Source organism: Paraburkholderia phenazinium, assembly GCF_900142845.1.
GTDB lineage: Bacteria > Pseudomonadota > Gammaproteobacteria > Burkholderiales > Burkholderiaceae > Paraburkholderia > Paraburkholderia phenazinium_A.
The window spans coordinates 743264-800934 of sequence record NZ_FSRU01000001.1; the positions used below are offsets into that span (position 1 = coordinate 743264).

Genomic DNA, 57671 nt, shown 5'->3' on the forward strand with positions numbered 1-57671 from the left:
CTCATAGCCAGACCGTTCATGCAATAGCGCAGGCCGGTCGGCTTCGGGCCGTCGTCGAATACGTGGCCGAGATGGCCGCCGCAGCGCCGGCAATGCACTTCCGTGCGCGACATGCCGAACGAGCTGTCGTCGCGGGTGGCCACGGCGTGGTCGAGCGGCGCCCAGAAGCTCGGCCAGCCCGTGTGACTGTCGAACTTCGTGCGTGACGAAAACAGGTTGAGCTGGCATCCGGCACAGGCAAACACGCCGCTGCGGTGTTCGTCGTTGAGCGGACTCGTGTACGGGCGCTCCGTGCCTTCGTCACGCAGAACCGAGTACTGTGCCGGGGTCAGCAACTGGTGCCATTGCGCGTCCGTGCGGGTGAATTCGAAGCTGGCGGCCGGCTTGCCGGCATTCGCCTGGGCCACGGCCAGTTTGGGCCAGCGGCTGACGGCGGCCAGCGCCGCGACGGCCGCGCCGCCTGCGAACAGAAAGCTTCTTCGACTTTTCATGATGTGCTCCTGGGTGCCAATCTGCGGATAGTGCGGAGAGTGGGCACATCCTAGGCCGCGGGCGGTGTCGAAGTCCTCACGAAAAGTTAAATTAAATGTGATAACTCCCGGCGCGGAAATTTTGCACAATGACGCAACGGCGGCGTTCCGTTGCCGGCGCAAATGCCCGCGAGCCGCGCTTTTCACGCTAACCAGGACCTGACCGGCGTCCGAAGCCTCCATGGATCATCCGAAACGCGTACTGATCGTCGAAGACGATGTCGACATTGCCAACGTTCTCAGCCTGCACCTGCGGGATGAGCGTTATGAGGTCGTGCACAGCGCCGACGGCAACGAAGGCCTGCGGCTGCTGGAGCAGGGCGGCTGGGACGCCTTGATTCTCGATCTGATGCTGCCCGGCGTCGACGGGCTGGAGATTTGCCGGCGCGCCCGCGCGATGACGCGCTACACGCCCATCATCATCACCAGCGCGCGTTCGAGCGAAGTGCACCGGATTCTCGGCCTGGAACTGGGCGCCGACGACTACCTCGCCAAACCGTTCTCGGTGCTGGAACTGGTCGCGCGGGTGAAAGCGCTGCTGCGGCGCGTCGATGCGATGGCGAAAGACTCGCGCATCGATGCCGGCACCCTGCAGATCGTCGGTCTCACCATCGACCCGCTGACGCGCGAGGCGGCCGTCGAAGGCCGTCGCATCGAATTGACGCCGCGCGAATTCGACCTGCTGTATTTCTTCGCCCAGCATCCGGGCAAGGTGTACTCGCGGATGGATCTGCTCAATGCCGTGTGGGGTTATCAGCACGAGGGCTACGAACACACCGTGAACACGCACATCAACCGGCTGCGCGCGAAGATCGAGGCCGACCCGGCGCAACCCACGCGCATCCTGACCGTCTGGGGACATGGCTACAAGCTGGCGTCACCGGCTGATGGCCACGTCGCGCAGAGCACTGCGCCAAAGGATGCGCCGTGAACCTGACGCTCACCCAGCGACTGCTGATCGTCTTCTCGCTGCTGCTGCTGGCTTGCTGCGGCGCCTCGGCGTGGCTGCAGATCCGCTCCAGCGACCTGCACGAGAAGGAAGTCGTGCAGGGCTTGTCGCGCGATCTCGCGGGGCACATCGCCCGCAGCACCTCGCTGATGGATGCGAATGGCCTGCGCCCCGACGCCGTGCGGCAATTGTTCGGTCAACTGATGGCGGTCAATCCGAGCGTCGAGGTCTATCTACTGGACAACGAGGGGCGCATCAAGGGCGACGACGCCCCCGCCGGACGGGTGAAGCGCGAGCAAGTGGACCTCGCGCCGATCCACCAGTTCATCGCCGGCGGCACGCTGCCGATTCTTGGCGACGACCCGCGCAGCATGGACGGACGCAAGGTGTTCAGTGCCGCGCCTTTGCAGATGGACGGGCAGGCGCCGTCGGGCTACATCTATGTGGTGCTGCTCGGCGAGGCTCATGACCAGTTGGCGGCGCGCGTGGCCGCGAGTTCGGTATTGCGCACCACGCTGTGGTCGATGGCGCTGGTGGCGCTGCTCGGGTTGGTCGCCGGGCTGGTGGCATTCGGCCTGATCACCCGGCCGCTGCGGCGCCTGACCGAGGCGATGCGCCGTTTCGATGCCGACGGCGAGCCGGATACGCAGCCCCATGTGCCGCGTTCCTCGGCAGCGGGTCAGCGCGACGAGATCGCCGTACTCGAAGCCACTTTCGCGCAGATGGCCAATCGCATCGGCGACCAGTGGCGCGCGCTGCGGCGCCAGGATCAGCAGCGGCGCGAACTGATCGCCAATATTTCGCACGACCTGCGCACGCCGCTGACGTCGTTGCATGGCTACCTCGAAACGCTGTCGCTGAAGGCGGACTCGCTCAGCGAAGTGGAGCGCAAACGCTATCTGGGGATCGCACTGGCGCAAAGCGTCAAGGTGGGGCGGCTCGCGCAGGCGCTGTTCGAACTGGCGCGGCTCGAACATGGCAACGTGCAACCGGCGCTGGAAGATTTCTCGCTGGTCGATCTGGTGCAGGACGTGTTCCAGAAGTTCGAATTGCCGGCCGAGGCGCGCCATATCCAGCTTCGCGCGGGGATTCCGCCTCGTTTGCCGACGGTCTGCGCCGATCTCGGCATGATCGAGCGCGTGCTGACCAATCTGCTCGACAACGCGATTCGCCATACGCCCGCGGAAGGCGCGATCGATGTCGATCTCGCGTACCGCGACGGCAAGGTCCAGGTGACGGTCAGCGATACCGGTCCGGGCATTCCGGCGGAACTGCGCGAAGGACTATTCGAGCGGCCGTTTAGCTCGGGCGGAGCGCACCGCGGTGGCGGGTTCGGGCTGCTGATCGTGCAGCGCATGCTGCAGTTGCATCACAGCCGGATACGTCTGGTCGAACACAACGGGGCGGGGACGACGTTTTCCTTCGAACTGCCGACCACCAGCGCGGTTCATGCCTAGGTCCGGGTAGCGGGGCAGGGGCTGCCTGTTTCCGGCAGCCCGCCAAGGCCACCAAGCCCGCCGCGCGCGCTTGCGTTCAATGCACCTCGACCGGCACCCTGCGAGCGAGGGCACACATCAGCTCATACCCGATCGTCCCCGACGCCTGCGCGACATCGTCGATCTTGACCTGATCGCCCCACAGTTCCACCTGCGAGCCGACGTGAGCCTTGGGACAGGGTGTGAGATCGACCGTCAGCATGTCCATCGACACGCGGCCCACTACACGCGTCAACGTGCCGTCGACGGCGATGGGCGTGCCGGTCGGCGCGTGCCGCGGATAGCCGTCCGCGTAACCGCACGCCACTACGCCGATCCGCATGGGCTCGTTGGCCGCAAAGATGCGTCCGTAGCCCACTGTCTCCTGCAGCGACAGCGTCTGGGTGCCGATGATCTGGCTCGTCAGGCTCATCGACGCGCGCAGCGGAATATCGGCGACGTGGCGCGACAAGCCCGACGGCGAGCCGCCGTACAGCACGATCCCCGGCCTCACCCAGTTTCGATGGGTGCGCGGATGCCACAGCACGGCCGCCGAGTTGGCGAGGCTGCGCGGGCCGGGAATCTCGCTGGTGGCGGCGTCGAACCGGTCCACCTGCCAGTCGACGTCGCCGTCGTCGGCGCTCGCAAAGTGGCTCATCAAGGTGATCTCGCCGATCGAGGCGGACGAGCGCGCCCGCTCCCACGCGGCGCGAAACACATCCGGCCGGAAGCCCAGCCGGTTCATGCCGGAGTTCATCTTCAGATTGATCGGAATGGGCTGCTTCACCTGCGCCGCGCACAGCAGGTCGAGCTGCTCGGTGCAATGCACCGCGACGGTCAGGCCGTATTCGTCGGCAATCGCGACGTCGGCCGGCGTGAAGATCCCTTCGAGCAGCAGAACCGGCTTCTTCCACCCCAACTCGCGCACGCGCACCGCCTCGTCGAGATCGAGCAGCGCGATGCCGTCGGCCTCGGCCAGCGCCGGATAGATGCGCTCGATCCCATGTCCGTAAGCATTGGCCTTGACGACGGCCCACACGCGCGAATCGGGCGTCTTCTGCCGGACCAGTTGGAGGTTGTGTCGGACGGCATCGGGATGAATGCGGGCAACAATCGGGCGGGGCATCGATGTCCTCGTCGGAAGTAGGGGTAGGGGCGTGAATTAGCGTTGGCTTTCGTGCTTGAGCCAGTTTCGGGCACTAGGATAAAGCGACGTTTTCAGGTTTTGTTACTGTATTTTTATCGAATTTCAGTATAAAACCCCTGCAGTCGTTCGCGAGCCTGCGGCGCGGGCAGAAAGCGGCGTTCGCCGTACCAGGACACGCTCTGTCCCGACGTCACGGTAACATCCACCATTCATGACGCACGCAGCCTCATACGTCATTCATCGAATGGAGACCCCATGATCAGATTCCTGCACAGCGCAGACTGGCAGATCGGCACGCAATTCGGCCAGTTCGACGCCGAGGAAGCCGCGCATCTCGCCGAAGCGCGTTTCGAAACGGTGCGGCGGATCGCCAGTGAGGCCACCGCGCGCCGCGTCGATGCAGTGCTGGTGGCCGGCGACGTCTTCGATCAGCAGACCGTCTCCGACACGGTCATCCGGCGCCTGTTCGGCGCGCTGGCGGGCTATGCCGGTCCGTGGATCATGCTGCCCGGCAACCACGATGCCGCGCTGGTCGAAAGCGTCTGGACGCGTGCACAGCGCTTGAACTGCATACCAACCAATGTACGCGTCGTACTGACGCCGGGCGTCGTGCTATTCGACGAACTCAAATGCGCGTTCTTGTGCGCGCCGCTTACGCAGCGCATCACCTATGACGACACCACCACTTTCTTCGACCACGCCGAAAGCCCGACCGACTATTTCCGCGTCGGGCTTGCACACGGCAGCGTGAGCGGCATCCTGCAAGAGGGTATCGATTCGACCAACCCGATCGCACCGACACGGGCTGAGACCGCGCGCCTCGACTATCTCGCGCTGGGCGACTGGCATGGTCACTTCCAGGTGAATGAGCGTACGTGGTACGCCGGCACGCACGAACAGGACCGCTTTCGCGCCAACGACCCGGGCTTCATGCTCGATGTGACGCTGCAGGAGCTGGGCGCGCTGCCGTCGGTGCAGGCTGTGCCGGTGAGCAAGTATCGCTGGCTGCGCTGGGAAGAAGAGATCGTGGTGCCGAGCGACGTCGACGCGTTGACGCTGCGTTTGCAGGCACTGGGCGCGGCCGACGTCCTCAAGCTCGACATCCGCGGCACGACCGATCTCGCCTCCGCCGAGGCCGTGCGTCTCGCGGTGGACGAGACCCGCGCGCGCGTGCGTGCACTGCGCGTCGAAATGACGGAGCTGCAAGTGCAGCCCACAGCGAGCGATCTTGCCGCGCTCGGGGCGCAAAGCGGCTACCTCGGCAAAGTGGTCGCGCGGCTGCGCGATCTGCAGGCGGACCCGCAGCAGGCGACGTTCGCAGCGGAAGCGCTGCTGCTGCTCGCCCAGTTTCAGCGTGAAGCGAGGGCTGCATGAAGCTCGAAAGTATTGCGATTCAGGAATTCAAGCAGTTCAATGGACGTTTGTTTATCGGCGACCTGGAGCCGGGGCTGAACCTCTTCACCGGTCCGAACGAGGCGGGCAAGAGCACGATTGCGGAAGCGGTGCGGACGGTGTTTCTCGAACGCTACAAGGCGTCGCATCTGAAAGACCTCTTGCCTTGGGGCAAGGCGAGCGGACAGCCTTCGGTTGAAGTGAGTTTCAATCTCGACGGTGTGGCTTGCACGCTGGCCAAACAGTTCGTTACCCGGCAACGCTGCGACTTGCGGATCGGTCAGCAGGTCTTCGGCGAGGATGAAGCCGAGGACCGGCTGGCGGCATTGCTCGGCTTCTCGCGCGCGACGCGCGGCGCGATGAAAGCGGACCAGGCTGGCGTGCCGGGTTTGCTATGGGTGCAGCAGGGCGAGATTCACGACGTGCGCGACGCAAGCGGACACGCGGCGCTGTATCTGCGCGATGCGCTCACGCAGCTTTCGGGCAGCACCGGCTCGGGTGGTGAAGACGTGCTGATCGGCGCGGTGCAACGCGAATTGCGGCAACTGCTGACCGCCCGCACGCAACGCGCAACCGGTCCGCTTGCCGAAGCCGAGCAGGCACTGGCGGCGCTCGCGGTCGAGCGCGATACGCTCGAAGGGCAGCGTCGTCAGTTCGACGAGAACCTCACGCGTCTTGCCACGCAGCAGGAAGCCTTCGAGGACGCGCAACGCAAACGCCCATGGGAAGCGCATGAGCAAAAGGCGGTGCAGGCGCAAGCGCGTGCCGCTGCACTGGCCGAACTCGAGCGTAACGTGCAAGGGTTGGCGCAGACACTGCAAGTGCACGAGGCGGAATTGACGCTCGCGTTGCAGCAGGAGCAAAACGCAGCGGACCAGGAAGCGACGCTCGCTGACGAACGGCAGCAACTCGAACGCGCAAAAGCAGCCGTGCTTGCCGTCGAGGCCGAGTATGGCCAGGCAAGCGAGCGTGTGACGCGTTGCCAGCAGACCAACGACGCCGCGACCCGCGCATTGGAACTCGCGAATGCCGCGATGATGGCGCAGGACCTGCACAGCCAGATCGCGATGTATCGCGCTGAAATCGACCGGCTCGAAGCATCGATCGCCGCGGCCGAAGCGGCGCAAGCCGCGGTGCTCGAGGCCACGCGTACCGCGGCCTCGCTCGAAATCGACGCGGCCCAGTTGCAGCAACTGCAGGCGCTCGAGTCGCGCACCAGCGTGTTGAAGGCGCGCAAGGAAGCGGCGATGACGCGCATCGACTACAGGCTGAGCGGCGGCGCTATCGTGGTAGGCGGCGAAACGCTGACCGGTGAAGGCGTCTTGCGGCTCGACGCTGAGCAGACCATCGAGCTGCCGGGTCTGGGCGAACTGCGTATCGTGCCCGGCGTCTCCGATCTGGCGGCGCTGCGTACCGAACTGTCCGATGCCGAGGCGCAACAGGCAGAACTGCTGCGGGCGCTGGGCGTGGCCTCGCTGGGCGATGCGCAGGCGCGTCAAGAGCAATGGAAGGCGCAGCTCGCGCAACTGCAGAGCCAGCAGAAGATTCTCGCGGTGCATGCGCCGAAGGGCATCGAGCCTTTGCGTAACGACCTGGCGAGTGCAATGGCGCGGCGGCAAACCGCAGACCAGCGACTTGCCGCGTTGCCGGATGTCACGGGCGCACCGGCGGTGGACGACGCGCGCCGCGCGGCGGACGACGCACGCCAGGCGCTCGACTCCGCGACGCGCTCGCTGGCCGTGGCGGGCGAGCATCGTTCGAATGCGCAGGCGATGAGCGGCTCGCTCGCCGAGCAGGTGCAGCGTAAAGAAGCCCAGTTGCAGGATGCCGCGTTCCGCGAACGTCGCGCGCAATGGCAGGCGAAAATCGTCGAACAACGCGCGCACGTGGCCGCCTTGACGAAGCAGCGTGACGAGCGGAACCAGGAACTCGGCGCCGCGCGCACCGACGACCCGGTTGCAGAGGCCAAACGCTATCGCGTGTCGGCGGATCTCGCGCGCACCGAGCAGCAGGAACGGCAAGTGCGGATCGCCGAACTGCGCAGCCAGTTGGAGACGATGGGCGCATCGGGGCTTGGCGAGCGGCTCGCCACGGTGTCCGCTTCGCTCGAACAGATGGAGCGGCGCAAGAACGAGCTGAGCGCGCGCGCCGGCGCGTTGAGCCTGCTCGACAAGGTGCTGGTCGAGGAGCGCGATGCCGCGGTTGCCCAACTGCGTGCGCCGCTGACCGAACGGCTGGGCCATTACCTGAAGCGTATTTTTCCGCAGTCAGCGCTCGAACTGGGCGACGACCTGAGCCCGGTGGCGCTGCAACGCGAAGGCCGCATCGACACGCTCGACGCCCTCAGTTTCGGCACCCGCGAACAGATGGGGATTCTCACGCGCCTTGCCTACGCCGACCTGCTGAAGGCCGCGGGTCGTCCCACCTTGCTGATGCTCGACGATGCCGCCGTCCATACCGACGGCACGCGTCGCGATGCCCTCAAGCGCGCCTTGCTCGATGCGGCGACCCGTCACCAGATCCTGCTGTTCACCTGTCACCCGGAGTTGTGGGACGATCTGGGCGTCAAGCAACGCGCGATCGACGACCTGAGGGCCGCCGCATGAGTTCGATTCCCGCAGGACTGATGCTCGTTCACGGCAATCAGCCGGAGCGCTTGCGCGACCTGATGGTCCAATGGATCCGCCAGCATCCGTTGGGACCGCTCGAAAAAGAGGTCATCCTCGTTCAGAGCAACGGTATTGCCCAGTGGCTGAAGCTCGCGCTCGCCGCGGATCCGGAAGACGGCGGCTGCGGTATTTCGGCCGCGCTCGACATGTCGCTGCCGGCGAGCTTTCTGTGGCAGGTGTACCGCGCGGTGCTCGGCGACAGCGCCGTGCCGGCGATTTCCCCGTTCGACAAATCACGCCTCGTCTGGCGCCTGACGCGTCTGTTGCCGGAGCTGCTCGAGTCGCCGGGCTATGCGCCGCTCAAGCGCTTCATGGCCCACGACGGCGATCAGCGCAAACGCTTCCAGCTCGCGCAGCGCGTGGCGGATCTGTTCGACCAGTACCAGGTTTATCGTGCGGACTGGCTCGCGGCGTGGGCCGCGGGTGAGGACGTGCAGATCGACGCGCGCAACAAGCGCACGCCGCTGCCGGACGAATACCGCTGGCAGGCCGCGCTCTGGCGGGCGCTGCTGGAGGATGTGGAGACGCACGCCGCAGCGGGCGCCGAGATGGCCACGGCCGGCCGCGCCGCAGTCCACGACGAATTTCTGCGCCGTGCCGCGGAGATGTCAGAACATGAGCGGCCACCTGGGTTGCCGCGCCGGGTCATCATTTTCGGCATTTCGAGCTTGCCGCGTCAGGCCGTGGAAGTGCTCGCCGCGCTCTCGCGCTGGACCCAGGTGCTGATGTGCGTGCATAACCCTTGCGCGCACTACTGGGCCGATATCGTCGCCGATCAGGATCTGTTGCGTGCGCAACGTTCCCGCCAGCAGCGCCGTCACGGCGCGCCGGCCACCATGGACGACGCGCAGTTGCATCTGCACGCGCAACCGCTGCTGGCGGCGTGGGGCAAGCAGGGCCGCGATTTCATCGGCCTGCTCGACGAATACGACAGCGCCGAAGCGCGCGAGCGCTACACCGCGCATTTCACCGGCATCGGGCAGCGCATCGATTTGTTCGAAAGCGACGATGCGTCGACCATGCTGCAGCAATTGCAGGACGACATCCGCGATCTGCGGCCGCTGCCCGAATCGCGCGAGCTGTGGGGCGCGGTGGACGCGAACGCCGACCACTCGATCCGCTTTCACGTCGCGCACAGCCCGCAGCGCGAAGTCGAGATCCTGCACGACCAGTTGCTGGCCGCGTTTGCCGCCGATCCGACGCTGCGTCCGCGCGATGTGATCGTGATGGTGCCGGACATCGAGGTCTACACGCCGCATATCCAGGCCGTGTTCGGTCTGCTGGATATGGACGACTCGCGTCATATTCCGTTCAGCGTCGCGGACCGTGGCCAACGCGATTTCGATCCGCTGATCGGCGCACTCGAAACGCTGCTCGCGCTGCCGCAATCGCGCCTGACCGTCAGCGATGTGCTCGACCTGCTCGAAGTGCCCGCCTTGCGCGCGCGTTTCGGTATCGATACGGATGATTTGCCGAAGCTGCGTAGCTGGATCAGCGGCGCCAACATTCGCTGGGGACTGCACGCCGAACAACGCGCGAGTCTCGGCTTGCCGCAAGCCGGCGGCGAGAGCGCGCCCAATAGCTGGGCCTTCGGCCTGCGCCGCATGTTGCTCGGCTATGCGGCCGGCGACAAGGCCGGCGCGTGGCACGACATCGAACCGTATGCGGAGATCGGCGGTCTCGATGCGGCCTTGCTTGGACCGCTGACGCGTCTCGTGGATGCGCTCGACGAAACCTGGCAGACGCTGCGCCAACCGGCCACCGTGACTGGCTGGTGCACACGTCTGCGTTGGCTCAAGACTACCTTCTTCGCACCCGACGACAGCGAAGACGCCTACACGCTGGAACGCCTCGACGCCGCGCTCGAAGCGTGGCGCGACGCCTGCGACGAAGCGGCGCTGACCGGCGAATTGCCGCTGTCGATCGTCGGCGATTACTGGCTCTCGCAGTTCGAAGGTGGCGGCCTGACCCAGCGCTTCTTCGCGGGCGCCGTCACCTTCGCCACGCTGATGCCGATGCGCGCGATTCCGTTTCGCATCGTCTGCCTGCTCGGCATGAACGACGGTGACTATCCGCGTAACCGCATGCCGCTCGACTTCGATCTGATGCGGCGCGACTACCGTCCTGGTGACCGCTCGCGTCGCGAGGACGACCGCTATCTGTTCCTGGAGGCGCTGTTGTCGGCGCGCGAGCATCTGCATGTGTCGTGGGTGGGGCGCAGCGTCAACGACAACACGCCGCGGCCGCCGTCGGTGCTGGTCGGCCAGTTGCGCGACCATCTGAAAGGCGGCTGGCATTTGAAAGGCGCGGCAGGGAACGAGCCGGATGCGTTGCTGCATGCGTTGACCGTCGATCACCGGTTGCAGCCGTTTAGCGCCGAGTATTTTCCGGCGAAAGCGGGTGCGTCGAAGCTGTTCACGTATGCGCGGGAGTGGAACCAGCCGGTGTCGGAGTCGGAGTCCGGCGCGAGCGTGGATAGGTTGGAAAACGGTAACGACGCCGAGCTGCAACCGCTCGAACGTGACGAGCCGCTCTCGGTGCGCGAACTGGCAGATTTTCTCAAGGATCCGGTCAAGAGCTTCTTCCGCCATCGTCTGCGCGTCGCCTTCGAAACCGAGGATGCCGCCAGCGAGAATCATGAGCCGTTCGAAGTGGATCAGCTCGAAGCGTGGCAACTGCAAAACGAACTGATTCGCGCCCAGGCTGCCGCGCTTGAACGGGGTGAACAGGATCTGCTGCCTGCAGCGCAAAACCGCCTCGAGCGCATGCATCGCAGCGGCGATCTGGCGGCCGGCGGCTTCGGCGAAGTGATAGCCGACGACCTGATGGAGCCGATGGCCGATCTGTTCGAACGCTATCGCGCCGAGTTGCAGCGCTGGCCGGAGCGGCTCGACGAGCAATACGAACTGCGCGTCGATGGTGGTGCGGACCTGGGTGCGCTGAGCGTCGAAGACTGGATCGGCGAGTTGCGCACCAGTCCCGATGGCAGCCACGGCCGGGTCTTTCTCGACCCCGGCACGCTGATCAAGGACCGCAAGTATCGCGGCGACCGGCTCATTGCCTACTGGGTCGGGCATCTGGCCGCGCAGCTCGCCGTAGGTGCGGTGACGACGGTGATCGTCAGCAAGGTGGGCAGCGTCGAATTCGCGCCGCTCGCGACAGAGGACGCGCACGCGCATCTGCTGACCTTGTTGCGTGCATGGGACGAAGGCACGCGTCGGCCGTTACCGCTCGCCGTCAAAACGGCGTTTGCCTGGCTCAGGAAACGGCCGGGTTCGCTCGACTTCGCGGATGCCGATGACTTCGCCGGTGAATCCGGCGAAAGCGCGGACGTGACCGCTGCGCTCGTCGAAGCGCGCGACGCCGCTCGTATCGCCTACGAAGGCTCGGGCCGCCAGCAGGGCGAGCGCGATACCAATGCCTACCTGTACCGGGCGTACCCGGATTTCAGCGACCTGGCCGCGACCGGCGAATTCGAGCGGCTGGCGGTTGCGTTGCTGCTGCCGCTGCATCGCGCGATTCCGGCGTCGTCGTCGAAATCGAAGAGCACAACTAACAACGCCGGAGACGCGCAATGAACGCCACCTTGACACCGCCGCTCGCCGGGCCTGCCGAGGTGCTACGTCCGCTCGAGTTTCCGCTGCAGGGCAGCAGCCTGATCGAAGCCAGCGCGGGTACCGGCAAGACCTTCACGATCGCGATGCTGTACGTGCGGCTCGTGCTCGGTCACCGTGGAGCGGATAGCGAGGCGCGTCCGCTGACGCCGCCGGAGATCCTCGTCGTCACGTTCACGGATGCCGCCACCAAGGAACTGCGTGAACGTATCCGTGCTCGCCTGATCGAAGCCGCTGAGTACTTCCGCGCCGATCCGGCCAGGGTCGAGGCTGCGGCTGCAGCGCGTCCGGAAGGCGAAGACCTGCTATACGACCTGCGCAAAGGTTATGCGACGGAACAATGGGCCGCCTGCGCCCGCCGCCTGCAACTCGCCGCCGAATGGATGGACGAGGCTGCGGTCTCCACGATCCACGGCTGGTGCAACCGCATGCTGAGCGAGCATGCGTTCGATAGCGACAGCCTGTTTTCGCAGACGCTCGAAACCGACCAGAGCGAGTTGCGCGCGGAAGTCGTGCGCGATTACTGGCGTACCTTCCTCGCGCCGCTCGACGCGCTGTCCGCATCCGAAGTCCGCCAATGGTTCGCTAGCCCGACCGCCTTGCAGGCGGAAATTCGCGGTCTGCTCGGCCATGCCGATCTGCTGCCGAAGGCGCCGCCGCCGCTCGAAGCGCTGCAACAGGCCCGCGAAAAACAGCGCGAACATCTCGACCGTCTAAAGGCCAACTGGCCCGTATGGTGCGATGAAATTCAGGCGCTATTCGACGACGCGCGCGTCAAGAAGCAGTTCAAGGCCACCAGCCTGAACGCGCCGAACTGCAAGAAGTGGATCGACAAGCTGCGCGATTGGGCCAACACCCCCGAGATGCTGCGGCCCGATTTCGAGGATTCCGCAGCGGTGTGGACGCGTTTTACCCCGGCAGGGCTCGCCGAAATCTGGCTCATCGGCGAGCCGCCGGCGCATCCCGCCTTCGTCGCGATGGAGACGCTGCGCGATGCACTGGACGCACAACCGACGGCCTACCACGCCCTGTTGTCGCACGCTTCGCGCTGGATCACGCAGCGTTTCGCGGAGGAAGAGGCGCTTCGTTCGCAGATGGGTTTCGACGATCTGCTCACGCGCCTCAACGACGCCTTGCACAAGCCGAACGGTGCGCGTCTCGCCGAGATCATCCGTCAGCAATACCCGGTTGCGCTGATCGACGAGTTTCAGGACACCGACCCGGTGCAGTACCGTATCTTCGATGCCGTCTATCGCATCGCCGACAACGACCCGGACACGGCGATCATTTTGATCGGGGATCCTAAGCAGGCCATCTATGCCTTCCGTGGCGCGGATATCTACACGTATCTCGAAGCGCGGCGTGCCTGTGCCGGACGGCTGTTCACGCTGAAGAAGAATTTCCGCTCGACGCTGGAGATGGTGGAAGCGGTCAATCGTTGCTTCGACGCGGCTGAAGAGCGGCGGGACGGTGAGGGCGCCTTCCTGTTTCGCGGCGCCGAGGGCGGCGATAACCCGCTGCCGTTCATTGCGGCCGAGGCGCAGGGCCGCAAGGACCGGCTGCAAGCCGACGGTCACGATGTGCCCGCGCTGAGCGCATGGTGGCTGCCGTCCGCGGAAGAGGGCAAGCCTCTCAGCAAGGAAGCGTACCTGCGCGGCATGGCCGCCAGTTGCGCGACCGAGATGGTGCGGCTCCTCAACCTGGGCCAGACGGGCGCAGCAGGCTTGCGCGGCGCAGACAGCATGGCGCCGCTGCAGCCCGCGCATATGGCGGTGCTGGTCAACAACGGCACCGAAGCGCGCGCGATCCGCATGGCGCTGGCCGAACGCGGCGTGCGCAGCGTCTATCTGTCCGAGCGGGATTCGGTGTTCCAGACCGACGAGGCGGGAGAACTGCGGCTCTGGCTGGCGGCATGCGCGGACCCCGACGATGGACGTCTGGTGCGCACCGCGCTGGCGACGGTGGCGCTCGGACTCGATTGGGCCGCGCTCGATGCCTTCAATCGCGACGAGCTCGCGTGGGAAGAGTGCGTGTTGCAGTTCCGCGGCTATCGCGATTGCTGGCGCAAGAAGGGCGTGCTGCCGATGCTGCGCCGCCTGCTCAACGACTTCCACGTGCCGCAGCGCTTGCTCGGCCAGACCGCGGGCGCTGCGGTCAACGGCGAGCGCGTGCTGACGAACCTGCTGCATCTGGCGGAGTTGCTGCAGCAGGCGAGTTCGCAGCTCGACGGCGAGCATGCGCTGATTCGCTATCTCGACGAACAGCGTCAGGACGAAGGCGGCGGCGCGGGCGGCGATGCGCGGCAACTGCGGCTCGAAAGCGATGCGGGGCTCGTGCAGGTCGTTACGGTCCACAAGTCGAAGGGGCTGGAGTATCCGCTGGTGTTTCTGCCGTTTGCGTGCACCTATCGGCCGGCCAAAGCCGACGACATGCCGCTCAAATGGCACGACGAGGAAGGTCAACTGCATATCACGCTGGGCGATGCTAACGTGCTGCCGCGAGCGGACCGCGAGCGGCTCGGCGAGGACCTGCGCAAGCTCTATGTGGCGCTCACGCGGGCGCGCTACGCGACGTGGGTGGGGATTGCGCCGATCCAGAGCGTCGAGTTGAGCGCGTTCGGTTATCTGCTGAGTGGCGGCAGGCCGATTGTCGCCACTGAGCTTGCAGACCTGCTCACGCAGTTAAGGGGCGAGTGCGCAGAAATCAGCGTCGCCGAAGCGCCGCCCGCGAACGACAAACCGTTCGTGCCGCGCGGCGCGCAACAGGTACGTGGCGACGCGCGCCGCTTGACGCGGCGCGTGCGCGAGCATTGGTGGATTGCCAGCTATTCGAGCCTGCGCAAGGACAACGGCGTGATCGGCGGCACGCTGGTCCATGCCGTTGCGGCACGGGTGATCGACGTGGAGCCGGACGAGTCGCGCGTCGCGCCGGAGACTCGTAGCGAGGACGTGTTTCACGAATTGCGCGAGGCGGAAGCGCTGGATGACGACGAGGCCACACCGCTAGCGTTAGCGCCGGCACCTGGCTCAGCCGCCGCAGCGCTCGCCCAGCAGGTGGATCAAACCTTGCACGGTTTCCAGCGCGGCGCGGATGCCGGCAGTTTCCTGCACGACCTGATGGAATGGGCGGCCAACGAGGGCTTTGCAAAGCTCGCCGCGGACGAACAACTGGTACGCGACACGGTAGCGCGCCGCTGCAATCTGCGCGGCTGGGCGCGCTGGATCGAACCGCTGACGGATTGGCTGCTATATCTGCTGCGCACGCCGCTCGCGCTGCCTGCTGTCGAAGGGGAGGCCGTGCCGCCCGTCGTGCTGGCGAAGCTGACCTCCTACATGGCAGAAATGGAGTTCTGGCTGGCCGCGCATACGGTCGACACGCAAGTACTCGACCAACTGGTGTGCGACCTGACGCTCGATGGCGCACCGCGGCCCGCGCTCGAGCCGGCCCGGCTGAACGGCATGCTTAAGGGCTTTATCGATCTGGTGTTCGAGCACGACGGCCGCTACTACGTGGCGGACTACAAGTCGAACTGGCTCGGCGCCGACGACACGGCCTACACGCCGGCGAAGATGCGCGCGCAGATCCTGCATTCGCGCTACGAACTGCAGTACGTGCTGTATCTGTTCGCGCTGCATCGGCTGCTGAAAGTGCGGCTACCCGATTACGACTACGACCGCCATGTGGGCGGCGCGGTCTACCTGTTTCTGCGCGGCGGCCGTGCGCCCGGCCAGGGGCTGCATATCGAGCGGCCGCCGCGCGAGTTGATCGAAGAACTGGATGCGTTGTTTGCGCATCGCCCGGACGGCGAAGAGGCCGAGGAGTACGCGTTGAAGGAAGCCGAATGACGACCCGCTCTACTGACACCGTTGCCGTCATCGACGCGAAGGGCGACACCGCGCGCATGCTCGTCGTGCTGGACCAGTGGGTCGAGCGCGGCTGGCTGCGTGCGCTCGATGCCGGCTTCGCGCGCTTCCTGTGGACCGAGGAACCGCAAGCGCCGCCGCTGCTGGTGCTGGCGGCCGCGCTCGCGAGCCATCAACTGGGGCGCGGCCACGTGTGCCTCGACTTGCAGGCAACGCTCGACGACCCCGCCTTCGCGCTCTCGTTGCCGCCCGATGGACCGCAAGCGTTAGCGGCGCCAGAACCGCCTCAAGCGCCCGCCGAGGTGCTGGCCGGCGTCAATCTCGCACGCTGGCTGGCGGCGCTCGATCAACCGGCCCTGGTGGGGACCGAGGCGGGCAATACGCCGCTGGTGCTCATCGGCACGCGGCTCTATCTGCGCCGCTATTGGCAATACGAGCAGGACGTGCGCGCTGGTATCGAACGGCGGCTTGCTGCGTCCGCGCAAATGGAAGCCTCGCTGCAGGCCGATTCCGCACGCACCGCGCTCGACGCCTTGTTCCCCCCGCGCCCCGCGAATGCGACCGGCGCAGACTGGCAAAAGCTCGCCTGTGCGCTCGCTGCGCGCAGTGCGTTCAGCATCGTCACGGGCGGTCCGGGTACCGGCAAGACGACGACGGTGGTGAGGCTGCTGGCGTTATTGCAGACCCTGGCGCTTGGCGCTGCGGCGGGGAACCCGCTGCGGCCCGCACGGCCTCTGCGGATTCGTCTCGCCGCACCGACCGGCAAGGCCGCCGCGCGCCTGAACGAGTCGATCGCGGGAGCCGTAGAGAAACTGCCGATCGAAGCGCTGCCGAACGGCGCTGCCGTGCGCGAGGCGATTCCCACCGTCGTGGCCACGCTGCATCGCGTGCTGGGCACGCGCCCGGACAGCCGGCGGTTTCGTCACGATGCGGGCAATCCGTTGCCGGTGGACGTGCTGGTGATCGATGAAGCGTCGATGGTCGATCTGGAGATGATGGCGGCTGTGCTTGACGCGCTGCCCGCATCCGCGCGGCTGATTCTGCTGGGCGACAAGGATCAGTTGGCGTCGGTGGAAGCGGGGGCCGTGTTGGGCGAACTGTGTCAGCGCGCGGGCGAAGGGCATTACACGCCGGCCACGCGCGACTGGCTGCTGGCGGCGACCGGCGAGCGGATCGACGCAGCCAGGATCGACGAACACGGCACGGCGCTCGATCAGTCGATTGCGATGCTGCGGGAAAGCCATCGGTTTTCGGCGCAGAGCGGTATCGGCCAGCTCGCTGCGCTCGTCAACGCCGGCGACGCGGCGGGCGTCGCGCAGGTCTGGAAGCACGGGCATGCGGATCTCGCGCTGCTGGTCTGTTCCGCGCAGGACGATGCGTCGTTCCGGGCCTTGGTGATCGATGGATACGGCGGGGCCGCGGCGTCCGATCAGCTATTCGGCGCCAATGGCGAACCGGGCCGCCCGCGGCACGGCTACCGGCACTACCTGCAGACCATGCGCGAGCGCCAGCCTGAGCGTGACGCCGGACCCCTCGCGTTTGACGCGTGGGCCGGCGAGGTGCTGAAGGCGCACGGCGAGTTCCAGTTGTTGTGCGCGCTGCGCCGCGGTCCGTGGGGCGTCGAAGGACTCAACAAGCGCGTCGCGCGGCTGTTGCAGGAAGAGGGCTTGATTGCCGCTCGCGGCGAATGGTATCCGGGCCGGCCCGTGCTCGTGACCCGCAACGACTATGAGCTCGGGTTGATGAACGGCGACATCGGCATCACGCTCGAACTTCCGGGCGCGCCGCAAGAGAGCTCGGTGCTACGGGTGGCGTTTCCCGCCGGCGACGGTATGGGCGGTATCAAGTGGGTCTTGCCGAGCCGCTTGCAAGCGGTGGAAACGGTGCTCGCGCTCACTGTGCACAAGTCGCAGGGGTCGGAGTTCATGCACGCGGCGCTGGTGCTGCCCGATACGTTCAGCCCCATTCTGACGCGCGAACTGGTGTACACCGGCATCACGCGGGCGCGGGCGTTCCTGACGCTGGCGATTCCCGAAGGCAAGCCCGTGCTCGATCAGGCGGTGTGCGCCAACGTGCAGCGAGCGAGTGGGTTGATGGCGGGGTTTGGCAGCGTACAATAAATGCACGCCAATGCGCGGCGTGCCTGTGAACCGAAGGCCCTGGTCGTCAGCAGGCGCGTTGCGCGACGAATCATCCCGGACAGCCAGGAAAGGCTGATGCCGTGGGTATGGCGCCCCGTTACTACAAGAGGCGAGCATGAGAATCGCGGTACTCGATGACGATCCTGCCCAAACTGCTTTCGTGCATGAAACGATGTCAGCGGCCGGTCATGTTTGCCATACCTTCGCCGAAGGTCGTACGTTGGTTCAGCAGTTACACCGCCAGACCTTCGATCTTCTGATTCTCGATTGGGTCGTGCCGGACCTCTCCGGCGAAGAAGTCCTGCGCTGGGTTCGCTCAACACTCGCCGAGCGCGTACCGGTGATCTTCATGACCTCGCGCGGCCGGGAAAGCGACATTGTATCCATGCTGAACGCTGGCGCGGATGACTACGTCGTCAAGCCCGTCGCTGCAAGCGTTCTGCTTGCGCGCGTCGGTTCGCTGCTGCGCCGCACTTACCAGCTCAACACGGCCGCGGTCAAAGCCGCGTTTGGCGATTTCGAATTCGATCTGAACGCTAAACAGGTACACGTGAAGCAACAATTAGTGAGCCTCACGCAGAAGGAATTCGAACTCGCGCTCTTGCTGTTCCAGCATCTGAATCGCCCGTTGTCACGGGCGCATATCGTCGACATGGTCTGGAAACAGACTGTCGACATTCCGACGCGCACCATGGATACCCATGTTTCGATGCTGCGCTCGAAGCTCGGTTTGCGACCGGAAAATGGCTACCGTCTCACGCCGATCTACGGCTATGGATACCGGCTCGAACAGATCGGCGACGAGGTGGTCGAGACTCGCGAGTAGAACGTGGACACGAATTCGCGCGAATCCATTACGCAGATCTAACAAGATTTGACTTTCTTCGAGTAGCGCTTAAGTTAAGCTGAATGCAAGGCCCTGGCAGGTGGCTGTTGGCCCATTTGCCAAGGCGAACCTCAGTCGCGTAGTACGTGTTCCTCACTTGCATGAATACTCTCGAATCGACTCAATCGCATTCGTCGGCGCCCTTCGCGCTTCCTGTTGAGGACCTGACCGACGCGCAGTGGGAGCGCATTGTTCCCCTGCTGCCCGAGCTGAATCACGGCGTTGTTCGCAGAGGGCGTCCCTGTGTCAATCTGCGTGGTGTCGTCAACAGCGTTCTGTGGGTCTTGCGCACGGGTAAAGCATGGAACGCTATGCCGGCTAATTACCCTCCCTATCAGACATCGCATCGGTATTACCTGCGTTGGCGCGAGACGGGCGTGTTAGCGGATATCGCATTCGAACTCTTTCGCACCGATACGGTGTTGACCCGTTACGTTTCGCGCAAGCGCGATCCACACGGAAGGCACGAAAGCAAAGCCGCTTGAGTTCGGGCCTAAGCTTGAGCTTGATTGCGCATAAGGCGCACGTTTGCGCCGGCTAGATCTGTTCCTGGCCAAATGCGCAAAGGCGCTCGAGATCGACCACCTCGATCTGGTTGTACGCGAGCCGCAAAATCCCCTGTTTCTCCAGGCTCTGCAAGGCCTGGTTGATCCGCTGGCGCGAGACGCCGGCAAGCAACCCCACTTCTTCCTGTGAGATCGCAAGTGTGCGCCCCGTCTCGGGGTAAAGATCCGGATTGAACAGTTGCGCGAGCGACTGGGCGACCCGCGCGTCGACGTCGAGCAAGCGGCTATTCTGGATCGAGGCGATAAACTCGCCCATGCGATTGTTAAGCTGACGGATCACGAAGCCGGTGAACGGCAGGCTCGACGACAGCAACGCATGGAACGTGGCCGACGGCACGAACAGCACCAGCGACGGTTGAATGGCCGCCACATCGTATTTGCGCAATTCGCGCTTGATCACGCTTCCCTCGCCGAACCAGCCCCCGGGTGGCACCCCCGAGAGGGTGCAACTGCGACCCGTCGCGTTGTAAATGGCCAGCTTGAGCAGGCCGCTATGCACGCCGATCCAGTAATCGGACGGCGCCTGACGTCGCGCAATCCACGCACCGCTCTCGCGATACTCCGCATGTGAACTCGCGAGGACGAGCGCCTGATGTTCCGCAGCCAGCGCGCGAAACCACGCGCATTGGCCGAACAGGCGGGGTAGATCCGCGCGCGTGAGCTCGTCCGGCCGAATCGCTCTGGGAGCGTCGATGGCGGTATCCGGAGCATCATCCATAGGTCGCTTGAAGAAGAAAAGAATCGGGCAAGGCGCCGCAACACAGGAGTCTGTCATTTGAACGACAGACAGCGCACGATAGAAGTTGTTAGCCTATTTGAACATAAGATGCAGAAACGAATGGGAGCCCCGGGCTCCCGAGGAGACGATCCGATGACGCATATGTTCGACGAAGGCCTTGGCCGCCGTGAGGCCAACTACGTTCCGCTCACGCCGGTCGACTTCATCGCGCGTGCAGCCGAAGTCTACGGCGACCGTCTGGCGGTCGTCCACGGCGCGATTCGCCGCACGTGGCGCGAGACCTACGAGCGCAGCCGGCGCCTCGCCGGCGCGCTGCGGCATGCCGGCATAGGGCGGGGCGACACCGTCGCGGTGCTGCTGCCCAACATTCCTCCGATGATTGAGGCTCACTTCGGCGTGCCGATGGCGGGCGCGGTACTCAATACGCTCAACACGCGGCTCGATATTCCTTCGATCCTGTTCATGCTGCGGCATGGCGAAGCCAAGGCGTTGATCGTCGATACCGAGTTTGCCGAGCTGGCGCATCGTGCTTCGCTGGAGTTTCCCGATCTGCGGATCGTGAGCGTCAACGACGTGATGCCTGCGGATCCGCACAAGTTTCCGCGTGCCACCGACTACGAGGCCTTTCTGCAGGAGGGCGACCCGCAATTCGCATGGCAACCGCCCGCCGACGAGTGGGATGCGATCGCGCTGAACTACACGTCGGGCACGACCGGTGATCCGAAGGGTGTGGTCTATCACCACCGCGGCGCTTATCTGAATGCGGTGAGCAATATCCTCGAATGGGATATGCCCAGGCATGCAGTCTATTTGTGGACATTGCCGCTGTTCCATTGCAACGGCTGGTGTTTTCCGTGGACGGTGGCGGCGCGCGCCGGCGTCAACGTCTGCTTGCGCAAGTTCGACGCGAAAACCGTGTTCGACCTGATTCGGACCGAAGGCGTCACTCACTATTGCGGTGCGCCGATCGTCCAGAGCGCGTTGGCTAACGCACCCGAAGAATGGCGCGTGGGTATTGGGCACCGGGTCGCCACCATGGTCGCCGGTGCGGCGCCTGCGCCCGCGGTGATTGCCAGGATGAAGGAGATCGGTTTCGATCTGACGCATGTGTATGGCTTGACCGAAGTCTACGGACCGGCGGCGGTGTGCGCCAAACAGGCGCATTGGGACAGCGTGAGCGACGATGAACGCGCGCGGCTCAACGCTCGCCAGGGTGTGCGCTATCACCTGCAGGCGGCCGTCACCGTGCTGGATCCGGACACGCTCGAGCCTGTGCCGAACGACGGCGAGACGCTTGGCGAAATCATGTTCCGCGGCAACATCTGCATGAAGGGTTATCTGAAGAACGAGCGCGCCACTGAAGATGCCTTCAAGGGCGGCTGGTTCCATACGGGCGATCTAGGTGTGCTGATGTCCGATGGCTACGTGCGCATTCGCGACCGCAGCAAGGACATCATCATCTCAGGCGGGGAAAATATCTCGAGCATCGAGATCGAAGACACGTTGTACCGGCACCCGGCCGTTTCGGTGGCCGCCGTCGTGGCGATGCCGGATCCGAAATGGGGCGAGGTGCCGTGTGCCTTCGTCGAACTCAAGGAGGGGGCCGAGGTGACCGCCGACGAGATCATCGCGCATTGCCGTCTGTTTCTGGCCAGTTTCAAGCTGCCCAAAGCGGTTCGCTTCGGAGAGCTACCTAAAACGTCCACCGGGAAGATCCAGAAGTTCGAGCTGCGTGCGCGTGTGAAATCCGGCAGTGCTATCGATCTTGGCGCTGGGAGCGCCAGCCAGCCTCAAGTCAAACCTTGAGGCAGTATTCGCCTGGTTGCGAGCGGCATTCCGCGCCGTATGGGGCGCGGATTTCGCTGCTAACGGATGCGGTCGGGACGTCTTAGCCGCGGCTGTCGACCCACTTGCGGGCCCAGCGGCACGAGTGCTGCAGCGCCTGCTCTTCGTTGTTGAAGTAGTCGAGCGAATAGAACTGGTAGCGCGTTTCCGCAGGTACAGTGCCGGCGCGTTCGAGCAGCAGGTTAGAGGAAAACGACCCGTCAGGCAGACGATGTGCCGAGGGTTGGACGGCATAGCCGTTGTAATGATGAATGTGTTTGTTTTGCATTTTATTTTTAAATAGTCGTACGCGTGCGCGGCGATCTGGACAAGCCAGTTCGAGCCGAAGAGAATGCGTATCGTGAGAGGCGTTTAAGCCGGTCAAGCCAGGGGGGAATGAGGGGGCAAGCGAGGCGTTTGGCGCAACGAAACTGCTTAGCGATTGCACCAGCTGTGGGAGAACAAACTCCGCGAGGGATGTCGCTGCAGCCCGGTACCCGTAGTCGGATACCGGACCCTTCAAACTTTACAGCGGCTTGATGTTAGCCGCTTGCAGACCCTTGGGGCCTTGCTTCGTTTCGAAGCTCACCTTCTGGTTTTCAGCCAGCGTCTTGAAGCCGTCGCCGCTGATTTCCGAGAAGTGAGCGAACAGGTCGTCGCCGCCCTTGTCCGGTGTAATGAAGCCAAAGCCCTTGCTGTCGTTGAACCACTTAACGGTGCCGGTATCCATGAAGAATCCTTGAGGAAAAAAAAGTAAATAATCGCTCGCGATGGAGCACGTGAAGCGTCAAGGAGGGAGAGGACAACGAATACCGCTGAGAGAGCGAGCAATTGATGAACAGCAATCGAACTTCTTGAACTTCGATGGCCACAATAGCTGCACGAGGCCACCGCCGTCAAGGATTATCTTGTAAAGTTTTCGTCAGGCTGTGCGTGACGCGGTAGAAAACGGTCAGGCCCCCTTAGGAAAACAGCATGTTGCGATTTCCCTCTATGTCACGCCAGGCATGGTGTTAGGGGACATCGCAACGAAGCTTGCGGGAGCCGCTTTTCGTGCTGCGGCCTACAGGCCGACGCGGTGTGCGGCGAAGATCAGTCGGAGACCCAGCGCGGTGATGGCGCTGGCCGCTACACGGTCGACCCAGGTCTTGGCTCGCAGATACAGTTCACGCGGACGCTTGCTCGAGAAACACAATGCGACCACGGTGTACCAGCCGGCTTCGATCATGAAGATGGCCGGCGGCAGCGCGAAATAACACCACAGCGGCGGATGCTGGGGCAGTAATGCGGCAAAGATACTGCCGTAGTAGATGGCGGTTTTCGGATTGCTGAGTTGCGTGCTCAAGCCGATCCAGAAAGATTTGCGCGCATTGCTGCCGCCATTGAGTGCGCCTTGATTGAATGCGAGCGGCTTCTTTGCGCTGCGCCATATCTTCGACGCCAGATAGATCAGATAGAGCCCGCCCGCCACCTTGAGGCTCACGTACAGCCAGGTGACGGCGGCGAGCAGGGTGTACAGACCCAGCAGCGCGACGCCACTAAAGAGCACCCCGCCGATTCCCATACCAAGCGCCGTGGCCAATCCATCGCGACGCGACAGGCCGATCGAATTGCGCGCGACGATGACGAAACTCGGTCCAGGACTCATGGCGCCGATCAGCAGCGCGGTGAGAATGGTGGCGACGGCGGTTGACGGAGACATGGCTGCTTTCCTTTGAAGGTGGGAGATCGAGGCCAGAATCGTAAAATAGCACGTTGGTGCCCGCTTATCGAAGGCTCCAGCCTCGCTTTTGCCGTGCGCGGCGGAAAAAATGGGTGCTAAAATTGTCTAATAGACGCTAAAGCGGCCCTTGAGGCTAAAGGGCCTGACGGGCGACGATTCGAGCCGCTTGCCAAACGGATTTCCTGATCAATAGATGATGTGTCGGGCAACTTTTCCGGGGGCGCATCCACGCGCACACAGGCAACGTGAGGTCGAACGGCGTTCGGCCCACGCGAATCACGTATAGGCTTCGCGTCGGTTAGCGAAGCCTTTTATTTTTTCAAAACGCGCGCAATTGCCGCCGTGACATTCGATACGTTATGAAAGAGCGACAAGAACAAGCCACGTTCGATTTCGACGGGAACGCACGCGAGCGCCTGGTTCTGTGGATACGTCACCGCATGGAGGAATACGGCATTACGCTGGAAGCGTTGGCCGAATCGATTGAAGCGGATGCCACTGCGACCCGGGCCGTCATGTACCGGGACGCCTTCGGCAATACCTGGGACGGCCACGGCGAGAAGCCGGACTGGCTCGCACGGGCGATTCACGCCGGTCAGAATATCGATCACTTCCGCTGCTAAACCCAGCTATCGATATGAACAACGCTTCGTTGGCGTACCCCTGGCGGGTCGCTACGATGGACGGTCATCCGCTATGAGCGCAGCCAGGCGCGTCTTCTTCGATGACTGCTCCCATCCTGACCGTTGCCGCCGTTTCCAAACGCTTTGGCCCGACCGTTGCGCTCGATCGCGTCGACCTGTCGATCCGCGCAGGTGAGGTTGTCGCGCTGATGGGCGCGAACGGTGCGGGTAAATCCACGCTCGTGAAGATTCTCAGCGGCGTCTACGGTCCCGACGGCGGCGAGCTTTGGTTGCGCGGACAACCGTTCCGCCCGGCTTCACCCCACGACGCCAAACAGTTGGGCATTGCGACCGTTCATCAATCGATTGCGGATGCGGTGGTGCCGACGCTTTCGATTGCCGACAACCTGTTGCTCGACCGCTTGTGCGATCCAACCTCTCCGTGGCGCGTGCCGCCCGCGGTGCGCCGTCAGACGGCGGCGCCGCTGGCCGCACGTGTGGGTCTCGATGTCGACCTGGCCGCGCCGCTCGCCTCGCTATCGCTCGCCTCGCAGCAGCTTGTGACGTTGGCGCGGGCGCTGGCGACGCGGCCCGCGCTATTGATTCTCGATGAGCCCACCGCCAGTTTGTCGGCGCCCGAGGCCGAGCGGCTCTTTGGACTGATCGACCGGTTGCGCGCCGAGGGCGTGGCGATCTTGCTGGTGTCGCATCGGCTTGGTGACCTGCGGCGCGTCGCCGGGCGCGTGACGATTGTGCGCGACGGTCGCATCGTTGCAGATCTGCCTGCGCCGATCGACTTCGATGCTGCAGTCGAAACGATGATCGGGCGGCCGTTGCGCAGCAACGCCGCAGCGAATGCGAATGCGACCGCAGCCGCAGCGGCGACCGCAGCATCCTCAGCATGCTTCAGCGTGCGCGATCTGCAGTTGACGTCAGCCAGCGTCCCCTTTGATCTCGATGTGCAGCGCGGTGAAATCGTCGCCATTGCCGGTCCCGTCGGCGGTGGCAAATCACGCTTCGCGCGGGCGATTTTCGGTGCGGGGCGAGCCGCGAGTGGGACGATGACGCTCGATGGCAAAGCCTGGCGTCCTCGCTCGCCCGCCGACGCGATCCGTGCCGGCGTCTTCCTCGCCGGTGAGGACCGTTGGCGAACCTCGTTGTTTCCCGACAGCGTGCCGTTCGCGTCGATCGCCGGCACGCTCAGTTTTCCGTTCCTGTCGCGCTGGTTCAAGTACGGTGGCCTCAAGCGCGCGCGCGAGCAGCGTGCCGCGCTTGAAGCGATCGAGCGCTTCGGGATTCGCTGTACCGGCCCGGACGATCGTCTCAACCGGCTCTCCGGCGGCAATCAGCAGAAAGTCGTACTGGCGCGCTGGCATACGCAGCCCGCGCGCTTGCTGCTGCTGGATGAACCGTTTCAGGGCGTCGATGCCGGCGCGCGCGCCGATATCGTCGATACGCTGCGGCGCCATGCGCAGGAGCGCGCCACGCTCGTCTTCGTCAGCGATCTTGAAGAGGCGTTCGAGATTGCCGACCGTGTGGTCCGCTTCGACCGTGCGACGCTCGACCGCGTTTCCCAATCCGATTTCACTTCCCACGCTCGCTCATGAAAACCAGCACTTCGATTCCACCCGAGGTCGTCTCCGAGACCCATCCGGTAGAGCATGAACGCAGCGTTCGACGCGGGCGGTTGCGAGGACTGCACGGTCTGCGCGCTCATCTCGAACGAACCGGCATGCTGCTGGTGCTCGCCTTGCTCGTCATCGTATTCGCCGTCAACCAGCCAGCGTTTCTGAATATCGACAATCTCTTCAGCATCTTGCAGGCGGTGTCGATTGTCGCGCTGCTCGGTATAGGCGTGACCGTGACGCTCGCCGCGGGCGGCTTCGATCTTTCGGTGGGCAGTGTGGCGGCGTCGGCGCAGATGGCGGCAAGCTATGTGCTGATCGTCTGGCATGGCAATGCCTTCGAGGCGGTGGTGGCATGCCTCGTACTCGGTATCGCAGCGGGTCTTTTCAACGGATTCCTGATTACCCGTCTGCGTGTGCCAGACCAACTGGCGACGCTCGGCACGCTGTTTCTGCTTGCGGGGCTGCAACTGATTCCGACCGGCGGCCGTTCGCTCGCAACCGGCACGATCCTGCCCGACGGCACCGAAACAACCGGCACTTTTCCCGATGCCTTTCTCGCCCTCGGACGCTTGCGGCTGTTCGATGTCGTGCCGCTGCCGGTAGTTGTGCTGGCGGTCCTGACCGTTGTGGCCTGCATCGTGATGGAAACCACGCGCTGGGGCCGGGTGATCTATGCGATCGGCGGCAACGAAACCGCGGCACGCCTCGCCGGTGCGCCGACTGCGCGCTACCGGATCGCAGCGTATGTCGCGTCGGGTGCGATTGCCTCGCTGGGCGGCGTGCTGATTGCCGCGCGCGTGGGACGTGGCGACGTCAGCGCCGGTCATTCGATGCTGCTCGATGCAGTGGCGGCGGCGCTGGTCGGCTACGCGGTCTGGGGCGCCAAACGGCCGAACGTGTTCGGCACGGTAGTTGGGGCGGTGTTCGTCGGTGTGCTGCTCAACGGCTTGACGATGCTAAACGCGCCGTACTACATGCAGGATTTCATCAAGGGTGTGCTGCTGGTGGGCGCGTTGGCGTTCACGTTCAGCGTGGGACGCGCCGCTGATCGTCACGCATAGCGGCCACGCCGCTGCGCAAAGCTGACGGCCAGCACGGCGAAGATCAGCGCGCCGGTCGCCACCTGCTGCCAGTAGAAATTCCAGCCGATCAGCAACAGGCCGTTTGCGACGAGGCTCAGCAGCAACACGCCAAGCAAGGTGCCGACGACGCCAGGGCGGCGCGTCGGCGATAGCGTCGTGCCGATGAAGGTCGCGCCGATCGCATTGAGCAGATAACCGTTGCCGGCCTGCGGCACATACGCTTTAACGGTCGACGACAGCAGCAAGCCCACCACACCATAGATCAGCGCGCTGACGATAAACGTCGCGGCTGTGATGGCCGCTACCGGCAAGCCCGAATAGCGCGCCACGCCAGGCTGCGCGCCGAGCGCGGTGAGTTGCCTGCCTAACGTGGAATGCGCGAGCGTGACATGCACGGCAAGCGCCAGCATGGCGACGATCCATAACGGCACAGGCAGACCTGCAAGCGTGCCATGCGCCAGTTCGCTAAAGAGCGGCGGCAAGGCAATGTTGAGCAGATAGACGGGCTGACCGCCGTCGGTGGCGAGTTGCTGGACGGTCTGACCGATGAAGAGCGTGCCGAGCGTAGCGAGAAACGGCGCAATGCCGAGCCACCCGGTCAGCACGCCGTTGAATGCCCCGACCAGCAGCGCCGCCGCAAGACCGCCGAGCGCTGCAGGCACCACACCAACGTGATGAGCGCTCAGCAAAACGAAAGCGAGACTGGCCACGTCGATGGACGTACCGAGCGACAGATCAATAGCGCCTGGCGACAACGCCAGCGTCATGCCGAGCGAGGCAATCGCCAGCAATGCGAAGTTGTTAAGGAGCACGTCGGCAAGATTGTCTACGCGCGCGAAACCGGGTGCGAACAGCGCGAAGAACGCAATCACTGCGATCAACGCACCGACTAGCGCGAAGCGCTGCAAGCGGCCTATCTGTTCAATCATGAGCGTGATTCCCGGCATGGCGGCGCACGAGCGCGGTAGTGGCGACGACGAACAGGATCAGTGCGCCTTCCACACCGTTGACCCAATAGCTCGACACGTTGTCGAGTTGAAAGCCGTTGCTGATGACGCCAATGAAGAGGACTGCGAGCAGCGTGCCGGGGATGGTCGGCACGAGCCGCCGCGAAAACACGACGCCGAGCAATGCGGCGGCGACGGTAGCGAGTAAATTTTCGCCCGCGCCGGGCGAACTGCCGCTGAGTAGCGCGGTAGACGCCAGCGCGGCTAACGCCGCAGCAATGCCGCTCAACACGTAGCTCGCGGCGAGGTAGCGGTTTGTGCGTAGTCCAGCGGCCTGCGCTGCGTCGCGATGCGCGCCGGTGGCGCGCAGCCGCAGACCAAAGGGTGTGTAGTGAACCAGCACAGTGAACAGCAAGGCGACATCAAGCAGCGCGTAGGCCAGATGCGGCACACCGAATGCGCCGTTGTCGAGCAGGAAGCTGAGTAGCACACCGCTTGCGGGCACTGACGTGTTCTGCGTCAGCACCAGTTCGAAGCCGGCGCACAGATTCATCGTGGTCAGCGTGGCGAGCAACGGGAAAATGCGCAGCGCGATCACGGCAAAGGCATTGAGCGCGCCGACTCCTGCGCCCGCTGCAAGCGTCAGCAGGAGGGCGGTGCCTGGTGCTGCGCCTTCGCGTTGCGCCACGGCATAAACCGCCGCACACAGGCCAAGATTGGCCGCAACGGAAAGATCGAGGCCGCCTCTCAGCGGATCCGCGCCGCCGCCGATCAATACCACCGTCAATCCGAAACCGAGAATCCCGACCACCACGGATTGCTGCAATACGTTAGCGAGATTCGCCACGGTGAAGAACAATGGCGAGCTCACCGCAAAGCCGATAAACACCACCGCAAACGCGAGCGCCGCGCCGCTTCTTAGCCACCATTGCGCGCCGAACAGCCGCTCGGGTATTTCGAATTTGCCGGTACGCGGTGCTGCATCGAGTACCTTGCTCATGCTGCGACCTCCTGTTGCGCCGTCTCGCCGTGCGCAGCGCGAGCGCCGGTGGCCCATGCGAGTACGTCCTGGCTATCCGCATCACGCGAGACGAGTTCGCGCACGATGCGGCCGCGCGCCATCACGAGCACGCGGTCGGTGACGCCGAGCAGTTCGATCAGGTCGCTGGAAAATAGGAGGACGCCGGCGCCGTCGCGCGCGAGCCGGTCGAGCAGACGATAGATTTCGGTCTTCGCGCCAATGTCGACGCCAACCGTCGGCTCGTCGAGCAGATAGAGCGAGGACGTGCGGCTCAACCACTTGGCGAGCGCGACCTTCTGCTGATTGCCGCCGGAGAGATGCCGTACCGGTGTTTCCGTGCTGGAGGTGCGCACTGCCAGTTCGTCGATTAGCCCTTGCACGCTAGCGGTTTCGCGTCGTTGCGCCAGCAGGCCGAAACGGCTGAAACGGGCAAGGCTCGCGAGCGTGATGTTCTCGCGTACCGACAGCGCGGGTGCCACACCGTGCGCACGCCGATCCTCAGGCACGAACGCAATGTGCTGGCGTACTGCATCTTGTGGGCGACGCAGGCGCACCGCCTTGCCGTCGATTTCGACGTCGCCCTGCACGCCGCGTTCGAGGCCGAACAGGCTGCGCACGACCGGCTTGCCGCCGGAGCCGAGCAAGCCGGTGACGCCGACAATCTCGCCGCGCCGCACGTCGAACGAGACGTCTTCGAAGCGACCCGGCGCGCTCAGATTGCGCACATTCAGGACCACCTTCCCGGGCGTGCGTGCCGAAGCCGACGTCTTCGCTTCCGCCTGCGCGCCGATCATCGCCGTGACGAGCGCTTCGGTGGGCGTCGTGCGCGCGTCGACGTGGGCAACGTCCACGCCGTCGCGCAGTACGGTGACGTGATCGCAGATCGCCGCGATTTCGTTCAGGTAGTGCGACACGTACAGGATCGTCAGGCCGCGTTGCCGCAGACGGTCGATAGTTTGCAGCAGTCTGTCCACTTCGCGGCTGACGAGTGCGGCCGTCGGTTCGTCGAACACGAGAATGCGCGGCTCGCGGATCAGCTCGCGGGTGATCTGCACGATCTGCTGTTCAGCGACGCTCAGATCGGCGATGAGCCGGTTCGGCGGGATGTCCACGCCAAAGTGGGTGTGCAACGCTTCACGGGCGTCGCGTTGCATGCGCCGCACGTCGAGCAGCCGGAAGCCGCCCGCGATCCGTGGGCCAACGGTTCTTTCGTCGCCGAGCCAAAGCGCTTCGGCCACCGTGAAGGTGGGCGGCAGCAAGCGTTCCTGGTGAATGAACCCAATCCCCGCCGCGACCCCGTGAGCGTGGCCCTGGGCGATGCCGTCGACGGCGAGCGTGCCCGAATCGGCCGTGTGAATGCCGGCGAGGATCTTGATCAGCGTCGACTTGCCCGCGCCGTTCTGCCCGATCAGGCCGTGAACGGTGCCGCGCGCAACCTTCAGCGAGGCGCCGCGCAGGGCGGGCACGCCATCGAAATGTTTGACGAGCTCGCGTAACTCGAGCGCGGCGGGGCGGGCGTCGGCACTCATTTTGCGCTGAGCTGACCGAGGGTCTGCTGGATCGTGCCTGCGTTGTCCTTGGTGACGAGAATCGACGGCACATAGGTATACGGCGCCAACGTGTGATCGCCGGCGAGGTAACGCGCAACGTTATCCACCGCGGTCTTGCCGATCAAGGCGGGCTGTTGCGCCACTACAGCCGCCGCACTCGACTTCGGATCCTTCACGAGCGTGACGACGTCCGGGCTGCCGTCGACCGCGTAGGTCTTGATCTCGTCGCGGTGCGCCGCGTCCACGGCCTGGGTGGCGCCGACCTGCGGCACATCCCATGCGGACCAGATCGCGGCAATCTGCCCCTTCGGATACTTCGCGAGCAACTGGCTCACCTGCGCATACGCGCTTTGCACCGTGTTCGGGATCACGTCGCGCAACTCAGGCTGGATGATGTGCACCTTCGGGTAGTACTTCAGCACGGCCTTGAGCTGGTCGTAGCGGATCGCGCACACCGGCACGCCGTAAAAGCCGTTGAAGACGAGAATGTTGCCTTCGCCGTGGATATCGTTGACGAGCTTCAGCGCAAGCTGCTCGCCGATGAAGAAGTTGTCGGAGGTCGTGTCGTTGAGGCTCGACGGCGAAGCGGTGTCGATCGTAAACAGCGGGATGTTAGCCTGGCGGATTTTCTGCAACCACGGCTCCAGCACCGTTGCAGTACCCAATTGCTCGACGATGGCATCCGGCTTCTGCGCGATCAGCGTCTGGATCTGCGCGATCTGGCGGTTGTCGTTGCGGCCGGCGTCGAGTGCGATCGGCGTGCCGCCCAGGCGCTTCACTTCATCCACTGCACCCTGGTAAGCCTTCAGATCCCAGTAGTGATCGGTACCGGCGGCCGTAATGCCGATACGCTTGCCTTTGAGCGACGGCACGGATGCCGCGTTGTCGCCGGTGGTGGTTGCATCAGCCGCGGGTGTCGCGCCCTGCGCATAAGCGTAAGTTGCTATACCGCCTGCCATGCCGAAGACGGTGGCGGCCAGCAACGAAGAGAGAGTAGTGTGCAAGCGTGTCATGGTGTCCGAAGAATCAAAGAGGCAAGGGTGTCCAGCTTGCGACGACTCTAATCAACAACCCGCTGCGCATGAAACCATCAAATCGCACTATGGTTATCAGGCAAGAGCCGAAGTGCTTATGCCGGATCGTGCGCAAGTTTGTTTGCCATCCGAAGGAATATCTATTGCTCAAACGTTCAGTTTGCGTGGGTCGTACCCGCTGATAGATTGTGCGAACAGTCACTCAAGCGGAGATTCGTATGGCCGAGCTTTACGAAGCGACCTCATCGCATACAGGCGATGCAGGCCAGCATGCGGCGCGCGTTATTCAGGACGACGCCCAGGCCATTGCCGTGGCGCACGAACTGGCGGCCCGTCTGGCGCAAGGCGCGCCGGAACGCGACCGCGAGCGCCGTCTGCCGCATGAAGAGATCGAATGGTTCTCGCAGTCCGGGTTGTGGGCGATTACCGTGCCGAAGGCTTATGGCGGCGCGGGTGTGTCCTTCGTCACGCTGACTGAAGTGATCAAGATCATCGCGGCGGCCGATCCGTCGTTGGGACAGTTGCCGCAAAACCACTTCGGCCTTGTCGACGTCATTTCGCTGACCGGCACCGAGGAGCAGAAGCGCTATTTCTTCTCCCAGATAGTGAGCGGCAAGCGCTTCGGCAATGGTTTCTCCGAGAAAGGCACCAAGCACGTACTCGATCTGAAAACGCGCGTGCGGCGCGACGGCGACGACTATGTCGTGGACGGCACCAAGTTTTATTCGACCGGTGCGCTGTTTGCGCATTTCGTGCCCGTGCTGGGTCTCGACGATGAGCGCAAGGGCTGGCTCGCCTATATACCGAAGGGCACGCCGGGCCTGAATGTGATCGACGACTGGTCGGGCTTCGGCCAGCGCACCACAGCAAGCGGCACCGTGGTGCTCGAAGCGGTGCGCGTGCCGGCCTCGCATGTCTTCCCGGCGCATCGCGTCTCCGATTTCCCCACGCTGAACGGCCCGATCTCGCAGATCATCCAGGCGGCCATCGACGCCGGCATCGCCCAGGCTGCGATAGCCGACACGCTGACGTTCGTGCGCACGCGTTCGCGGCCGTGGATCGACAGCAGCGTCGAGCGCGCGAGCGACGATCCGTTGACGGTGCGCGAGGTGGGTCACCTGCATATCCAGTTGCACGCAGCGGAAGCGCTGCTTGAACGGGCCGCACGGACACTCGACGTGATCGCCGCCAAGGGCGAAACGACCGAGGACGATGTGGCGTTAGCCTCAGTGGCAGTGGGCGAAGCGAAGGTGTTGACCACCGAAATCGCGCTGCTGGCGAGCGAAAAGCTCTTCGAACTGGCGGGCACCCAGGCGACGCTGGGAGAGCACAACCTCGACCGGCACTGGCGCAATGCGCGCACGCATACGCTGCACGATCCGGTGCGCTGGAAATATCACCTTGTCGGCAACTACTATCTGAACGGCGTCAAACCAGCCCGTCATCCGTGGAATTGACGTTATGAGTGCTTTGGCAGAATCCGTCGCGCCTCAGGTGCCGTACGCGCCCCAGGCCGCGCGCATCGAGAACGATCAGCAGGCGCTTGAGGTTGCGCATACGGTGGCACGCGCGCTCGCCGAGGACGCTTCACAGCGTGACCGCGAGCGGCGCTTGCCGTATGCGGAGATCGGCATCTATTCGGCGAGCGGCCTGTGGGGCATTGCCGTGCCGCGCGAGTTCGGCGGGGCCGAGGTTTCGTACGCGACGCTTGCTGAAGTCACGGCCATCATTTCCGAGGCGGATCCCGCGATCGGGCAAATTCCGCAGAACCACTTCTACATGCTCGACGTGCTGCGCGTGAACGGCACGCGCCAGCAGCAGGCGTTTTATTTCCAACGGGCGCTGGCAGGCGAGCGATTCGGCAATGCGCTTTCCGAGCGCGGCACGAAAACGGTAGCGGACTATCGGACCACGCTCACACCGGATGGCGACGGCTTTCGCATCAGCGGCACCAAGTTCTATTCGACTGGCGCTCTGTTCGCGCAGTGGATTCCGATTGTCGCCAAAGCGGCCGACAACACTTTGTACGTGGCCTTCGCCAGCGCGCAGACACCCGGTTTGTCCGTGGTGGACGACTGGTCGGGCTTCGGCCAGCGGACTACCGGCAGCGGCACGACCACGCTCGACAATATCTACGTCGAGGCGTCCGCCGTCGTGCCGTACAGCGCGGCGTTCGATGCGCGGCCCACGACCGTCGGGCCGATCGGTCAACTGATTCATGCCGCCGTCGATCTCGGCATTGCGCGTGCAGCTGTCGCCGATGCGCGGCGTTTTGTGCGCGAACGCTCGCGTCCGTGGATCGACAGCGGGGTCGAGCGGGCCAGTGACGATCCGCTGACGCTCGAACTGTTCGGCAAGCTCGCGCTGCAATTGCACGCGGCCGAGGCGCTGGTGGAACGTGCGGGCCGCCGCGTGGACGCGGCAGTCAAGGAGTCGACCGCGCAGACTGTCGCGACGGCCTCGATTGCCGTGGCCGAGGCACGCGCCGCGACCACGGAGATCGCGTTGCAAGCCTCGACGCGCCTGATCGAGTTGGCGGGTACGCAGGCCACGCTGGCCGAACACAACCTCGATCGTCACTGGCGCAACGCACGCACCCACACGCTGCACGATCCGGTGCGCTGGAAATACATTGCGGTGGGCAACTACTACCTGAACGACGTGCTGCCGCCGCGGCACGGCGCGATTTAACGCGCGCGTTGCAGGCTCTATCCGTATCACCTAACCGGATCCGATTATGGCCAGACAGATCCGTCTGAACGCATTCGACATGAACTGCGTCGGACATCAGTCGCCGGGATTGTGGGCGCATCCGCGCGACACCTCCTGGCGCTACAAGCACCTCGATTACTGGACCGACCTCGCGAAGCTGCTCGAACGCGGCAAGTTCGACGGCCTGTTCATCGCGGACGTGCTCGGCATCTATGACGTGTTCAACGGCAACGGCGAGGCGGCGATTCGCCAGGCCGCGCAGGTGCCGGTCAACGATCCGATCCTGCTGGTCTCGGCGATGGCCAACGTGACCGAGCATCTGGGCTTCGGCGTGACCTGCTCGTTGTCGTACGAACATCCGTATCCGTTCGCGCGCCGCATGTCGACGCTCGATCACCTGACCAATGGACGCGTTGGCTGGAACATCGTCACGTCGTATCTGGATAGCGCGGCGCGCAATGTCGGACTGCCGAGCCAGGCGAATCACGACGAACGCTATGCGTTAGCCGAAGAGTATCTGGACGTCTGCTACAAGTTGTGGGAGTCGTCGTGGGAAGACGATGCCGTGGTGCGCGATGCGACACGTCAGGTCTTCACGGAACCCTCCAAGGTGCACCCGATCGGGCACCACGGACAGTATTTCGACGTGCCAGGTATCCACTTGTGCGAGCCGTCGCCGCAACGCACACCCGTGCTGTATCAGGCCGGCGCGTCGAAGCGCGGCAAGGATTTTGCCGCACAGCACGCCGAGTGTATTTTCATTGCGGCGCCGTCGCGCACGATTCTCAAGCAGTTCGTTGCCGACATACGCGCGCGTGTGAAGTCGTTCGGCCGCGATCCGCACGATGTGCTGATCTTCAACCTGCATACGGTGATCACCGGCAAAACGTCGGCCGAAGCCCACGCCAAGCATGCGGACTACCGGCGTTATGCCAGCGACGAAGGCGCGCTGGCGCTGATGTCGGGTTGGACCGGCATCGACCTGTCGAAGTACGAACTCGACGAACCGCTGCGTCACGTGGAAAGCAATGCGGTGCAGTCCGCCGTGGAGGCGCTGTCGAGCGCCGATCCGACGCGGGTCTGGACTGTGCGCGAAATTGCGAAGTGGGGCGGCATAGGCGGCCTTGGACCGCTTTCGGTGGGCGATCCGCAGGAGATTGCCGACGAGTTGCAGTCATGGGTGGAAGAGACTGACGTCGACGGCTTCAATCTTGCTTACGCATTGACGCACGAGACGTTTAGCGACTTCGTGGAGCTGGTCGTGCCTGAATTGCAACGCCGCGGTGTGTACAAGACCGAGTATGCCGACGGTTCCTTGCGCGAAAAGCTGCACGGCGGCGGCCCGCGCCTCGCCGACCCGCATCCGGGCGCACGCTATCGTGCTCGCCACACGGCGAATGCCGGCTAATTGACTCACTGACTCACGCCTCGTCTTCGATTCGCTACTTTACAAAAACCGTTCAGATACTGCGCTGAGGAATACTCATGAAATCATTGAATCGTCATCAGTCCCGCGCACGCCGCGTGGTCGGCGCATTGGCGCTCTTGTCTGCAAGCGTGTTGCTGGGGCAGACGACCCAGGCGGAGCCGCTCAAAGGCGCCCCTGCGCCGTTCAACAAAGGCGGCGTAAAAATCGCACTGGTCAACTACCTGTCGACCGGCGACTTCTTCCAGGCCTATGAGGCCGGCGCGCAGAAGCAGGCCAAGGCGCTTGGCGTCGATTTGCGCATCTACGAGGGGCGGCAGGACGCCGCCGAGCAGCGCGAGCAGATCCAGCAGGCGATCAGCCTGGGCGTGTCGGCCATCATCGTGAACCACGGTTTGCCGGAGTCGCTGAAGGACGTGGTGCAGCGCGCGCTCGACAAGGGCATCAAGGTGGTGGCGTTCGACGTCAATCTGAACAACCCTAAGGTGCCGCAAATCGAGCAGAGCGATCACGATCTGGCTACCTTGCTGCTGAATCAGGCCGTGAAGGATAACGGCGACACATTCGCCGCGGGTTATGTCTACGTGGCGGGTTTCGCGCCGCTCGATCGTCGCGACGAAGTGTGGCGCGACTTCAAGACCGCGCATCCTGGGGTACAGGAGAAGGCGCGCTGGGGGACGGTGGACAATCCGATCGCGCAGTCGGTGGCGAATCAGGCGGCTGCGGCATACCGTGCGCATCCGGAGATTCGCGTGGTGTTCGCCCCTTACGATGAATTCGCGCGTGGCGCGACGCTCGCGGCGAACGAGGCCAACCTCGGCTCGAAGCTCCGTATCTATAGCGCGGACATTTCGACGGCGGACATCGAGGCAATCCGCGCGCCGAACAGCGCATGGGTTGCCACGGCCGCGACCAATCCGGCGGTAGTGGGTGCAGTGTCGGTGCGCGCCGCCGCGCTGGAGGTGGCGGGTCAAGACCCTGGCCATCAGATCGTGGTGAAGCCGACCCTGATCACACGTGACGATCTCGTGAAGAACGACATCAAGACGGTTGCCGAACTGGGCGCCAAATTCCCGGCCTTCCGTACGAGCGACGCAGCCAACGCGGCGTGGATTCCGGCCACCGAGTGATTCCGCAGCGGAGTTGAAACCGTCATTGGCAGGACCGGTATCTTGAGCGACAATCGCGGCCATCGGTCGACACCCGTCGCGAGGAGCTTGCCATGTCGGTACTGGTACTGGGGTTGGTGATTTTTCTGGGCGTACATTCGGTGCGAGTCTTCGCCGAATCATGGCGTACACGGCAGATCGCCCGGCTAGGCGAGAAGGGGTGGAAAAGCGCCTATGCGCTGGCCTCTGCCGTGGGGTTGGTGCTGGTCATCTGGGGCTATGGCATCGCGCGGCGCGATCCGGTCGTACTGTGGGCGCCGCCCGTTTGGGCGCCGCACCTCACTGCGCTGCTGACGCTGATCGCCTTCATTCTCTTTCTTTCCGCTTACATTCCTGCCACTCATTTCAAGGCGTGGGTTCATCATCCGATGGCCTTGAGCGCGGTCTTGTGGGCGTTCGCGCATCTGCTGGCGAACGGCACGTTGAACGCGGTGGTGCTGTTTGGCGCCTTTCTCGTGTGGGCGCTGCTGGATTATCGTGCCGGGCGTCGGCGGGATCTGGCGCTAGGCCAGGTTTATCCGGCTGGGACACTGGCGAAGGATGCGATCGCAGTGGTGGGCGGCGCGGTGGCCTGGGCGGTGTTTGCGTTCTGGTTGCATGCGTGGTTGATCGGGGTTCGGCCGCTAGGGTGATTCTTCGCTCTAGCAACCGCCCGCGTTGCGATGTCTGCGATGTCTGCGGTGTGAGGTCAGCGGTCGGGCTTTGGCTGCTGCACCCGCTCCACTCGCATCCGTCCCGGTGGCTCAAAATACGTTCCGAACCGCACCAGTCCGGCCTTCTTCAGATGACAGGTCATCTCGTAGCTCACGAGGACGCCGGGGTCGGCATTGTCGATATAGTCGACGTCGATGGCCCGGATGCGCGGCTCATAGGCCAGCAGCGTGGCTTCCATCTGCTGCTTGAGCAGATGCGCCGAAGCCGGCAGCGCCTTGTAGATATTCGTGAGGTCCGGTAAGCCGTAGTCGGGCAAGTGCTTGAGCGCTCCGGCTCGCGTATTGAGAATGCGGCGGATGTTTTGCTGGACGCTCATGATCTCTAGCGTCTTGTCGTCGTAGGCGTCGAGCGACTCGCCGCCGATGTGGCCCAGCAGCATGTCGTACAGGGAAGGACCGGGTGGCATCGCGTGTTCTCTCAGGCGCTGAAGCCGGGTGGAACCGGATCGTCGGTGCAGGCGTTGGCCGAAACCGGTGCATCGTTGCGATCGATAGAGTCGATCATGAGTTGCTCGTCCTGCCGCGCCAGCAACTCGCGCGACACAGCCGGCTGAAAGTGGGCGACGAGGTGAGGATGAATCGCGTCGAACAGTGCGGCCTGCGAGATGGAATGGTTCTCCGCCGTTTGCTGCGCGCCTTTCACCGAATGCCGGTCGAGTTCGGGCATCAACTGCCGGATCAGCGTCGCGCTCGCGCAATGCGGATTGAGCTTGCGAAGCAGGTGAGTGGAGTCGCGCATCGTCATGGAGGTGGGCGGAAGGAAGCCCCTTGTCGGGACAATGAAAAAGCGCCGGTCGACGCGCGGTCGACCGGCGAAACGAAGGCCGGCACACCTTCAACGCGGGGTCGTTGTGCCAGTGCCGGCTTCCGGAGAGACTGGCTCTTACGAGCGCTCGTTCCAGCTATCCGCGTGAATGATGTTGCCGTCCTTGTACGACCACGTGATCTTCTCGTAGCGCAATTCGACGTCTTCGAGGTGGTTGTGCTTTTCGTAGTCCGGATTCTTGATGTCGAGCATCTTCGGATTGACCGCCACGACCTTCACGTTGTCGAGCTTCGTGTTGAAGTACTCCTTCTCCTTGCCCGCGTCGTCGATCTTGTACCACTTGATCTCGATCGACTTGAGCGTTTGACCACTCGTTACGGCCTTGTACAAGTATCAACTGCTGCTCGAATATTTCACGTTTCGCGAGAAGTTTCTCTTCGTCGATCTGTGCGGTCTGGACGTCGCGAAACTGCCGGCGCAAGCAACGAGCTTCGAGATCGAGGTCCTGCTGACGCATCGTTATCCCGCCGACCAGCGCTTCACAACCGACAACGTGCGGCTTTACTGCACGCCCGTGATCAATCTGTTCACGCTCGATGCAGAGTCGATCCCGGTCGACCATCACGAAACGGAATACCGTGTCGTGCCTGCCGGCCATCAGGGTGAACACGTCGAAACCTACTCGGTGGACGCGGTCGAATCGTTCGACCACGAGAGCGCGGAGCGCTACGAGTATGTGCCGTTCGCCACGTTCCGGCATCGTGGCGGCATGCTGCGGCACGAGGCGCCTGAACGGTATTTCCACACCCGGGTGCGTCCGGGCGTCACCGGTCTGCACGACACGTGGATCATCCTCGGCGGCCACGCGTGGGAAACTATGGAGGATCTGCCGGAGGAAAGCCTGTCGCTGCGCGTGACGGGCACGAACGGCATGCTGCCGCGAAAGGGGCTGCGCGAAGCGAGCATCGACGAACTGGGCGAAAGCACGCCGAACGTTGCCGGCGTGCGCAATCTGGCGGCGCCCACACTGCCGCTCTATCCGCCCACCGGCGACCGCTTCCAGTGGCGGGTGCTATCGCACCTCGCGCCGAACTTCCTGTCGATGATGGACGCCGAAGTGCTGCGCGGTGCATTGGCGCTTTACGACTGGAGCGATGACGAGCTGAACCGCCGGCGCCTCGCGGGCATCCTGCATGTGTCGGAAGAACTGCTTGAGGAGGTGTCCGGTGGTTCGGTGGAGCGGGGCGTGCTGATCGAAGTGACGCTCGATTCTCACGCGTTTGCCGGTGAAGGCGACGTGATGCTGTTCGGTGAACTGTTGCACCGGTTTTTCGCGCTGTACGCGGAAATCAACCTGTTCACGAAGCTCGCGATTGTGAGCCTGCCCTCCCAGCAACGTACCGTATGGCCGCGCAGCAAGGCGCTGCGTTCCCCCTTATGAATCCACGCGACCTGCCGAATCTTGAACCGCTCGTCGCCTCGCTGCTGGCGCGCGCGCCGACGATGGGCTTCATGCAGTTGTGCCAGTTGCTCGAAGTGCGCGTACCGGATCATCCCGGCTTCGGTGAGTGCGACACGCTGGAGCATGAGCCGGTGCGATTCCGTCCGCGTCCGCGCCTCGGCTTTCCCGCGGGTGAAGTGTCGTCGGTCGAGGTGGATGACGGCTCCGGCGCATTCGGGTCCAACGCGGCGCCGGCAATCCGCACGACATTCATGGGTCTCTACGGTGTGGATGCCGCGATGCCTTCGCACATGATCGACGACATCGCGCTGCGCGAGGAGGGGCATGAAGCGCTCGAAGCCTTTCTCGACCAGTTCAATCACCGCATCGTGACGCTGCTGTATCGCGCATGGAAGAAGTACCGTTATCCGATCGGTTTCCGGCCCGGCGGTACCGATGGGCATTCCCGCAAGCTGTTGAATCTCGCCGGTTTCGGCTGGGGGGAGAAGCCGGCGCGGGCGGGGCTGCCGGATTCGCGTGTCCTTGCGCTACTGGGTTTGCTGATTCAGCGCACTCGCACGCCCGAAGGTCTTGCCGGTGTCGTCGCGCTGGCGGTGCCTGGCGTCGAGGTGCGTGTCGACGAGTTCTATCCGACGCTAAAGGGCGCGGGCGCACCTAAGCCGCTGACGTCGACCGGCAGCGCGAGGCATGCGCCGCAGGAGGACGGCAAACGCCGCGGTCTTGCAGGCGGCTATGTGCTGGGAAGTCGCATCGAGTATCGCAGTCGCGCCGCACGCGTGACCTTGCGGCCGGCGAGCGCCGAACAGGCGCACGACCTGTTGCCCGGCGCGTGGCTGCACCGTGAGCTGATGGCCTTCATCCGCCTGTACGTCGGCACGAAGGCGGATGTGTTTCTGCGCATGGAAGTGTCGTCGAAGCACGTGCCGGCGCCTAGGCTCGGTGCAACGTTGCCGGCGTCGCCTGAGCGCGCTGGACCGGCGCCGCGCCTGTCGTGGACCACGGTGCTGCCCTCGGACGACGAGCGTCTCATCACGATCCCGCTCGGCGCCTACGAAGTATTTCCTGCGCCGGGGCTCAACCCGTTCCTCGCGACGCTTGCCTGATTCCGGAGTTTCCATGCCTATCCGTTCAACAGCGACCCTTCTCGCAGCCAGCTTGCTGCTGTCCGCTTGCGGCGCCTGGCAGTCCGTCTCGGACACGAGCTCGAGCGCGTATCACGCGGTGTTCTTCAAACAGGTCAAGGTACTCAACGTCGACCTGACCGCTCGCGCGTCGCTCAATCCCGACGAGGCGCAACGCTCGACGTCGGTCGCGGTGCGCGTGTACCAGCTCAAGGACCGCAAGTTATTCGATAGCGCGTCGTACGACGATCTGCTGAAGCACGACAAGACCGTGCTTGCGCAGGATCTGCAGGCGAGTATCGCGACGGTCGTCAACCCCGGCGGTTCTGCAAGCATGTCGCAACCGATGCAGGCCGACACGGAATACGTGGCCGTTGTCGTGTTCTACCGCGACCCGGATTCGAATGGCGCGTGGCGCCGCGTCGTCGCGAAGAAAAAGCTCTCCGCCGATGCACCGCTCAAGCTGGAACTTGTCGCCAACAGACTGGCGAGTCCCGGCGACACGCCCGGTGTGAGGAGCGATCAATGACGCACACTTGTGCCGCACGCTGCGGCAAGGTGTTGCCGCATCAAGCGCCTTAACCAAAGACGCTCATGAGATAAAAAAAAGCCCGCACAGCGCGGGCTCAAAGTACTCGGAGTTTCGCAATCAAGTCGCATCGCGAGCCGCGATCCTATCGCTCGATTGTGAAAGGGCCGTGAAAGCTCATAAATCGAAGAATACGGTTTCCTGCTCGCCTTGCATGCGGATATCGAACCGGTACACCGTTTTGCTGGTGCCAGGCTCGCGTCGTGCGATCAGCGTGGCGCGGCGCTCCGCGGGCACGCTAGCCAGCACCGGATCGCTGTCGTTCGCAGCGGCCTCGTCGTCGAAGTAGATCCGCGTGAAGGTATGCAGCAACATGCCGCGCATCGTCAGGATCACATTCAGATGCGGCGCTTCGTTCGCTGAAGCACGCCCCGGCTTCACGGTCTCGACAATGAACCGCTTCTGCGCATCGGTCCCGGTGCCGACCCGTGCAAAGCCACGAAAGCCGCTGGCTTCCACTTCCGCCCGCGAAGCCGGATAGCGCCCCTCGCTATCCACTTGCGACACCTCGAGCATCGCATCGCCCACCACCTTGCCGTCGCCATCGAACACCTGGCCGACAATCGTGATGTGCTGGCCGGCCGCTTCGTAGTCCGCAACTGCGGTCGTAAAGAGACTCTTGAAATCGAAGTTGTACTGCTCGGGACACAGGCCATACGCGAAGTACGGTCCAACCGTTTGCGAAGGCGTTTGTTTGAGTACGGTCATGGCTTAGCGCTCCATCGGAGTTTCGTTCGGCCCGCGCAGCACGATGTCGAAATCGTAGCCAAGCGCGTAGGCTTCCTGGGTCGTATCCAGCGAGAAACGCGACACGAGGCGCTCGCGCGCATGCTCGGGCGTGCCCTGGAAAATCGGATCGAAGGCCAGCAGCGGGTCGCCGGGAAAATACATCTGTGTCACGAGCCGCGAGCCGAAGTGATCGCCGAACAGCGAGAAGTGAATGTGATTGGGACGCCATGCATTCGGATGATTGCCCCACGGGTACGCGCCTGGCTTGATCGTCAGAAAGCGATAGCGGCCTTCGTTGTCGGTCAGGCAGCGTCCCGCACCGAGGAAGTTCGGATCCAGCGGCGCGTCGTGCTGGTCGGCCTTGTGCACATAGCGGCCAGCGGCGTTGGCTTGCCAGATTTCAACCAGCGTATTGCGCACCGGACGGCCGCCTTCGTCGAGCACGCGGCCCGTCACGATGATGCGCTCGCCGAGCGGCTCGCCATTGCGGACGGCATTGCGCGTCAGGTCGTTATCGAGCGCGCCCAGGTCTTCGGCGCCGTACACCGGCACGCGCTGGTCGCGCAGCTTTTCCTTCAGCGGAATCAGCGGACGTGTCGGGCCGCGTTTCACGGACGAACCGTAGCCGGGATAGATGTAAGCGGGGTGCGATTCGAAGTCGCGCGGAGTGAGGATGGACTCGTCCATGCGGTGTCTCCTTGGATCAATTTTGGAATAGCGGGGGATGGGAGGACTTTAGCCAATCCAAGAAGTTATGAAAAATGACGTTTTCTCGTGTTTCGTATAACCTCTCGTTATGCAACGAAGTCTCGCGGATAGCCGCGTCAAATTCCGTCATCTCCAGTGTTTTCTGGCCGTCGCGCAGTTCGGCGGGGTTCAGAAGGCGGCGGCGAGCTTGTCTATTACGCAGCCGGCCGTCTCGAAGACGGTCGCCGAGCTGGAGGCCATTCTCGGCGTCAGGCTGTTCGAGCGCGGCCGCCACGGGGCGGTGACCACGCGCGAGGGCCAGCTCTTCATGCCGCACGCCAGCGCCTGTGTCAGTGCGCTGCGGCAAGGCGTGGATCTGCTGGCGCGGGCTGAGGGCGCGGCCTCGGCCACGCTGGAGATCGGCATTTTGCCCACCGTCGCGAGCGCGCTGGTGCCGCCCGTGCTCAAGCTGTTCGCCGCCCAATGGCCGCGCGTAATCGTGCGTCTTGCTACGGGCGCGAACCCGGAACTGCTGGAGCGGCTGAAGGCGGGCAGCATCGAATTCGCCGTGGGGCGTCTGGCCGACCCCGAGCGCATGGTTGGACTCAGCTTCGAGCAACTGTTCAACGAGCCGCTGATTGCCGTGGTGCGCGCCGGGCATCCGCTGGCGGCGAGCGCGGGGTTGCCCGCCGCCTTGCTCGAAGGCTTTACGGTGGTCGTGCCGCCGTTCGGCACGCTGATCCGGCAGTCGGCGGACAGTCTGCTGGCGGCGTGGGGCGTGCCGCCGCTCTCGGCTTTCGTCGAAGTGCTTTCGGTGTCGACCGGCCGGGCGCTGGCGCTTGAGAACGACGCGGTCTGGTTCGTGCCGCAAAGTGCAGTCGAATATGAGTTGGCGCACGGCATGCTGGTGCGTCTGCCGCTGCCGTTCGCGGGGACTGACGAGCCGGTCGGCCTGATCCGGCGCTCGGATACGCAGCCGTCGCCGGTGGGCCTGGCGTTGATCGACGCGCTGCGCACGGTCGCCCGGCAACGCATGGCCGCCGCCGCTGCGGCCGCCATGCCGCCGGCCAAGGCCACGAGGCGCCGCCGCAAGCCGCGCTGAAGCGAATCGAGGCCGCGTCTTCGCAGGGGAAGGCGGCGCGAGATGGTGAACCATCTAGTACAAAATGCAGTTGCGGGCGGCCCCGTCCCCGGTGTACAAACACGGTGCGAAAGTTATCGCCAGTTCACGCACCGCGTAGCATCCATAAGATGCCGCCACGTTGCGCAATTGCGCTGGCCTGCATACAACATCAGGAAGAGCGTCGGAACGTATGATCAAGGAGAATGCCATGCCCAGCGACCTGCCCACCCCGAGCGCCGCCCTGCGCGCCGTATCGGACCCGGAGCACAATCCGCTTGGCACCGCTGGCGTCGAGTTCGTGGAGTTCGCCGCGCGCGATCCGCGCGGACTCGGGCAAACCTTCGAGCAACTCGGCTTCAAAGCCATTGCACGCCATATCAGCAAGGACGTCACGCTGTACCGTCAAGGCGAGATGAATTTTCTGCTCAACGCCGAGCCGGATTCGTTCGCCGCACGCTACGCAGAGGAATACGGCGTGGGCATCTGCGCGGTGGGTCTCCGCGTGGCGGATGCCCCGCGTGCCTTCGATCGTGCGATCGAACTCGGCGCATGGGCCTTCGAAGGGGAAAAGATCGGCAAAGGCGAGCTGGTGATTCCGGCGATTCAGGGCATCGGCGATTCGCACATTTACTTCGTCGACCGTTGGCGCGGCCGTGGCGGTTTGCGCGGCGGTGTGGGCGACATCTCGATCTTCGATATCGACTTCCGGCCTATCGAAATCGATACGGCGCAGGCCGACCTGAGCCATGCGGGCACCGGCCTGGTGGCGATCGATCATCTGACGCAAACAGTCGGCGCGGGCCGCATGCAGGAATGGCTCGATTTCTATCGCGACCTGCTGAACTTCCGCGAGATTCACGAGCTGCATGCCAACTGGCACGTCTCCGCCGAATCGCGCGTGATGGTGTCGCCGTGCGGCGCGATCCGTATTCCGCTGTATGAGGAAGGCACGCGCCGCACGAGCCTGATGCACGAGTATTTGCCCGATCATCCGGGTGAGGGCGTGCAGCATATTGCCCTCGCCACCGGCGATATCTTCGGCTGCGTCGAGCAACTGATGGCGAACGGGATCGAGCTCGTCGAGCCGCCGCCGCGCTATTACGATCAGATCGACGCGCGGCTGCCGGGCCATGGCCTCGATATCGAGCGGCTCAAGCGTGGCCGGATCCTGGTGGACGGCGAGATTGGTTCAGACGGTGTGCCGCTGCTGTTTTTTCAGACCTTTGTGCGGCGCCGCGCCGGCGAGATCTTCTTCGAGATCGTACAGCGCAAGGGACACCATGGTTTCGGCGAGGGCAATTTAAGCGCGCTGGCGCAGGCGCGTTGATCGTGAACTGGTGTGCTCGCGGGAAAGCCAGGGTGGGGGAGAGGGGCAAAGTCTGGGCAACGGCCCAGGCCGCCTGGAAGACCGAAGCGCGAAGGGCCCCTCACGCCTCGTCCATCTCACTGGCCAGTCCCGGATTCGCCGCCCCATAGGCCGCCGCCTGCCCCAGCAGCCATTCGCGGAAGCTCGCGAGCGGCCTGCCGTGGCTGAGCTCGGTGGGGTACACGAGGTAGTAAGCCGCTTCGGCAAGCGCCGGCGCATCGAAGGGGACAACGAGTCCTAGCCGCTCCAACTGCGCATCCACGAAGAAACGCGGCACCAGCGCGATACCCAGACCCGCAGCCGCGCCGCTGATCAGCATCGTATGCAATTCGTAGCGCACGCCCTGCATCGCGCGGTTGTCGTCCACACCCAGCTTCTCGAACCAGTTGGCCCAGCCGTCCGGGCGCGTCGTCGAATGCAGCAGCGGGTAGTCGAGTAGATCGGCCGGCGTCGTGATCGACCGTGTCAGCAGACTCGCCGCGCAGACCGGAACGACGTCCTCGCGGAACAGAAAATCGGCGGACGTGCCGGGCCAGGTAGGCTTGCCATAGTGAATCGCCGCTTCGAAATGGGTCTCCGCGAACGGAAACGTGCCGGTGCGCACACCCATGTTCACGCGCACGTCCGGGTAGTGCGCGTTGAAGTCGCCCATCCGCGGAATCAGCCAGTGCGACGCAAAGGTAGGCAGTGCGGCCAGTTCCAGATAGCCGCCGCCGCTGCCGTGCGCGATGATCGACAGCGTGTCGCGGTCCAACCCCTCCAACGCACGCCGCACCTGCACGCCGTAGACCTTGCCGGCCTTGGTGAGGACCACGCGCTGCTTGACCCGCACGAACAGGCGCACGCCGAGATTGCTCTCCAGCGTATTGATCTGGCGGGACACCGCGCTTTCGGTCAGGAAGAGCTCGCGCGCCGCGTGAGTGAAACTCTCATGCCGGGCCGCCGCTTCGAAAGCGAGCAGCGCGCCCATGTTGGGGATCTTGAACTTTCGCACGTTGATTCCGAAAACGCATCAAGTCTGAATTTTATCTCGCTTTACGGAAGGGCCGCGGATTTGAATAATCTCGCATCAAACGATGCCGTGCGTGCGTCCCGTCCCGACATGACGCTGCGCCGGCGGCCCTCCAATTCCGCGCGGACTTGCCCCAGCCCGCCCTCCTGAGAAAAACCATGCAGAACCTGCGCACCGTGCGAAATGCGAATGTCGAACAACTGCTGCTCAAACTGATTGGCGCCGAAAAGACCGCAACGTTGTTCAAGACGCTGAATCATCCGCAAGTGCTCAACGAATGGGAACCCGGTGTCGTCACCCGTGCCGAACTCGCGCAGGCAATGAACATGGTGTTGTTCGAAGACCTGCTGGCGCGCTCGGCGAATGGCCGCGCTTACACGCAGGACGCGCTGGCCGCGGGCGGCAGCGTGTACTTCGATCACGGCGCGCTGCGCACGGTACGTTGGGCGCACAGCGGCGCGCTGCCGCCGGGCGAAGCTGCGTTTGCGCGCATCCTGCGACCGCTTGGCTTTAGCATCAACGGCCGTTATCCGCTGGACCGTCTCGGCATGACGGGCCGTGCCTGGGCGCATGACGATGCGCCCGATGAAATCTCCCAGTTCTTCGTGAGCGAACTGCATCCCGAGCGTTTCTCGGCTGAGTTTCAGCAGGCGGTGAGCCACGTGATCGGCACGTCGCGCGATCCGTTGACGCCGGCCGCCACCGCGCAACTGTGGGAGCTCGAACGTGAGGGCGTGCTGCCGCTCGACGCGGCGCATGCATTGCTGCCGGTGATCGTCAGTGCGTTTGCGCGGCAGCATGAGATTCCCCGCGAGGCGGATTACGAAGTATTGTTGAAGGAGTCGGCGGAAATGGCGTGGATCGCCACCGAAGGCAACGCCTTCAACCATGCGACGGATCGCGTCGCGGACGTATTCCAGCTTTCCGATGACGAGAAAGCCAAGGGCCGTCCTATGAAACCGGAAGTCGAGCGTTCGCGTTCGGGCCGGGTGTTCCAGACCGCGTATCGCGCGGACATCGTCAAGCGCGAGTTTCGCGCGGCCGATGGCAGCACGGTGACGCGTGACGTACCGGGCTCGTTCTATGAGTTCATTACCCGCAAGCGCACGTTCGATCAGGACACACGCCGCTGGGAAACCGATCTGCGTTTCGACGCCGGCAATGCCCAGGGGATCTTCAAGATGACCGCGGGCCAGGCGGCTTGAGCGTGACGCAATCATTCGCACGAGGTGCCGTCGAGGTGGAATCGTCAACCGATGAAGCGCGGTTCAAGGCCGCTGGGACACACTCCGTAGTGGAGGTGGGCAGCAGCGACGCACAAGACGCTGCGGCTGGATCGGCGCGCGGAGAGAAGGCGGACGGCCGTCATGTGGCCACGCCGTTTCGCGGCACGGCGGCCGTCATGCAGTCGCTGGAGGCCGATCTGCGCCGGCATGTGCGCGGCGAAGTGCGCTTCGATCAGGCGTCGAAGGCGCTGTATGCCTCGGATGCCTCGAACTACCGGCAGGTGCCGCTGGCGGTGGTCGTCCCCGCTGATGTCGACGATCTGCTCGCCACCGTCGCCGTCTGCCGGCGCAACGACGTGCCGTTCCTGCCGCGCGGCGGTGGGACGTCGCAGAACGGTCAGTGCGTGAACGTCGCGGTGGTTGCGGACGCAAGCAAGTATGTGAACCGCGTCGTCTCGGTGGATCCGGAGGCGCGTACGGCGATTGTCGAGCCGGGTGTGGTCTGCGACACGCTGCGCGACGCGGCGGAGCAACACGGCCTCACGTTTGCCCCCGATCCGGCCACGCACAGCCGCTGTACGCTCGGCGGCATGATCGCCAACAACTCGTGCGGCGCGCATTCGGTGATGGCCGGCAAGACGGTCGAGAACATCGAAGCCCTCGAAGTCGTCACCTACGACGGCGCACGCTTCTGGGTCGGTCCCACCGCGGACGACGAACTCGAACGCATCATCGCCGCGGGTGGCCGTCAGGGCGAGATTTACGCGGCCCTGAAAGCGCTGCGCGACACCTACGCGGAGCTGATCCGCGCCAGATTTCCGCAGATCAAGCGGCGCGTGTCGGGCTTCAATCTCGATCAACTGCTGCCGGAAAACGGCTTCAATGTGGCGCGAGCCTTGGTGGGCACCGAAGGCACGTGTGCGGTGACCTTGCAGGCGAAAGTGCGGCTCGTGAAGAGCCCGGCGAAACGCGTGCTGCTGGTAGTGGGCTTCGTGGATATTTTCACGGCCGCCGATGCCGTGCCGCATTTCATGCAGTGCGGGCCGATAGCAATCGAAGGACTCGACCGCGCGATCATTCGCGGCTTGCAGGCACGTGGCCTGAAAAAGGAAGAGATCGCGCTGCTGCCCGAAGGCGATGCATGGGTCGTGCTCGAATTCGGCGCGGATACGCACGACGAAGCCGTACGGCAGGCTCACGCGGCGGCTCAGCATTTCGCCTCGGGCGCGGCAGGCGCCAATGTTTCGACCATGGTCGTCGAAGCGCGCGCGTTGCAGGCGAAGGTCTGGTCGATTCGCGAGACGGGTGCGTCGGCGGTGGCGTTGTCGGTTGATCCTGCGCGTCCGGATCCGGTGGTGGGCTGGGAAGACGCGGCCGTCGATCCTTTGCGGCTCGGCGATTATCTGCGCGCGTTTCAGGCGATGGTCGACCGCTACGGTTACGAAACCAGCCTGTACGGCCACTTCGGCGACGGCTGCGTGCATGCCCGCATCACCTTCGATTTGCGCACGGCGGAAGGCATCGCGACGTGGCGCCGCTTTCTGCGCGAAGCGGCGGAACTGGTGGTCGAATTCGGCGGATCGCTCTCCGGCGAACACGGCGACGGCCATGCGAAGGCCGAGTTCTTGCCGATCATGTACGGCCCGGAATTGATGCGGGCCATGGAGCAGTTCAAGGCGATCTGGGATCCGGCCAACCGTCTCAATCCCGGCAAGGTGGTGCATGCCTACCGCGCCGACGAAAACCTGCGCATGGGGCCGGCGTATCGGCCGGTGAACCTGCAGACCCGGCTGACGTTCGCGAGCCAGGAGGGCGACGGTTTCCAGCGCGCCGTCGAACGCTGTATCGGCATGGGCAAGTGCCGCTCGCTCGAAGGCGGAACGATGTGCCCGAGCTACCGGGCCACGCGCGAGGAGAAGTACTCGACCCGAGGTCGCGCGCATCTGTTCTGGGAGATGTTGCAGGGCGAGGTTATAACCGACGGCTGGCAGAGTCGCGAAGTCAAGGAAGCGCTCGACACGTGTCTTGCCTGCAAGGGCTGCAAATCCGACTGCCCGACGCATACGGATATGGCGTCGTACAAAGCCGAATTTCTTTCGCATTACTACGAAACGAAGCGCCGGCCGCGTCAGGCGATGTTCATGGGCCGGATCGGCGAATGGGCGCCGCTTGCCGCGCGTTTTCCACGCCTGACCAATTTCATGATGTCGGCGCCGGGTCTCGCGCCGCTCGGCAGGTGGATTGCCGGAGTGGCGCAAGCACGTGAACTGCCGAAGTTCGCGCGGCAGACGTATCGGGAGATTGCACGACGCGCGGCCAGAGCGCGTAATGCAGCGCCTGTGACGGCTGGGTCCACGCCATCCAATCGCAAAGTGATCCTCTGGGTGGACACCTTTAGCGACCATTTCTCGCCCGAGATTGCCGAGGCTGCCGCTGACGTGTTGACGCAACTCGGCTGGCACGTCGTGCTGCCGAAAAAGCGCTTGTGCTGCGGCCGTCCCCTGTATGACTTCGGCCTGCTCGAGCGTGCGCGCGAATTGCTGGTGAATGTGCTCGACGACCTCGCCGACGATATCGCTGCAGGCGTGCCGCTGGTGGGCCTCGAACCGGGTTGCCTGTCCGTCTTCAAGGACGAGCTGCTCAAGCAATTGCCCGATCACGCGCAAGCCAGGCGCCTCGCGGCGCAGACCTTCCTGTTTTCGGATTTCGTGGTGCGCGAGCCGTTCGACTGGCCGAAGCTCGATGCCCAAGTCGTCGTGCACGGTCATTGCCATCAGAAGGCGCTGTTCGGCATGCAAGGCGACACGGCGCTGCTGGAGCGGCTCGGCGTGAAATGGACATTGCTCGATACGGGATGCTGCGGAATGGCCGGATCCTTCGGCTTTAACGCGGAGCATCGCGCGCTGTCCGAGAAGATCGGCGAAGACAAACTGTTCCCGGCGATTCGCGGTGCGGCGGCTGACACCCTTGTGCTGACCAACGGCTTCAGTTGTCGCGAGCAGATCGAGCAGGGTACCGGACGTCACGCGCTGCATATTGCCCAATTGGCGCAGCGGGCGTTGGCGGTGGGCAATGGGACGCAAGCGGCTAGTGAGACTGCTGCTGCTCTCTAGCAGGCTCAGCGCCGCAGTCCCTCGCGTGACATGAAGCGTGTGTGGACCGACGTGCCGGTTGCGGCGGGTCTACTTTTTCGACGCTTCCACCGGCGTTTGCGGAATATCCGCGCTGGTGGCCATCCACAAGACCTCGGCGTCTTCGTCGCTGGTGGAGACCGCGGCGTGGCCGGTGCGGCTGTCGAAATAGATGCTGTCCCCCGCATTCAGATGGGTGGGCGCGTACAGCTCGGAGTACAGGCACACGCTACCGCTGATCACGTACAGGAATTCTTCGCCTTCGTGCCGTCCCCAGTCGTCGAACGCATCGAGCGTGTGCGCCGAGATGCGGATGCGAAACGGCAGCATGGCCTTGTGCGCGAGATCGGTGGCGAGCAGCTCCATCTGATAGCCGCGATACGCATGACGTTGGCCCGCGTCCTTGCGGGTCAACGCGCGGCGGCCGCCGGCGCTGACCTTCGGCGTCGAGCCGAACAGTTCGCCGATTTCGATCTTCAGGCCGAGCACGATCTTTTGCAGCACGTCGAAGGTCGGCGACATCAGGCCGTTTTCGACTTTCGACAAGGTCGAGCGCGACACGCCGCACAGGCGGCTCGCCGTCTCGAGCGTCAGGTCCTGCGCCTGACGCGCAGCACGTACGCGCCGGCCCAGGTCCGACGTGGAGGGCTCGGCGGGTTTGGTGAGATGGGTATCCATGGGGTGTAGGGGCAAAAGCGCGCCGCATGGCGTGCAATGTTTCCGATCATAACATTGGGGGGACGTTGGAACCTTGCCGGGTAAGAACCGCTCGTAGCTGTGCGGCGAGCGGGTGTATGGGATGAGAACGAGGATGGCGTTTTCCCATCGGAAACTTCAACGGGTCGAAGGGCCGGCAGTTTCCTTATATTCGGAACGCCCCAACGCCTGATGAATGCGGGTGTTCATGCCGCGCAGGAATTCCACCAGTTCGGGAGGCTCCTCGATGTCGAATTCGACTTCCAGCGTGCACAGCCAGGCGGCGATCGAGTGGAGAGAATGCGCCCCTGTGTGGACGATGCATCGCTGCGAATCGAGTGCCGCCAACTGGCCGACGAGCGGGCAGATGCTTTGGGCAAGCGCCTGCATCGGCGCGTGAAGGATCACTTTGGCGCGCACCGGGTACGCCGCGGTGGAAACGGAACGGGAGACGTACGCGGCCAGATCGCCCTTGTCCGGCCCGCGCCGAGGCTCGAAACGCGATCCGGTTGAAATCGGCGGGATCACCCGATCGACGCGGAACGTGCGCCAGTCCGCCCGGCTACAGTCCCAGGCGACGAGGTACCAGCGTGATTCAGCGTTGACCAGGCCTTGGGGCTGGACGGTGCGCTGGCTGACCCTGGCATTGCCATCCGTGTAGCGAAACTGCGCTTCCTCGCGATCGGCACATGCGCCGGCAAGCGCAGCCAGCACGACCGGATCGACCCTGGGCCCCGCCTGGGCCAACTTCTGGATGGAGGCGAAGAACGTCCTCGCCTTGCGGCCATGCCTCGGAGGCATCAAATGCTCTAGCTTGACGAGGGCGGCGAGCGCCGACTCTTCAATGCCCTGCACGCCGCTGGCGGCTAGCGTTCGCAGCGCCAGCGAGACTGCGAGCGCTTCGTCCTCCTCGAAAAGCAGGGGCGGCAAGCTCGTCCCTGCTTCCAGGCTGTAACCCCCGTCGGGCCCCGGCGTTGCGCCGATCCGGTAGCCGAGGCCGCGCAAGTGGTCGACGTCGCGTCGCACGGTCCGCTCAGTGACGCCAAGGCGCTCGGCCAGCACGGCGCCATGCCAGGATTGGGCGCTTCTAAGCATGCCCAGCAGACGCAGCAGCCTTGTGGAGTTTTGCAACATTCGACGTCGGTCTCCCTGGATGCGGACAACCTCTGTCCGCAATGCTCCGTAGATTAGCAGTAACGGCAGGCCCGGACGATTTCGTGTCGGCCGGTAAAGGCAGCGGCAACGTCCGAACGACGAAGCCCCGGATCGCTTGCTGGCAGGACTACGAGCGGAAGTCTTTCGCTTTCACTGAGGACACTGTCATGAACATCGACTACCCGAGCGACGTTTCCAGGCAAACCCGCCTCCATCGTGTGCCGGCACGGCCTCTTTCCGGTGGAAGAGAAGTCAATCCTCTACGTATTGCCGACTGGCTGGTGAGCGGCGCGCGTGCCATGAGCAGGCAGCCGGTGCTGTGGCTCAGCGTGTTGCTGGTCTGCGCGGATTGCGTGACGCTGCTGGGGTTCCTGCCGCTGTTGTGTCCGCTGGCGGTGCTGCTGACGCCGCTTGTGGCGGCAGGGCTGATGTTTGTGCAGGATGGCGACCGCAGAGGCCGGTCCAACTTGTTGCGCGAGACCCTCGCGGCGCTGGCGCGGCGCAGCAACGCGCTGTGCGTGATCGGGCTGTACGGCGCAGCGATAGCAGTCGTCGGCTATGGGGTCGTGCTGGCAACCTTGCATGTCTCGCTGAACCTCCTGGCTAACGCGGGCGGCGTGCACAACGTCTTGCTCAAGGATGGTGGCGGCCATGGCATGCGCGCCGCGCTCGAAGCGTTGCTCGGCGCATCGATCTTCGCAGTCGCGATCGCGGGCACCTGCTTCGCTTCGGCGCTTGTGATGCTGCAGGACATGATCCCGCGCAGGGCGATGATCGTGGGTCTGCGCGGGCTGGCTCGCAACTGGTCCGTGACGCTGACGTACGTCATCGCGCTGACGGCGGCCATGGTGTTGGCGCCGATGGTTCCGCTGGCGCTGCGTGCCCTGGTGCTCACACCGCTGCTGACAGCCGTACCGCTGCTGTCGCTCTACGGCGCTTACCGGGACATGTTTGTCGGCCGCTGAGCTTTAACGGCTGACTGCGACGAGCGGCCGTCGCGTTCACTTCTCTTTATCTGCGTATTCGCGATCGAGCCGGTCGTACAAAGGCTTGTTGACGAGCCGTTGCCGCTCGCTGAACGGCGCGACCAGCGAGGTGTCTTCGTCCAGCCGGCCGTTGTCGCGCAGCGTGCCGAGCGCCCGCTGCATGCCAAGTACCGCGCCCTGGAGGGCGGCGTTCGCATAGAGCACGATTGCGTAGCCGAGCTTGCCGAGCGCTTCGCGCGATTGCGTCGGCGTTTTGCCGCCGATCACGATGTTGATCAACTGCGGTGCGTTGATCAGTTTGGGCAAGCGCTCGATGTCGGCGAGCGATTCGGTCGCTTCGATGAACAGGATGTCCGCGCCCGCTTCGACAAAGCGGTGACCGCGCTCGATCGCGTCTTCGATGCCATGTACGGCGGCGGCGTCGGTGCGTGCGACGATCAGCAGGTTGTGGTCCTCGCGGGCATCGACGGCTGCGTGAATCTTGCCGAGCATCTCACCGGTCGCGATCACTTCCTTGCCGGAGAAATGACCGCATTTCTTCGGCATCACCTGGTCTTCAAACTGGATCGCGTCGGCGCCGCTGCGTTCGAGCGTGCGCACCGTATGGCGCACGTTGAGCGCATTGCCGAAGCCGGTATCGGCATCGACGATCAACGGCAGTTCGACCGCGTCGCGCACCCGTGCCGTGTGTTCGGCGATTTCGTGCAAGCCGACGAAACCCAGATCCGGCAGGCCGAGCGACATGTTGGTCACGCCGGCGCCGGTCAGATAGAGCGCTTCGAAACCGGCGTCCTGAATGACGCGCGCGCTCATTGCGTTGAACGCGCCGGGCACGAGCAACCCCTGGCGTTCTTCGACCTTGGCGCGGAAGGCCGCACGGCGAGCAGTGGACGAGGTGGGCATGACGTGTCTCCAGGATGAGTGTCGGGAAGTGATGGATGTTCGCAGAAAGCATACCAATCGTGAACCTGTTACGGCCTACGACCCGTCAGGTTGCGCATGCGGCGCATGCACAACGTAATCCAATCGCAACAAATAATTAAAGATCATATTAGCGATAATATTTTCCTGGCATCTGGTCACCGCTTGTATATGACGATACAGCGCCACAAATGGTCGAACCCCGTATTTTCGACGTAGGGATTGTCCTTAGTAGGTTCGGAGATAATATTGACTAATATTATTACCACGCGAGGCGTCCCCCTGCCGCGCGGCATCGACCGCTGACCCGCTGGGCAGACAGTCGATGCAACGACAATGGAGACGAGGATGATGAGTCGCACAGCGCTGCAACGGATGGTGGCGATGCTGGCCACCGACCTCGTGTACTAGCCACCGGTACCAGCGATACGCGATGAGCGTTACTTTTCCGCCAGCCGTAGGCGAGTGCTTGCCTGACGGCCCATCAGTGCCATTCGACGGCCCGCTCGCCGGCATCCGCGCGTTCCACCCGAAGTTCAATCTCGTTACCAGGCGCGGCGCGGTCGAGACGGCGCGCTGCATCACCCCGTAGTTCATCTTCTAACCCGTGGTAAGCGACTGACAGTTCCGAAGCATGCTAGCTTGACCCGTGACGATTCTGTGTCAGTAAGTTTGCATAACTAAATGTTCTGAATCTAATCCGATGCTTGGTCTTATAGGAGGAGGTCATGATGTCCAGAGGAGTGGGATTAATTTCCGTCTTGTTGGCAATGACTGTCGCGCTTGCTGCGTGCGATGGAGACAGTGGCGGCAGCGCATCGCAGGCCGCCGGGGTATCGAACTCAAGTTTGTCGCCGGCGACTGCCGCAGCCCAGTCAAACGACAGTGCATCGACGGATGAGGCAAGCTCGTCGGTTCCGCTACCGTGCGACGCCGCCGCAACCGCCAACACGCCTTGCTCTGCAGCCCACAGTGTGACGCGCTTGCTGACGAAGAGTTACAAGGGTCCGCTGTTCCAGATCCAGCGGGCGTCCGATAACACCACCTTGAACGTCTATCCGTATACGTCGGGTAGTTTGCCGCGTGGCGCGGACCGCACGCTGATCGGCTCAGCCAATGTCAACAGCGCGAACGCGTTCTGCAACAACACCACCTGTTCCGTCACCTACCTCTACGATCAGATCGACCTGGTGGCGCCGCTGAAGGGTGGCGCGTTCGGCAATGTGCCGGCTACCCTCACGCTCAACGCGGACGGAACCGAGTCGTTGACCGTTCCGAGCACCAGTTCAGCGGCGCAAAAAGCGACGACGGTTCCGGTCCTCAACGGCTTTGCGACGATCACGCTTCCAGGCTCGGGGACGCTGACTGTGCAACTGCTGCAGCCTCCTACCGCGTTGACCACTGCGTCGCCTACCCTGCAGGTATCGATCGGTAACGACTTGCCGGCGCTACCCGGCACGCCCGCCAAGCTTGGCTTCGTACCATCGCAAGGCGCCGAGATTCCGGCCTTGGGGACGTTGGCGGGACAGGCGTATCGCAACCGCTTTGGTACGGTGAACCAGTCGATCGGGGACACCGAGATCGCGGAGTACATGGTGGCAGGCGCGCACTACAGCCAGTCATCGACCTGCTGCGGCACGTACGGCAATATGGAGAGCAGTGCTAACTCCGGCACCTATGCACATGGCGAAGTCGAAGGCGAGATGTTCGCGCTGGCGTTCTCGAATGGCAACGCCGCGGTGTTTGGCTATTGCGATGGCGATTCGAGCCAGGCGCCCAACGTGAAGGACCCGGTGTGCAACGCGCTCGATACCAACTGGCCGGGTGTCGATGCAGAGGCGGGTGTCTATCTCTACGGGCCGCAGCAACCGCCGAAGGACAAGTTCGTCACCGTCCTCTCCAAATACTCACCCGTGACCGCATCAAATGTCTTTGTGGTTAAGGATGGCTCTTCCTCGCAGAGTGTCCTCACCGCAGCCTATGACCAGGCGCCGCCCGAAGCCCTTAACTTTGGCAACGATGCGGGCCATGCCTTTAACGGTCAATGGCAAGGCGGCTTGTCGCTGGGCGAAGGCGGCGACGGTAGCGCGGCTCCTGTTCAGTTCTTCGAAGGCGCGGTGATCACCAAGGCAACCTCGGACACGACCGATAACGCGATCCAGGCGAGCATTGCCAGCTTTTACGGACCGCCGGCCGACAAGACTACGGCTGCCTGCTATGCAAACAACCTGATCGATTCGCCGCTGAGCCTCGCCGAACCGGATACATGGGCCCAACAGAATGGCGGCACCGCCGTGCCGGCGACCGATGTCTCGGGCGTGAACCGGGGCGCCGCAACGGTGACCAGCACCAATGGTTCGTCAGTTTCGAATGTCCGCGAGATCATCCGGGTTCAGGGCGGCCAATCGTATAGCTTTACTGACTATGTGCTTGCGACCACCAATGCGACGGTCTTCCCTGGCGGATCGATCCAGACCGACGACCCGAACGGCACCGAATTCGGCTGGGTGCTCAATACGAACACCGGTGCGATCGTGAGAGGGACATGGGGTGCAGGACAGGCGACCTCGCTGAGCGCTGTGAAGTCGGGCAACTGGTGGAAAGTGACGATGACCCTCACTGCTCCGGCAGGGTCGAACAATGCGCAAGTGTTTATCGATCCGCCGACGTCCAGCGCTGCCGGCGTTCGTTCGCAGCAAGCGGCGTACTTGAGCGCTACGCATTACTGCCCGAGCCTCGCTATCGTGAGCAACCTGGGCATGTAAGTCTGTAGGTATGTAGGCATGAAACCGCGCCGGATTTTGCGGACCTGAGGCGCAATGAAGGAGGGCGGTGCTTTCGAATGAGAACGCACCGCCTTTTCCTTTGACCTTTGACGCCAGAATTCAGCCCGGGAATCAGCCGGGAAGAGAAGCCGGCCCGACGCTACGCGATAGGCCCTCGCGCCGCTGAATGAAACTGCTCACGCAACTCCCGTTTCAGCACCTTGCCGATCGGACTGCGCGGCAATGCATCAATGAATCTCAGCGCGGAGAGCCGCTGCATCTTCCCTAAGCGCGCATTGATCCACCCCAGCAACGCATCTTCGTCTAGCACGGTGTGTGGGTGACGCACGACGAACGCCACCGGCGTCTCGCCCCATTGCTCCGACTGCACGCCGACCACGGCCGCGTCCGCCACATCAGGATGCGCACGCAGCTCCGCTTCCAGATCGCTCGGGTACACATTGAAGCCGCCCGAAATGATCATGTCCTTCTTGCGATCGAGCAGCGTGAGGA

45 protein-coding genes and 2 pseudogenes (2 of these 47 running past the window's edge) are annotated in these 57671 nt (G+C 63.9%); 27 read left to right on the top strand and 20 right to left on the bottom strand.

What is annotated here, in order from left to right; all coding sequences use genetic code 11:
- Nucleotides 1–491 carry the 5' portion of a peptide-methionine (R)-S-oxide reductase MsrB gene (msrB, locus tag BUS12_RS03240; RefSeq protein WP_074294216.1) on the bottom strand. The gene continues 22 nt to the left of window position 1, outside the view, so only the first 491 of its 513 coding nucleotides appear in the window; it begins with the start codon at nucleotides 489–491; its stop codon lies off the left edge, out of view.
- A 220-nt stretch (nucleotides 492–711) separates the two neighbouring features.
- On the opposite strand from msrB, the gene BUS12_RS03245 reads away from it, so the two are divergent.
- Nucleotides 712–1461 carry a response regulator transcription factor gene (locus tag BUS12_RS03245; RefSeq protein ID WP_074294217.1) on the top strand — a complete coding sequence of 250 codons (750 nt, stop codon included), beginning with the start codon at nucleotides 712–714 and terminating at the stop codon, nucleotides 1459–1461.
- Nucleotides 1458–2936 (top strand): sensor histidine kinase, encoded by a 1479-nt coding sequence (locus BUS12_RS03250; RefSeq protein ID WP_074294218.1) that lies wholly within the window; start codon nucleotides 1458–1460, stop codon nucleotides 2934–2936. Before BUS12_RS03245 ends, BUS12_RS03250 begins: the two co-directional genes overlap by 4 nt.
- A 76-nt stretch (nucleotides 2937–3012) precedes the next feature.
- Here the strand turns inward: BUS12_RS03250 and alr are convergent, their stop codons facing one another.
- Nucleotides 3013–4080 (bottom strand): alanine racemase, encoded by a 1068-nt coding sequence (gene alr / locus BUS12_RS03255; protein WP_074294219.1) that lies wholly within the window; start codon nucleotides 4078–4080, stop codon nucleotides 3013–3015.
- A 276-nt stretch (nucleotides 4081–4356) separates the two neighbouring features.
- Between alr and BUS12_RS03260 the strand changes: the two genes are divergently transcribed.
- From BUS12_RS03260 to BUS12_RS03290, 7 genes are all read left to right on the top strand, one after another.
- Nucleotides 4357–5475 carry a metallophosphoesterase family protein gene (locus tag BUS12_RS03260; RefSeq protein ID WP_074294220.1) on the top strand — a complete coding sequence of 373 codons (1119 nt, stop codon included), beginning with the start codon at nucleotides 4357–4359 and terminating at the stop codon, nucleotides 5473–5475.
- Nucleotides 5472–8099: an AAA family ATPase gene (locus BUS12_RS03265; RefSeq protein ID WP_074294221.1), complete on the top strand. Its 2628-nt coding sequence runs from the start codon at nucleotides 5472–5474 to the stop codon at nucleotides 8097–8099. The genes BUS12_RS03260 and BUS12_RS03265 overlap by 4 nt, the downstream gene beginning before the upstream one ends.
- On the top strand, nucleotides 8096–11740 hold the full coding sequence (recC, locus tag BUS12_RS03270) for an exodeoxyribonuclease V subunit gamma (protein WP_074294222.1): 3645 nt from the start codon (nucleotides 8096–8098) through the stop codon (nucleotides 11738–11740). The genes BUS12_RS03265 and recC overlap by 4 nt, the downstream gene beginning before the upstream one ends.
- Nucleotides 11737–15621 carry an exodeoxyribonuclease V subunit beta gene (recB, locus tag BUS12_RS03275; protein WP_074294223.1) on the top strand — a complete coding sequence of 1295 codons (3885 nt, stop codon included), beginning with the start codon at nucleotides 11737–11739 and terminating at the stop codon, nucleotides 15619–15621. Before recC ends, recB begins: the two co-directional genes overlap by 4 nt.
- A complete protein-coding gene (recD, locus tag BUS12_RS03280; RefSeq protein ID WP_074294224.1) occupies nucleotides 15618–17759 on the top strand; it encodes an exodeoxyribonuclease V subunit alpha in 2142 nt (713 codons plus the stop codon). The genes recB and recD overlap by 4 nt, the downstream gene beginning before the upstream one ends.
- Nucleotides 17760–17895: 136 nt before the next feature.
- On the top strand, nucleotides 17896–18606 hold the full coding sequence (locus tag BUS12_RS03285; RefSeq protein ID WP_074294225.1) for a response regulator transcription factor: 711 nt from the start codon (nucleotides 17896–17898) through the stop codon (nucleotides 18604–18606).
- Nucleotides 18607–18767: 161 nt separating this feature from the next.
- Nucleotides 18768–19151 (top strand): transposase, encoded by a 384-nt coding sequence (locus BUS12_RS03290; RefSeq protein ID WP_074294226.1) that lies wholly within the window; start codon nucleotides 18768–18770, stop codon nucleotides 19149–19151.
- Nucleotides 19152–19203: 52 nt separating this feature from the next.
- Here BUS12_RS03290 and BUS12_RS03295 read toward each other — a convergent pair whose 3' ends face one another.
- Nucleotides 19204–19950 (bottom strand): Crp/Fnr family transcriptional regulator, encoded by a 747-nt coding sequence (locus BUS12_RS03295; protein WP_074294227.1) that lies wholly within the window; start codon nucleotides 19948–19950, stop codon nucleotides 19204–19206.
- 153 nt (nucleotides 19951–20103) lie between these two features.
- On the opposite strand from BUS12_RS03295, the gene BUS12_RS03300 reads away from it, so the two are divergent.
- Nucleotides 20104–21777 (top strand): acyl-CoA synthetase, encoded by a 1674-nt coding sequence (locus tag BUS12_RS03300; protein WP_074294228.1) that lies wholly within the window; start codon nucleotides 20104–20106, stop codon nucleotides 21775–21777.
- Nucleotides 21778–21859: 82 nt separating this feature from the next.
- On the opposite strand, the gene BUS12_RS03305 is transcribed toward BUS12_RS03300, so the two are convergent.
- The 3 genes from BUS12_RS03305 to BUS12_RS03315 form a co-directional block, all read right to left on the bottom strand.
- Entirely contained in the window at nucleotides 21860–22084 is a 225-nt protein-coding gene (locus tag BUS12_RS03305) for a hypothetical protein (RefSeq protein ID WP_074294229.1), read from the bottom strand.
- A 237-nt stretch (nucleotides 22085–22321) separates the two neighbouring features.
- Nucleotides 22322–22525 (bottom strand): cold-shock protein, encoded by a 204-nt coding sequence (locus tag BUS12_RS03310; RefSeq protein WP_012428559.1) that lies wholly within the window; start codon nucleotides 22523–22525, stop codon nucleotides 22322–22324.
- Between the two features lie 333 nt (nucleotides 22526–22858).
- Nucleotides 22859–23497 carry a LysE family translocator gene (locus BUS12_RS03315; RefSeq protein WP_074294230.1) on the bottom strand — a complete coding sequence of 213 codons (639 nt, stop codon included), beginning with the start codon at nucleotides 23495–23497 and terminating at the stop codon, nucleotides 22859–22861.
- Nucleotides 23498–23877: 380 nt separating this feature from the next.
- Between BUS12_RS03315 and BUS12_RS03320 the strand changes: the two genes are divergently transcribed.
- The 3 genes from BUS12_RS03320 to BUS12_RS03330 all read left to right on the top strand — a co-directional run bounded on the left by BUS12_RS03320 (nucleotide 23878) and on the right by BUS12_RS03330 (nucleotide 26830).
- Entirely contained in the window at nucleotides 23878–24141 is a 264-nt protein-coding gene (locus BUS12_RS03320; protein ID WP_074294231.1) for an H-NS histone family protein, read from the top strand.
- Nucleotides 24142–24242: 101 nt separating this feature from the next.
- Nucleotides 24243–25748 carry a sugar ABC transporter ATP-binding protein gene (locus BUS12_RS03325; protein ID WP_074294232.1) on the top strand — a complete coding sequence of 502 codons (1506 nt, stop codon included), beginning with the start codon at nucleotides 24243–24245 and terminating at the stop codon, nucleotides 25746–25748.
- A 125-nt stretch (nucleotides 25749–25873) separates the two neighbouring features.
- Entirely contained in the window at nucleotides 25874–26830 is a 957-nt protein-coding gene (locus BUS12_RS03330) for an ABC transporter permease (protein WP_253190107.1), read from the top strand.
- On the opposite strand, the gene BUS12_RS03335 is transcribed toward BUS12_RS03330, so the two are convergent.
- The 4 genes from BUS12_RS03335 to BUS12_RS03350 are packed head-to-tail and all read right to left on the bottom strand — an operon-like array spanning nucleotide 26821 to nucleotide 31382.
- Nucleotides 26821–27780, bottom strand: a complete 960-nt coding sequence (locus tag BUS12_RS03335; protein WP_074294234.1) for an ABC transporter permease — start codon at nucleotides 27778–27780, stop codon at nucleotides 26821–26823. The two genes, BUS12_RS03330 and BUS12_RS03335, sit on opposite strands and share 10 nt — an antisense overlap.
- Nucleotides 27773–28798: an ABC transporter permease gene (locus BUS12_RS03340; RefSeq protein ID WP_074294235.1), complete on the bottom strand. Its 1026-nt coding sequence runs from the start codon at nucleotides 28796–28798 to the stop codon at nucleotides 27773–27775. The genes BUS12_RS03335 and BUS12_RS03340 overlap by 8 nt, the downstream gene beginning before the upstream one ends.
- Nucleotides 28795–30348: a sugar ABC transporter ATP-binding protein gene (locus BUS12_RS03345; protein WP_074294236.1), complete on the bottom strand. Its 1554-nt coding sequence runs from the start codon at nucleotides 30346–30348 to the stop codon at nucleotides 28795–28797. The genes BUS12_RS03340 and BUS12_RS03345 overlap by 4 nt, the downstream gene beginning before the upstream one ends.
- Nucleotides 30345–31382, bottom strand: coding sequence for a sugar ABC transporter substrate-binding protein (locus tag BUS12_RS03350; RefSeq protein WP_074294237.1), 1038 nt, complete (start codon nucleotides 31380–31382; stop codon nucleotides 30345–30347). Before BUS12_RS03350 ends, BUS12_RS03345 begins: the two co-directional genes overlap by 4 nt.
- A gap of 239 nt (nucleotides 31383–31621) precedes the next feature.
- Here BUS12_RS03350 and BUS12_RS03355 point away from each other — a divergent pair, with 239 nt between their 5' ends.
- The 5 genes from BUS12_RS03355 (at nucleotide 31622) to BUS12_RS03375 (ending at nucleotide 37342) form a co-directional block, all read left to right on the top strand.
- On the top strand, nucleotides 31622–32860 hold the full coding sequence (locus BUS12_RS03355) for an SfnB family sulfur acquisition oxidoreductase (protein WP_074294238.1): 1239 nt from the start codon (nucleotides 31622–31624) through the stop codon (nucleotides 32858–32860).
- A 4-nt stretch (nucleotides 32861–32864) separates the two neighbouring features.
- A complete protein-coding gene (locus BUS12_RS03360; protein WP_074294239.1) occupies nucleotides 32865–34094 on the top strand; it encodes an SfnB family sulfur acquisition oxidoreductase in 1230 nt (409 codons plus the stop codon).
- A 46-nt stretch (nucleotides 34095–34140) separates the two neighbouring features.
- Nucleotides 34141–35523 carry an LLM class flavin-dependent oxidoreductase gene (locus BUS12_RS03365; RefSeq protein WP_074294240.1) on the top strand — a complete coding sequence of 461 codons (1383 nt, stop codon included), beginning with the start codon at nucleotides 34141–34143 and terminating at the stop codon, nucleotides 35521–35523.
- Between the two features lie 77 nt (nucleotides 35524–35600).
- The gene (locus BUS12_RS03370) at nucleotides 35601–36671 is read left to right on the top strand and encodes a substrate-binding domain-containing protein (RefSeq protein ID WP_074294241.1); all 1071 of its coding nucleotides are present in this window, start codon (nucleotides 35601–35603) and stop codon (nucleotides 36669–36671) included.
- 92 nt (nucleotides 36672–36763) lie between these two features.
- Nucleotides 36764–37342, top strand: a complete 579-nt coding sequence (locus BUS12_RS03375) for an NnrU family protein (RefSeq protein WP_074294242.1) — start codon at nucleotides 36764–36766, stop codon at nucleotides 37340–37342.
- Between the two features lie 56 nt (nucleotides 37343–37398).
- On the opposite strand, the gene tssE is transcribed toward BUS12_RS03375, so the two are convergent.
- The 3 genes and pseudogenes from tssE to tssD all read right to left on the bottom strand — a co-directional run.
- Nucleotides 37399–37830 (bottom strand): type VI secretion system baseplate subunit TssE, encoded by a 432-nt coding sequence (tssE, locus tag BUS12_RS03380; protein WP_074294243.1) that lies wholly within the window; start codon nucleotides 37828–37830, stop codon nucleotides 37399–37401.
- A gap of 11 nt (nucleotides 37831–37841) precedes the next feature.
- Nucleotides 37842–38168 carry a hypothetical protein gene (locus BUS12_RS03385; RefSeq protein ID WP_074294244.1) on the bottom strand — a complete coding sequence of 109 codons (327 nt, stop codon included), beginning with the start codon at nucleotides 38166–38168 and terminating at the stop codon, nucleotides 37842–37844.
- Between the two features lie 138 nt (nucleotides 38169–38306).
- Nucleotides 38307–38582 (bottom strand): annotated as a pseudogene (tssD, locus tag BUS12_RS03390) (type VI secretion system tube protein TssD); the annotation flags it as partial.
- Here tssD and tssF point away from each other — a divergent pair.
- The 3 genes and pseudogenes from tssF to tssJ all read left to right on the top strand — a co-directional run.
- Nucleotides 38581–39630, top strand: a pseudogene (tssF, locus tag BUS12_RS03395) (type VI secretion system baseplate subunit TssF); the annotation flags it as partial. The pseudogenes tssD and tssF sit on opposite strands and share 2 nt — an antisense overlap.
- Nucleotides 39627–40754: a type VI secretion system baseplate subunit TssG gene (gene tssG / locus BUS12_RS03400; protein ID WP_437123853.1), complete on the top strand. Its 1128-nt coding sequence runs from the start codon at nucleotides 39627–39629 to the stop codon at nucleotides 40752–40754. The pseudogene tssF and the gene tssG, both read left to right, overlap by 4 nt.
- A gap of 13 nt (nucleotides 40755–40767) precedes the next feature.
- The gene (tssJ, locus tag BUS12_RS03405; protein ID WP_171991587.1) at nucleotides 40768–41301 is read left to right on the top strand and encodes a type VI secretion system lipoprotein TssJ; all 534 of its coding nucleotides are present in this window, start codon (nucleotides 40768–40770) and stop codon (nucleotides 41299–41301) included.
- A 177-nt stretch (nucleotides 41302–41478) separates the two neighbouring features.
- On the opposite strand, the gene pcaG is transcribed toward tssJ, so the two are convergent.
- The gene (gene pcaG / locus BUS12_RS03410) at nucleotides 41479–42069 is read right to left on the bottom strand and encodes a protocatechuate 3,4-dioxygenase subunit alpha (RefSeq protein WP_074294248.1); all 591 of its coding nucleotides are present in this window, start codon (nucleotides 42067–42069) and stop codon (nucleotides 41479–41481) included.
- A gap of 3 nt (nucleotides 42070–42072) precedes the next feature.
- A complete protein-coding gene (gene pcaH / locus BUS12_RS03415; RefSeq protein WP_074294249.1) occupies nucleotides 42073–42777 on the bottom strand; it encodes a protocatechuate 3,4-dioxygenase subunit beta in 705 nt (234 codons plus the stop codon).
- Between the two features lie 109 nt (nucleotides 42778–42886).
- Between pcaH and pcaQ the strand changes: the two genes are divergently transcribed.
- A complete protein-coding gene (gene pcaQ / locus BUS12_RS03420; RefSeq protein ID WP_074294250.1) occupies nucleotides 42887–43879 on the top strand; it encodes a pca operon transcription factor PcaQ in 993 nt (330 codons plus the stop codon).
- A gap of 229 nt (nucleotides 43880–44108) precedes the next feature.
- Complete coding sequence (locus tag BUS12_RS03425; RefSeq protein ID WP_074297035.1) at nucleotides 44109–45227, top strand: 4-hydroxyphenylpyruvate dioxygenase family protein; 1119 nt, start codon at nucleotides 44109–44111, stop codon at nucleotides 45225–45227.
- A gap of 100 nt (nucleotides 45228–45327) precedes the next feature.
- Here the strand turns inward: BUS12_RS03425 and BUS12_RS03430 are convergent, their stop codons facing one another.
- Nucleotides 45328–46260, bottom strand: coding sequence for a LysR family transcriptional regulator (locus tag BUS12_RS03430; RefSeq protein WP_171991588.1), 933 nt, complete (start codon nucleotides 46258–46260; stop codon nucleotides 45328–45330).
- A 194-nt stretch (nucleotides 46261–46454) separates the two neighbouring features.
- On the opposite strand from BUS12_RS03430, the gene BUS12_RS03435 reads away from it, so the two are divergent.
- Together BUS12_RS03435 and BUS12_RS03440 are read left to right on the top strand one after the other, a co-directional pair.
- Complete coding sequence (locus BUS12_RS03435; RefSeq protein ID WP_171991651.1) at nucleotides 46455–47483, top strand: DUF1338 domain-containing protein; 1029 nt, start codon at nucleotides 46455–46457, stop codon at nucleotides 47481–47483.
- A 197-nt stretch (nucleotides 47484–47680) separates the two neighbouring features.
- Entirely contained in the window at nucleotides 47681–50617 is a 2937-nt protein-coding gene (locus BUS12_RS03440; protein ID WP_083640434.1) for an FAD-binding and (Fe-S)-binding domain-containing protein, read from the top strand.
- Between the two features lie 69 nt (nucleotides 50618–50686).
- Here BUS12_RS03440 and BUS12_RS03445 read toward each other — a convergent pair whose 3' ends face one another.
- Entirely contained in the window at nucleotides 50687–51313 is a 627-nt protein-coding gene (locus BUS12_RS03445) for a helix-turn-helix domain-containing protein (protein WP_074294252.1), read from the bottom strand.
- Nucleotides 51314–51469: 156 nt separating this feature from the next.
- A complete protein-coding gene (locus BUS12_RS03450; protein WP_074294253.1) occupies nucleotides 51470–52465 on the bottom strand; it encodes a helix-turn-helix transcriptional regulator in 996 nt (331 codons plus the stop codon).
- Nucleotides 52466–52548: 83 nt separating this feature from the next.
- On the opposite strand from BUS12_RS03450, the gene BUS12_RS03455 reads away from it, so the two are divergent.
- Nucleotides 52549–53451, top strand: a complete 903-nt coding sequence (locus BUS12_RS03455) for a hypothetical protein (RefSeq protein ID WP_143788244.1) — start codon at nucleotides 52549–52551, stop codon at nucleotides 53449–53451.
- Between the two features lie 36 nt (nucleotides 53452–53487).
- Here BUS12_RS03455 and BUS12_RS03460 read toward each other — a convergent pair whose 3' ends face one another.
- The gene (locus BUS12_RS03460; RefSeq protein ID WP_074294255.1) at nucleotides 53488–54375 is read right to left on the bottom strand and encodes an isocitrate lyase/PEP mutase family protein; all 888 of its coding nucleotides are present in this window, start codon (nucleotides 54373–54375) and stop codon (nucleotides 53488–53490) included.
- 788 nt (nucleotides 54376–55163) lie between these two features.
- Here BUS12_RS03460 and BUS12_RS03465 point away from each other — a divergent pair.
- A complete protein-coding gene (locus BUS12_RS03465) occupies nucleotides 55164–57158 on the top strand; it encodes an arabinofuranosidase catalytic domain-containing protein (RefSeq protein WP_290439568.1) in 1995 nt (664 codons plus the stop codon).
- A gap of 160 nt (nucleotides 57159–57318) precedes the next feature.
- Here the strand turns inward: BUS12_RS03465 and BUS12_RS03470 are convergent, their stop codons facing one another.
- On the bottom strand, nucleotides 57319–57671 hold the final stretch of the coding sequence (locus BUS12_RS03470) for a class I adenylate-forming enzyme family protein (RefSeq protein WP_074297041.1). Its footprint extends 1225 nt past the window's final position; 353 of the gene's 1578 nt are visible here — the last part of the coding sequence; its start codon lies beyond the right edge, outside the window; the stop codon is at nucleotides 57319–57321.

What these genes read in the sequence shown, in the direction of transcription:
- BUS12_RS03245 (WP_074294217.1), top strand. Translation starts at nt 712, where the DNA reads ATGGATCATCCGAAACGCGTACTGATCGTCGAAGACGATGTCGACATT.
- alr (WP_074294219.1), bottom strand. Translation starts at nt 4,080, where the DNA reads ATGCCCCGCCCGATTGTTGCCCGCATTCATCCCGATGCCGTCCGACAC.
- BUS12_RS03260 (WP_074294220.1), top strand. Translation starts at nt 4,357, where the DNA reads ATGATCAGATTCCTGCACAGCGCAGACTGGCAGATCGGCACGCAATTC.
- BUS12_RS03265 (WP_074294221.1), top strand. Translation starts at nt 5,472, where the DNA reads ATGAAGCTCGAAAGTATTGCGATTCAGGAATTCAAGCAGTTCAATGGA.
- recC (WP_074294222.1), top strand. Translation starts at nt 8,096, where the DNA reads ATGAGTTCGATTCCCGCAGGACTGATGCTCGTTCACGGCAATCAGCCG.
- recB (WP_074294223.1), top strand. Translation starts at nt 11,737, where the DNA reads ATGAACGCCACCTTGACACCGCCGCTCGCCGGGCCTGCCGAGGTGCTA.
- recD (WP_074294224.1), top strand. Translation starts at nt 15,618, where the DNA reads ATGACGACCCGCTCTACTGACACCGTTGCCGTCATCGACGCGAAGGGC.
- BUS12_RS03285 (WP_074294225.1), top strand. Translation starts at nt 17,896, where the DNA reads ATGAGAATCGCGGTACTCGATGACGATCCTGCCCAAACTGCTTTCGTG.
- BUS12_RS03290 (WP_074294226.1), top strand. Translation starts at nt 18,768, where the DNA reads ATGAATACTCTCGAATCGACTCAATCGCATTCGTCGGCGCCCTTCGCG.
- BUS12_RS03295 (WP_074294227.1), bottom strand. Translation starts at nt 19,950, where the DNA reads ATGGATGATGCTCCGGATACCGCCATCGACGCTCCCAGAGCGATTCGG.
- BUS12_RS03300 (WP_074294228.1), top strand. Translation starts at nt 20,104, where the DNA reads ATGACGCATATGTTCGACGAAGGCCTTGGCCGCCGTGAGGCCAACTAC.
- BUS12_RS03305 (WP_074294229.1), bottom strand. Translation starts at nt 22,084, where the DNA reads ATGCAAAACAAACACATTCATCATTACAACGGCTATGCCGTCCAACCC.
- BUS12_RS03310 (WP_012428559.1), bottom strand. Translation starts at nt 22,525, where the DNA reads ATGGATACCGGCACCGTTAAGTGGTTCAACGACAGCAAGGGCTTTGGC.
- BUS12_RS03315 (WP_074294230.1), bottom strand. Translation starts at nt 23,497, where the DNA reads ATGTCTCCGTCAACCGCCGTCGCCACCATTCTCACCGCGCTGCTGATC.
- BUS12_RS03320 (WP_074294231.1), top strand. Translation starts at nt 23,878, where the DNA reads ATGAAAGAGCGACAAGAACAAGCCACGTTCGATTTCGACGGGAACGCA.
- BUS12_RS03325 (WP_074294232.1), top strand. Translation starts at nt 24,243, where the DNA reads ATGACTGCTCCCATCCTGACCGTTGCCGCCGTTTCCAAACGCTTTGGC.
- BUS12_RS03330 (WP_253190107.1), top strand. Translation starts at nt 25,874, where the DNA reads ATGCTGCTGGTGCTCGCCTTGCTCGTCATCGTATTCGCCGTCAACCAG.
- BUS12_RS03335 (WP_074294234.1), bottom strand. Translation starts at nt 27,780, where the DNA reads ATGATTGAACAGATAGGCCGCTTGCAGCGCTTCGCGCTAGTCGGTGCG.
- BUS12_RS03340 (WP_074294235.1), bottom strand. Translation starts at nt 28,798, where the DNA reads ATGAGCAAGGTACTCGATGCAGCACCGCGTACCGGCAAATTCGAAATA.
- BUS12_RS03345 (WP_074294236.1), bottom strand. Translation starts at nt 30,348, where the DNA reads ATGAGTGCCGACGCCCGCCCCGCCGCGCTCGAGTTACGCGAGCTCGTC.
- BUS12_RS03350 (WP_074294237.1), bottom strand. Translation starts at nt 31,382, where the DNA reads ATGACACGCTTGCACACTACTCTCTCTTCGTTGCTGGCCGCCACCGTC.
- BUS12_RS03355 (WP_074294238.1), top strand. Translation starts at nt 31,622, where the DNA reads ATGGCCGAGCTTTACGAAGCGACCTCATCGCATACAGGCGATGCAGGC.
- BUS12_RS03360 (WP_074294239.1), top strand. Translation starts at nt 32,865, where the DNA reads ATGAGTGCTTTGGCAGAATCCGTCGCGCCTCAGGTGCCGTACGCGCCC.
- BUS12_RS03365 (WP_074294240.1), top strand. Translation starts at nt 34,141, where the DNA reads ATGGCCAGACAGATCCGTCTGAACGCATTCGACATGAACTGCGTCGGA.
- BUS12_RS03370 (WP_074294241.1), top strand. Translation starts at nt 35,601, where the DNA reads ATGAAATCATTGAATCGTCATCAGTCCCGCGCACGCCGCGTGGTCGGC.
- BUS12_RS03375 (WP_074294242.1), top strand. Translation starts at nt 36,764, where the DNA reads ATGTCGGTACTGGTACTGGGGTTGGTGATTTTTCTGGGCGTACATTCG.
- tssE (WP_074294243.1), bottom strand. Translation starts at nt 37,830, where the DNA reads ATGCCACCCGGTCCTTCCCTGTACGACATGCTGCTGGGCCACATCGGC.
- BUS12_RS03385 (WP_074294244.1), bottom strand. Translation starts at nt 38,168, where the DNA reads ATGACGATGCGCGACTCCACTCACCTGCTTCGCAAGCTCAATCCGCAT.
- tssG (WP_437123853.1), top strand. Translation starts at nt 39,627, where the DNA reads ATGAATCCACGCGACCTGCCGAATCTTGAACCGCTCGTCGCCTCGCTG.
- tssJ (WP_171991587.1), top strand. Translation starts at nt 40,768, where the DNA reads ATGCCTATCCGTTCAACAGCGACCCTTCTCGCAGCCAGCTTGCTGCTG.
- pcaG (WP_074294248.1), bottom strand. Translation starts at nt 42,069, where the DNA reads ATGACCGTACTCAAACAAACGCCTTCGCAAACGGTTGGACCGTACTTC.
- pcaH (WP_074294249.1), bottom strand. Translation starts at nt 42,777, where the DNA reads ATGGACGAGTCCATCCTCACTCCGCGCGACTTCGAATCGCACCCCGCT.
- pcaQ (WP_074294250.1), top strand. Translation starts at nt 42,887, where the DNA reads ATGCAACGAAGTCTCGCGGATAGCCGCGTCAAATTCCGTCATCTCCAG.
- BUS12_RS03425 (WP_074297035.1), top strand. Translation starts at nt 44,109, where the DNA reads ATGCCCAGCGACCTGCCCACCCCGAGCGCCGCCCTGCGCGCCGTATCG.
- BUS12_RS03440 (WP_083640434.1), top strand. Translation starts at nt 47,681, where the DNA reads ATGCAGTCGCTGGAGGCCGATCTGCGCCGGCATGTGCGCGGCGAAGTG.
- BUS12_RS03445 (WP_074294252.1), bottom strand. Translation starts at nt 51,313, where the DNA reads ATGGATACCCATCTCACCAAACCCGCCGAGCCCTCCACGTCGGACCTG.
- BUS12_RS03450 (WP_074294253.1), bottom strand. Translation starts at nt 52,465, where the DNA reads ATGTTGCAAAACTCCACAAGGCTGCTGCGTCTGCTGGGCATGCTTAGA.
- BUS12_RS03460 (WP_074294255.1), bottom strand. Translation starts at nt 54,375, where the DNA reads ATGCCCACCTCGTCCACTGCTCGCCGTGCGGCCTTCCGCGCCAAGGTC.
- BUS12_RS03465 (WP_290439568.1), top strand. Translation starts at nt 55,164, where the DNA reads ATGACTGTCGCGCTTGCTGCGTGCGATGGAGACAGTGGCGGCAGCGCA.